The organism is Pseudomonas sp. R2-7-07, assembly GCF_003852355.1.
Taxonomy (GTDB): Bacteria; Pseudomonadota; Gammaproteobacteria; order Pseudomonadales; family Pseudomonadaceae; genus Aquipseudomonas.
This window is the reverse complement of record NZ_CP027759.1, coordinates 812,907-870,577: the sequence shown is the minus strand read 5'-3', so window position 1 is coordinate 870,577 and position 57,671 is coordinate 812,907. Positions and strand designations below refer to the sequence as shown.

Sequence of the window (57,671 nt, the reverse complement as noted above, 5' to 3'; positions counted from 1 at the left end):
ACCTGCCACCCGGCGTTGCCAAGCTCAAGCTGGGCGGCGGGCATGGCGGGCACAATGGCTTGCGCGACATCATCGCGCAGTTGGGTAATCAGAATAATTTCTACCGTCTGCGGCTCGGCATTGGCCACCCAGGCGTTGCCAGTATGGTTTCAAATTTCGTCCTGGGTCGTGCGCCACGCGCCGAACAGGAAAAACTCGATGCCAGCATCGACTTTGCCCTCGGCGTGCTGCCGGATATCTTCGCCGGTGAATGGAACCGTGCGATGAAAAACCTGCACAGCCAGAAGGCCTGACTTTTACCGAGGGGAAACACCATGGGATTCAATTGCGGCATCGTCGGCCTGCCCAACGTCGGCAAATCCACCCTGTTCAACGCCCTGACCAAGTCCGGTATTGCAGCGGAGAACTTCCCCTTCTGTACCATCGAGCCCAACAGCGGCATCGTGGCCATGCCCGACCCGCGCCTGGCTGCATTGGCGGCCATCGTCAATCCCAAGCGCATCCTGCCGACCACCATGGAATTCGTCGACATCGCCGGCCTGGTAGCGGGCGCCTCGAAAGGGGAAGGCCTGGGCAACAAGTTCCTGGCCAACATCCGTGAGACCGATGCCATCGCCCACGTGGTCCGCTGCTTTGAAGACGAGAACGTGATTCACGTCTCCAACAGCGTTGACCCCAAGCGTGACATCGAGATCATCGACCTGGAACTGATCTTCGCCGACCTCGACAGCTGCGAGAAACAACTGCAGAAAGTCGCGCGCAACGCCAAGGGCGGTGACAAGGACGCAGTAGTCCAGAAAGGCCTGCTGGAGCAGTTGATCGCTCACTTCACCGAAGGCAAGCCGGCGCGTAGCCTCATGAAGAACATGAGCACCGACGAAAAAGCCGTGATCAAGGGCTTCCATCTGCTCACCACCAAGCCTGTGATGTACATCGCCAACGTCGCTGAAGACGGCTTCGAGAACAACCCGCTGCTGGACGTGGTCAAGGCCATCGCCGACGAAGAAGGCGCGATCGTGGTCCCCGTGTGCAACAAGATCGAAGCGGAAATCGCAGAGCTGGATGACGGCGAAGAAAAAGACATGTTCCTCGAGGCCCTGGGCCTGGAAGAGCCTGGTCTGAACCGCGTGATCCGCGCCGGCTACGAAATGCTGCACCTGCAGACCTACTTCACCGCCGGTGTCGAAGAAGTCCGTGCCTGGACCGTCAAGGTTGGCGCCACCGCGCCACAGGCCGCCGGCGTGATCCACACCGACTTCGAAAAAGGCTTTATCCGCGCTGAAGTGATCGCCTACAACGACTTCATCCAGTACAAGGGCGAAGCGGGTGCAAAGGAAGCAGGTAAATGGCGTCTTGAAGGTAAGGAATACATCGTCAAGGATGGTGATGTGATGCACTTCCGTTTCAACGTGTAAGAATTGCCTGCGGTTTTTGACGCCGCAAAAAAGAGCCGATGCATTGCATCGGCTTTTTTGTGGGCGTTAGAGCGCCGCGCAAATAAAATACTTCCTATCAAGAAACACACTTTGCAAGCATGACATCTGTTGATACGTTTTAACTTCAAACGCTCGACGCACATTAACCGCAACTCCTCGTTAAAAAACTCGCCATTTAAAATTAATCGTTATTAATTCAGGATTTCTCTTACACCCAACTTGCCTGACACCTCCAATCTTCACTTGAAATCCTTTATCGCTTGAGCATTCATACTTTTCACTTTGCCTGCTGCTTTAACAGGATCATGACAAGCCAAAAAAATCCTGTTTAACTAACACTAATGGATACAGCCCTTATCGAGTGGCTACCGCAATGGACCAAAGCATTTATGTCGACGCTCAGTCAGAATAAACCTATAACAGATATAACTTTTTCTGATTGCCCGAACATCGAAACGACTGTTAACAGCACAGCCGCTCTCGATATAGATATTCTGTTGATGGGAGAAACAGGTACCGGTAAAGATACATTGGCACAACGTATTCACCACCTGTCACGCCGCAAAGGAAACTTCGTTGCGGTCAACTGTGCGGCCATCCCGGAAAGCCTTGCCGAAAGCCAGTTGTTCGGCGTCAACAGCGGCGCCTACACGGGCGCCATGCAATCTCGAGCCGGATTCGTTGAAGCGGCACACTTGGGCACCTTATACCTCGATGAAATCGACAGCATGCCACTGACGTTGCAAGCCAAGCTGCTACGGGTATTGGAGTCTCGCGGGGTGGAGCGTTTAGGCTCGACCCGATTCATACCCGTGGACATGCGAGTGATCGCCTCTGCTCAGCACGCGCTGCACGACATGGTCGAGCAAGGTACCTTCCGGCGAGACCTGTACTTTCGCTTGAATGTTGTCAGCATTCATCTTCCGGCTTTACGGGAGCGGCGAGAGCGAATTATACCGATGTTCCTCGATATGATTGAGCATGAGGCTGAGCACTTCAAACTCCCTGCTCCGCCCCGTCCCGGCAAGTGGTTGTTACAGCAGTTGCTGTGTCATTCCTGGAAGGGCAATGTGCGCGAGTTACGTTCTACGGCGAAGCGTTTTGTACTGGGCCTGCCACCGCTCTCAGCAACGGTGATAACGCGCCAGGAACGGGAAATGAGCCTGAAGGCCCGCTTGCATCAGATGGAGAAATCGCTGATTGAGGAGTCTCTTCGTCAAAACGACCGCTGTGTCGACAGTGTGGCGATAGAACTAGGAGTAGCCAAAAGAACGCTCTACCACCGGATGAAGCATCTGGGCGTTTCGCTGAGCTGAGAATCGCCACGACCTATACCGCTATCAACTTACATTTTTTGAAACATTCCGCTCGGTACCCCATGGAACGCAAAAATCTCTTGAACCACTTAAATGATGGAAAGGCACTACGGTTATACAAACATTTTTTAGCGTATTGCTGACCCCAGTAAAAATAACGTTATCTACGGAGAAAATGATATGACTATTCCTAGTGGATCTTCCTATTCACCTTATGCGGGCGGTTTTGGCGCTGGCGGTGGCGGTATGTCTGCGCAGGATGCCGACGCTGGCTTGGAAGCCTCTGAACGAAAGAAACGCGCAGACGGTGTAAAAAACGCGTTCAAAGCGGCAGAGAACGCCAATACCAGTGGTATCAAATCGGCTGTCGACGCCCTGCGTTTGTAACCGCCTGAACGTATCTGGCCTTTCCGGCAGCCTCTGCCGGGAGGGCCATTTAAGTGCAGACTCCATTACCGACTATCAACACCGCATTGGCAACTACTCAACCACGGGGCTGCATGATGATAGAAGTTATAAAGCCTGCTGACGCCAGACTGCCGGGCGCCTACAGAACAGAAGAAGTGTTCGCCTCAAGCACAGATGTGAACTTTTTCAATTCGGCCATGACGCCATCTGCCTATACGAGCCCGACAGTTGATCAGCCAACGCCAAAAAACCTGTTGACCGACACCGCAGGCAAGCTAACCGGCGTAACTGAACGTATGTCCAAAAGTTTGCGTGCACTCGGCAGCACAGACAAACTTGACGAGGCCCGAAAATACCCAAGCCAACTCTCCGACGCATTATTGCTTCAGCTAATGTTGACGAAGTGTGTTGGTAAAACCGCGCAGTGCATTGATAAAATCAGCAACCTCCAGTAGGTCAACATGACGCGCACGTTGTTTACTGCATTAACCCTGTCTTTCACACTCATGCTAAGTGGCTGCAGTGAACGTGTCGAACTCCACCGGCAATTAACGGAACAAGAGGCCAACGAAGTTGTAGCAGAGCTGGCGGACAAACATATTCGTGCGAGTAAGGTTCCCGCCAAAGACGGCGTTGTCGTGGTAGTCAATGCCATTGATATTGCAAGGGCCGTACGAACGCTGGAGGCCGTTGGACTACCTCGGGCAGCACGCGCTACGTTGGGCGACACTTTTCGTAAGGAAGGCGTCATCTCGACGCCGCTGGAAGAACGAGCACGCTACATCTACGCCCTGTCCCAGGAGTTGGAAACCACCTTATCGAACATTGATGGGGTCATCGTGGCCAGGGTCCATGTGGTACTGCCTGAGCGAGTGGCGCCGGGCGAGCCTGTCCAACCGGCCTCCGCGTCGGTGTTTATCAAACATGATCCGCGGCTTGACCCCGACAATATCAGGGCCCGTGTGCGCAGGCTGGTTGCCAGTAGCATACCCGGCATGGCCACAGCGCTCGATAATCCGCAGAAACTGACCGTGGTATTCGTGCCAGCGACAGCTTATACGGAACAACAAAGCCTGGTTTATTTCGGGCCGTTTCTGGTCCCAGGCGACGACCTCGGTTTTTGGCGGGCCAGCGTGACGGTCTCGCTACTGGTCCTGGCGCTTATGGTGTCGGCCACCCTGTTCTGGCAGAAGCGAAAACAGCGAGCCACGCCCGAACCTGTCTTGCACGCTCAAACGCACGCGCGGTCCCCTGACATGCCCGCTCATTCAAACAATGAGTAACCTCGCATGGGCCCGATGGTGGGCAGCCCCTTGGTTGTATGCGCACGCAGACTGGAAAAGCACGCATACCCATGCGGCGCTTGTAGACATTCATCGCCGCGGGCTAGTCGCAACGGGTACACATTACGGTATTACTCCCTGCCTGCCGACAATGCCTGACCCCGCCTTACTCCAATTGGCAATTGCCTCATGCGAGCAACTTGAGCTGGGGCTGGCACTGATCGACGGTATCTGCCGGCCCAGCTACGCAGCAGCATTGGACGAGCACCATCTTCTGTGGTGTAACAGCCTGTCCAAGGCGCTATGCCTGGATATCGTGCAACCGGATAAGGATCCGTTGCAGTTGTTGCGCGCTTGGATCCCACCTGCGGCCTGGCAACGGATAAGGCTACGCTTTGCACGCCGACGCGTGCTTGATCTGGAAGAAATGCCACTGGCGCTCAATGGATCGCACAGTCGGCTCGATACCCTCTGGCACGCCGTGGTGTGGCGTATAGGCACGCTGAACCTTAACAGCAGCGCTTGCGAGTCATGGCCGCAGCCGCAAGGAGATTAACGATGCTATGTCGACGTACGATCAACTCGCCTGGCGCTACGCCGCCTCTCCCGGGAAGCCTGATTTCCGGTGAAACCCTGGCCAGTTATACCCAGGCCAGTGATGTGATAGAGCAGGCAAAGGCTGGTGCCAGACAATTGCTGAGGGAGGCACACGAACAACGGGAACACTTGCTTGAACAAGCAGGGTTTGAAATATGGCAGCGTGCCGATGCCCAACTCAAACGCTGGGAAGCAGAGCGCCAGGTCCTCTGTGAAAACCTCGAACGATGCGCCACTTCAATTGCCAACCAGGCTATTCACCTTTTGCTCGAGCAAACGTCCCCACCTCACCGTATCGGCGCCCTGATCAAGCAGTTGCTGGCGTGCCAAATCCCTGCAATCAAGGCGACATTACTTTGTAATCCACATGACCTCGAGACGGTGAGGCGATGCCTAGACAGCAGCGGTAGTCATCACTGGTCGCTGCGCGCAGCAAACTCGATCGAGCCTCAAACGCTGTTATTGAATACCGATGAGGGAGATTTCCGCATTGACTGGATCTCTATGGTCAAGGCCGTCATGAACAGCGATGAAAGCCCTTCGACAGCGAACGGCGGGGACATATTTCTTAACATATAAGCAGCAATACATGGAACCATTTCGTAATAAAAGCCATTAAGGGATACACACCCAGAAAGGCACCTCACATGAACTTTTTCGACAGCCTTAGAGATAGACTTGTCAGAGACGCAAAACACGTTAAACGTGAGGTCGACTCTGCAGTAAATAATTACTCCGGGTCAGAGCAGGACGCGGACTTGTTTTATGACCTTGTGGTAAAACATCGCAAGTCTGAATACCTCATCAATGAACAGACCCGCGTAAAGTTCATGCTAATGAAGTCTGCTCTGGACAGCGCCCAGTAACATGAAAGAGCTACTTGCCGAGTGTTTGAGAAGTGGCGGCGCAGAGTTGAGGTTATTCGAAAACGACGACGAAATCGTCTTGCGTCACTGTCCGGACACTCTTCTGCTAAGTGTCCAACTGACCCAACAACCCCCGAATAAATCAGTGCTGATGACGTGGATGCGACTGGGCGCGATAAGCCTGCATCACTTCCAGGGTGCTCTCGCTCAACACCCAACCAGCGGTGAACTCTGGCTGGTTCATTGCCTGCATAAGCCCTACGGCGAACAGCTTCTGCAACGCTGTATAGAGTCCCTGCTCAACCAACGCGATACCTGGCGGGCAACCTTTGCACGCCTGAACAAGCCGACCCATCCGCTCAGCCCCACCTCGCTACGTTCGTTGTCGCACTAATCAGGGAAACACCTATGTATAAGAACCTCTTCAAGCGCAACAGCTTGCGCGTCAACCCGCCTGAGACTTCGTCCAGACGTGTCCACTTCAGGTGCCTGATCGCGCTCGCCGGTTTGCTCGCTCCGGTGCTCAGCGCCTTTGCTGCCATCCCTCCCGAGTGGAAAAACACCGCCTACGCCTATGAGGCCGAACACAAGCCTCTACGCGAAGTGCTTGAGGACTTCGCCCAGACCTTCGGCACGCAACTGCAAATCGAGGGCCTGCTGGAGGGCGACGTCAATGGCAAGATCCGAGCGAACACACCGCAGTCGCTGCTGGACAGACTGGGCGTCGAACACCGCTTCCAGTGGTACATGTACAACAACACACTGTTTATCAGCACACTGGACCAACAAGAGTCCGCGCGCCTGGAAGTCTCTTCCGAGACGGTTTCCGACCTCAAGCAGGCGCTAACTGATATCGGTCTGCTCGACAGTCGCTTCGGCTGGGGCGAGTTGCCGGAAGACGGCATCGTTCTGGTATCCGGCCCCAAAAGCTACATCGAACAGATCAAGCAATTCAGCAGCCAGCGTCGCTCTGCGGATGAAAAACAGAGCGTGCTGACGTTCCCGCTGAAATTCGCCAATGCCGCAGACCGCCAGATAGAGTATCGCAGCGAAAAAATCGTTATCCCTGGCGTTGCCAGCATGCTGCGCGGGCTATTGGAGCCGCGCTCTGGCACGACGCTTTCCGGGCTGGCCCAACGTTCCCCGTCCCAGTCCCAGCCCGCACCTGTCACGCCCAGCTTTGCGCGCCTGGGCAACCCGCTGCTGGGGCAAATGCTCAGTGCACCTGCTTCCCCGGATGCCGGCATGTCGATTACGCCTCGGGCGCCAGTGGGCACCAGCCGGATCCGCGTCGAGGCGGATGTGCGTAACAACGCCATCCTGATTTATGACTTGCCGGAGCGACAAGCGATGTATCGCGAGTTGATCAGCCAACTGGATGTCGCGCGCAAGCTGGTGGAAATCGATGCAATCATCCTCGACATCGAGCGCACGCAATTAAATGAATTCGGTATCAAGTGGGGCTTTCAGAACAGTCGCTTCCGTGGCGGCGCCAACATGGCGCCCGGTACCGCATCACAATTATCGATCGGACGTCTTGATCGCTTCTATGCCGATATCCGCGCGCTGGAGTCCCGCGGGCTGGCAACCATGGTCTCCAATCCCTCGGTGCTGACCCTGGAAAACCAACCGGCGATCATTGACTTCAACCGTACTCAATACCTGACTGCCGGCACCAGAAACGCGACGATCCTGCCCATCACCGTGGGCACCAGCTTCCAGGTGGTTCCCCGAGTGATCACCAGCCGGGGCGGTCATCAGATCCATCTGGCGATAGACATCGAAGACGGTAACTTTGACGAGTCCAACCCCGAACGTATTGGCCCGGATGTACGCCGAGGCAAGGTCAGCACCCAAGCCGTGATGGCAGAAAAGCGCTCGTTGGTGGTGGGCGGGTTCCACGTCACCGAAAGCACCGATAAACAAAACAAGGTCCCCGTGCTGGGGAACATACCGTTACTGGGCAAGGCGCTGTTCTCCTCGACCGAACGGCAGAATAACCGGCGTGAGCGGCTGTTCATCCTGACCCCGCGAGTGATCGGCGATCAGTCTGACCCTTCGCGCTATTTGCCTCAGGACGATCAGGTCGAACTGCAAGCTGCGCTCAAGCCATTGGCGCGGCGCTACGCCCCCCATCAGCCGGTGATTAACCGCAGCGATATCACCAGCACCCTGGCGCATCTGGTCAGCGGCGAAGTGCCCAAGGCGTTCAAGGCCGAACCTATGCCGCTGGGGCTGAACACGTTGTGCAGCACCCGCGACTTGCTGGCGCTGAATACTGAGCGCAGCCAATGGTATGCAGGCCCGCACTACAACGTGGCGGTGGTGGTGCTGCGCAATCAGTTCAAGCGCAATGTGCGCATCGATGAGAAGGAATGCAGCAATTCGCAAACGCTGGCAGTCACCGTCTGGCCGCGTGCCTGGCTCAAGCCTGGTGAAGAAGCTGAAGTGTTTATCGCCATGCGTCCGGTCATCAAGGATGAACATCTGAGTGTGCCACGCCCTTCCCTGATCACCCCACTCCCAACCCGGACACCTACACCATGAACCACAAACTGATGCATGCCGCGCTTATGGCTGCCGTACTGCTTGTTACCGGTTGCACATCGACCTGCAAAGGCGACTCCTGCTCACGTCCGCAATCGAGCAAAGACAAGATGGTGGTCTGGTGGCCCCCGCAGATGCGCGTCGAACCTGGCCCGGCCGGGGAGCGTTCGGACTATCAGACCGTGTCCTTGGAGCGATGAGCGTGGAGGCAGGCGCCCCTGTGAACCGCCAGATGCTCATTGACGACCTGGTGAGCGGCCGTCCCGCTCATCAGCAGTTGTGCAGGGGGATTACATTGCGCTCGTGCGATGCGGGCACACGCAAGGGCGTAGCCTTACACATTGCAGGCATGGCCCTGCAAGCTGGGCAGTTGGAACAGGTATTGGAGCGTCGTTTCCAACAGGCGCTGGCGTTTGACGGCTGTTACCTCTATGTGGACAACCAGGGCGCGCTGGTTATCTGGCACACCCTGCCCGCACAACCCCAGGCGCTGGAAAAAATCCTCAGCCGGATGTTGTCTCTGGCCAACTTGCACGCTCTGGACCTTTCGGTCATACGCTGATCAGCGCTGCTCGAGCTCCGGCAATGTAAGGGTTTCACGCTTGGCCTCATCGTCAAGCTCACGCAAGGTACGGTAGATCAACGCCACGGCCTGCAACGTCTCACGAGGAATCGGCGCGCCGAGCTTTTTCTCGTAAATCGTGCGGGCCAGCCATACGCATTGAATGACCGGAACATCAGCCGCCTTGGCGCGATCGATCAGTTTGCGCGCCTGCGCATCCGTGCCTTTGGCCACCAACTGCGGCAACGGCGTCTTGCCGCGACGGTAATACAGGGCGACGGCAAAGTGGGTCGGGTTGACGACCAACATGTCCGACTCTTCCAGCTTGGGCAACTTGACCTTGGGTTCCTCCTGCGCCAACTGATACGCCAACGAGCGGCGCTGCCCCTTGACGTGCGGGTCACCCTCCATGTCCTTGTATTCCTTGACCACTTCGACCTGGGTCATGCGCATGCGCTTGGCGAAGAAGTACTTTTGCAGGGTCAGGTCGGTCAGTGCCAACACCAACAGCAATCCGAGACAGGCATGGAGCAGATAGCGGAACAGCGCAATCAGCGCCAGCAGGTAGCTTTGCAGATCGCTGTTGGCCAGATTAATCAGCGTGCCCAAAGAGGGCCAGACCACCAGATACACAATCAGGCCCAGGAGAAACGCTTTGGCCACGCTCATCAGCAGGTTCATCACCGACTGGGCGGAGAACATTTGCTTGAGTTGGCTCATGGGATTGACCCGATTGAAATCGAGCTTGAGTGCTTCCGGGGCGAACAGAAACCCGACTTGCAACCAACTGCTGATCAGCTTCGTGGCAATCGCCACCCCAACCATCAATAAGGCGAACGATAGAAACACCACCACCCCATCGAACAGCACTTCTTCCAGCGCTCGCACGAAGGGCTGATTCATGCGTGAAATCGGTAGCACCATCAATTGTTCGAAACGTTGCAAACTGCTTTGGGCGGAATACAGCGCGATTTCGCTGATGGCGGTCAGCGCCAGCAACTTGCCTACATCCTGGCTCTGGGAGACTTGGCCTTTCTTACGCTGGTCACGCAGCTTTTTAGCGGAGGCGGGGTGTTTTTTCTCTCCCGAGTCGCTCATGGCATCGCCACCTTGAACAGCAGCCCAAGGGAATGCTTGAGGTCACCCAGCAAACTCATACGCCCGACGATCAGATCCTGCAATAACGCAAAATACAGCAAGAGGATACCGATACCCGCGAGGCTCTTGAGTGGCGGAGCCAGTGTGCTCACCTGCAACTGCTGACTGTAAACGCCCAGCAGTGCGATGCCGAACTCCAGCAACAGCAGCACGCCGATAAAGGGCGCCGCGTAGAGCATCATATGGGTGAACGTATCCCCGAGCAGCGCGATGAATACGCTGAACCCATTGGGCCCCGGCAGCGGGAACCACACCGTCGGCGGCCAGATCAGGTAGCTGTCCCAGATCACCTGAGTCAGTGCGCCAAGCCCCAGGGTGACCATCAACAGAAAAATCGCCAACTGCTTGAGCATATGCCCGATGGGCGTTGCGTCCGGGCCCAGCGACGGGTTGAGCTGGCCCCCGGCCAACGCGCCTCGCTGGTTATCCAGCAGCGCGCCCACCGACTCGAACATCCAGAACGGCATCGACAGCAACACGCCCAGCACTACCCCAAGGGCCAACTCCTTGAGCGCCAAGGCGGCGAGCATGAGGCCCGAGTAATCCAACCCCTCCAACGCTGCATGGATACCCGGCGCGGGGATCAATGCCATGACCATCACAATCGTGTGCCGGGGCATGCCACGAATATGTTGAAAACAGAATGCAGCGACCAGAAAGGCACAGGGATAAATGCGCGCCATGGCAATCACCAGGCTTGGCAGGTATTCAAGATACAGCAGCACAGAAGCAACCTCAGTGGAGGGCCGAACGGCCGATCATGTCGAACGTCAGGTTGATCAGCTGGATCAACTCCACGCCGATCCAGCGTCCGGTCATGATCAGGGTGATACCCACCGCCACCAGCTTGATGCCAAACGGCAGCGTCTGATCCTGCACCTGCATCAGCGCCTGAACCAGCGAGGTCAGCACGCCCACCACCACAGCCACGATCAGCGGCGGTGCGGTCAATACCACGACCAGTAACATGCCCTGCTTGAACAATACGATCGGTTCCATATTCAGCTCAGAGATAAGAAAGGAACAGGCTGTCGAGCAGCCGCGACCAGCCGGACACCATTACAAACAGCAGCAATTTGAGCGGCAGGGAAATGGTCATGGGTGAAACCATTTGCATGCCCAGCGCCAATAAGAGGTTGGAGACAATCAGGTCAATCACGATAAAGGGGATGTAGATCAGAAACCCGATCTCGAACCCCGCCTGCAGTTGCGACAATACATAGGCGGGAATCAGCAGGATCAGGTCTTCACGCTGCACCTCCTGCGCCATCTGCGCGGGCCAGAGGCGGTGGGTATTCTCCAACAGGTGGGTGAGCACGTCGGGGTCGAGATTGCGCAGCATGAATGCACGCAACGGCTTGATGGCCTCTGCGCCTGTCTGCAGCACCCCCTGCACGCTGCTCGTGTCCAGCGGAGAAATCTTGAGGGTTTCTGCGATCTGGTAGCCCACCGGCGCCATGATAAACAGCGTCGCGGCCAATGCGATGCCGTTGATAGCCATGCTCGGCGGCACTTGCTGCACGCCGATGGCATTGCGGGTAATCATCAGCACAATCACGATTTTCAAAAACGATGTGCAGATAATCAACAGCATCGGCAGCAGCGTCAGCGTGGCAATAAACAGTGCGAGAACGAGGGGGTCCAGCCCCTGAACTGTCATCGACCAAAAAGCACGCGGGACAGCTGCAACCCCAAGCGGCCATCGACTTCCACCAGTTGGCCCTGCCCAATGGGACGGTCGCCGTAATACAGGCCTGCCAGGCCAGGCGCGTAACCGGTAATGCCCAGCACCGAGCCGGGCCCCAGATTGCGCAACTCGCCCAGCGTGAGGTTCAGCGTGCCGCAGCGAACATTCAGCGCCATGCTCAACTCATCGAATGGCTCGTGGCCGAAGATATCCACCACAGGTTCATCCTGCGCATCCTCGGAGTAGGCGTGCGCCGCAAAATTATCGTCCACAGACGTGTCCTCGATAGAAGAAAGGGTCAGGCACAGAGTCCCGTTTTCATCGTCAATACTGCCCCGCAGCCGATGCCTGCCAACCTGCACATAGCCGCTGCCCTGCGCATGGAACAGCGCGAGCTCGGGGACCAGCACATCACCGGCGCGCAGGCCGCGTACCTGTGCAATGGTCAGGCGCATGCGTCCCAGGGTGACGGCAATCGCCAGTTGAAACTGCCCCGGCAGCGGCGCAGCGACAGAGCGCCATGGGGCGGCCTCGCACAACGCGAGGAAGCTTCCAGCGCTCAGCCACAGGTAGCCCATGACCCGTGAGGCGCCCAGGGACACGCTGAGCCGGCAACCGAACCCCTCGGGGCGATCCGTCTCCAGCAGCCGCATATAGCCGAACAGGTCACGTATCTGGGGGCTCAAGTAGTGCTGAAACAATGCCCAGAACCAGGAGTCCGGATCGTTGCCGGCCTGGGCCAACGTCACCGGGCACTCACCCATCAAGCTCAATTGCGGCCCCGGTTCGCTGAACGCCAATACTCCACTGGTGGTTTCAAAGCACAGCGACTGAGCGCCAACCGGCTCAGTGCCAGGCTCCAGGCGTAATTCACCGCGCTGTTCGGCCACCTGGAACGGCATGTGCAACCCACGCCCCAGCCGTCGCCGGGCAGCCACTGCATCAGCCCTCACAGTGCGCAAGGCCAGAGAGGGCAACATCATGCCGGCGCCGAATTCGCCACGCACAGCGCCACCGGTAACGCCAGGCTCGCGGCGAGCCTATGCTCACATTGGTGCCGTACGCCGTAGAGCCAGCGCGCTGTTGCTTCCTGCTGCGCCTCAAGCTCGATATTCCACCCCGCCCCTTCTCGACGAATACGGGCATTGATCCGCCCCAGGCGTGGCAAGTACATGGCCACCGTCAGCGGCCACGTCGAGCCGCTTTGCAGCCGAGGTATCAACTGCTCCGACAACGCCTCGACCATGGCGAGATCGCCGCCGGCCCGGGTTCCGGGCTGTGACGCGCTACGGCCCGAGTCCTGTTCGTCATCACCGAACAATTGGCTAAAGAGCTGCCGTTGCTCCCAAGGCACTGGGGCGCTTACCTCGTGGACACGGTCCTCGCGAGGGTCGCGTCGGCGTTGGCGTTCAGGCGTGTTGGCTGAAATAGCGTTCATAGCGGTTCCTGCGTGAGTAAATTGGCCAATTCCTGCAGTTTTTCTACTTGGCGAAGGCACTGGGTGACGTGCTTCTGCGCGATACCTATCTCCACCTCACGCTGTTCCTGCTGCCCTTGCAGCTGTTGCACCTGGCCTTCTTCACGCCGGGTACCGGCAGACAGGCTTTGTTCCTTGCGATTCCACGACTTCAGCGCCTGGACGCTCACAACCTGCCCCTGGTGCTCGCTCAACAGTTGTGCACATTGGCGTTGCTCTTCCTGACGGGTTTTCTCCAGCAGGTCTTGGGCCTGCTGGATGTGCGCCACCAATGCCTGCTGTGATCGTTTGGCCTCGCGCAGCGCGCGTTCGGCACGATCAGCCCGGTACCGACGCAACCGCCGCAGGGTTTCGATCTCACCGGCAACGTTTCAGAATGGGACATAGGCAGTCAGCTCCGTCAGTTGGTCCATAGTCGTGTCGATCGCAGAAGGCTCACGCAAGTCTTGGCGCAGGAAGCTATCCACCGCCTGGCGGCTGCTTACCGCCATGTCGGTCAGGGCATCATTGCCTGCCTGGTACTCACCCAGCTTGAGCATTAGCTCGATCTGCTGGTAGGCCGACAACAGGCGCCGCAATGCCGTACCGGCCTGGATATGCCTGGGCTCGCAGACATTGGTCAAAATCCGCGACAGGCTGGCCAGCACGTCCACGGCCGGATAATGGCCGCGCTCGGCCAACTTGCGTGACAGCACGATGTGGCCGTCGAGCAGCGAGCGAACTTCGTCGGCCACCGGGTCATTCATCGAGTCCTGCTCGATCAACACCGTGTAGATGGCCGTGATCACGCCGTCACGCGTCAACCCCGCCCGTTCCACCAGGCGCGGCAACAGGCTGTACACCGAAGGCGGCAGACCGCCCCGCCCCAGCGGCTCGCCGGCAGCCAGACCGATTTCACGCTGGGCTCGCGCAAAACGCGTCAAGGAATCGATCAACAAAAGCACGCGCTGGCCCTTGCGCCGGAAACCTTCGGCGAGCGCCGTCGCGGTGAAGGCGGCGCGGGCGCGCTCCATGCTGGAACGGTCAGAGGTGGAGCACACCAGCACCGCCTTGGCCCGTAGTTGGTCATCCAGTTCATGGTCAAGAAACTCGCGCAACTCTCGGCCCCGTTCGCCGATCAAACCGAACACGATCACATCGCAGTCCACGTTACGGGCGATCTCGGCCAACAAGGTGGTCTTGCCACAGCCTGCCCCCGCGAACAGCCCGACGCGCTGGCCTTCTCCCAGCGTCATCAGGCCGTCGATCGAACGCACCCCCGTGGCCAATGCGCGGTTGATGCGCGGCCGCTCCGTGGGTAACGGCGCCTCGCACAACACCGGGGTTGCGTCGGGCGTATCCGCTTCGGCGAACGCACTGGGACCGTTGCCGGCAATCGGCCGGCCGAAACCGTCCAGCACCTGGCCCAGCAGGTCATCACCCACCCGTACCCTGTGCGGCACACCAAGACGCTCCACGCTGGCGCCCACGCTCACGCCTTCCAGATTCCCCAGGGCACTGAGCACCGCATCCTGCTGATCGAAGCCAATGATCTCGGCGAGCATGTAATCGCCCGGTTGCTTTTCAACCTGGCACAGGTCGCCGATGCGCGCCTGGGGCAGCCGACACTGCATCAGCATGCCGTTGACGCGCTGTATGCGACCGCGCATCGTGACCGGCGCAAAGCTGTCCAACGCCGCCGACTGACTGCGTTGCCAAGCCTGGAGACGCTCTTGCCACGCGCCGCTCACCAACGCACCTCATAGCGCTGCGCACCGTCGAACACCACCTTGCTGTTATCGATCAGCACCAGGCGCAGACCATTGACTTCGTCGCCCACAAACAACCGGGTGCCCTCTTCCAGCACAACGTGGCCGTTCGGTCCGCTGATGATCTGCACGATCTTGAACGGCAGTGCTCCGTCACGCGTGCGTACGCGGCTGATCACCGGCACAACGGTTTCGAACTGCCCGGCAAAGCGGTCGAGCATGCGCGCGACCAAGTCCGCCTCTTCCTGGGAAACATCACCGCTCAGGGAAATCTGCCCATTGATGACTTGCAAGCTGACCCGTGAACTCAGTTCCCGCTCGCTGAGCATCTTCAGCAATTGCTGGCGCACCTCAAAGGGCGAGCCCAGTTCGGGCTTCTGAACCACTACCGGCATCAGCGATGCCTGGGCCTTGCGCTCGCCACTAAAGATGATGCCGGCTGCCGCAATGAGCACGGCGAACGCAAGTACCAGGCTAAGCAAACGCTTTTGTTGGGACGATGGAATTGATGACAGTTTCAACGCGAGCGGCGCCTGCTCCGCAGGCTCAGGCGCCGCAGGTGCAGGCGCGGGTGCCTGTGGCCAGGGCTGATCGGCAGGGCTGACGCACAAGCGAACGGGGCCGATCAAAAAGACCGTGTTCAGCGCAAGCTCGCCGATCTGCGCCAGCACTTGCCCATCGCTGTTTTCAAGCAGCCCCGCCTCGGCCTGCACCGACCACCGGCCATCGGCCAAGCGCAAACGTGCGTGATGCTCGGCAACCCCGGGATCGTTCAACACAAGATCAGCGTCCGGGTTGGCACCCACGCCCCACTGCTCACCAAACAACGGCAGCGCGGCGCCTTGATGCATACCATCCAGCACCCGCAGCTCGAACATCATGGGGCCACCCTCGATCCGGATAAAAATAACGCGCTCATGCCGCCGCCCCACGCATTGGTTCGTCCTGGCCCAGGTCGAAACGGCCCAATACCTTGACCTTGGAGTTGCTCCCCAGCTCGGCAAAAGACATCACCGGCACATGGTTGAACTCATCCAGCAAAAGCGCCCGTAACGGGCTGCGCAGATCCTGGGCAACCAACAGCACGCTCTTGGTTTTCGGCCTTAGCACAAAGGCCTGGTTGAGCAGCCCGACCAAGGCCGCACTGCTGTCGTTATCGAGGGCGAAAAACACCCCGCTCTGGGTTTGGCGCAACGCTTCGCGCAGGATGTTCTCGGTCTGGGGCGACAGGAGCCACGCATGCAGGCCATCGGCTTCGCTGTACTGGTGAAAAATCTGCGACTTGAGGGCGATCCGTGCGTAATCGGCCAGGGCATCCGGTTCACGCTCATGCTGGCCGTACTCGATCAATGACTCGACGATCAAACGTACGGCGCGCAATGGCACACCCTCACTCGCCAGGCGCTGCAGCACCGACGAAAAGCGCGAAAGCGGCATGATGCGCTGCAGCTCCTGCACCAGCTCCGGCTGGTTGTGTTCAAGCCAACTGAGGATCGACTTGCATTCCTGGATGCCGAGAAACCGCGGTCCGCTCAGCAACATCGCCCGCTTCATCCGTTCGATGATCAGGCTCTGGGCGCTGAAACGCTCAATCTGGGGGTCATCGAGCAATGGATCATCAGGGTCGAGCCACAGCCAGTCCGCTTCGTCCCGCTCGGCCAGGCCTCTATCGCCGCTGTCCGGGGGCTGCGCCAAGGAGGCGTATTCAACCGCAACACGGTCGCTGAGGGTCGCCGTCACGGTCGGAACTTCATGCACGCAAAAGCGCATCTCGTCGACGGCCAGCGCCTCACTGAACTCGGCTTCGAACGGGGGTAGCGTCAGTCCGATATTGGCGACCAGCGCATTTCGGGCCTGACGAATTTTTTGCACGATGTCGATGACCTCAGGGGCCCCGTACATCTGGCTGTTGAATTGCAGCAGATACGGCCGTGACGGGTCGAAGCCGCGCAGGTCTTCACTGCCGTTCTCTTCCGGACGGACCGCTTTTTCGTCCGACGCCGCCGGGGAGTCCTCGCGCTGACGCTGGCGCATGAGGTAGTACCCCAGGGAGCCGGTCATCAGCGAAATCAGAATGAACACCACGGTAGGCATGCCGGGAAGCGTGGCGAAGGCCAACATGCCCACCGACGCGATCATCCAGCTCTTGGGTTCGCTGGTCATCTGCCGGGCAATTTCGGCGCCCATGTTCGTGACGCCCTTGCGCCCGTCCGGCGCCACCCGGGTAATGATCATGCCTGCCGTCAGGGAGATCAGCAGCGCGGGAATCTGTGCGATCAGGCCGTCGCCGATCGTCAGTACCGAATACAGCGCCATCGACTCGCCCGCGCTCATCCCGTGCTGGAACATGCCGGTAGAAAAGCCTCCCAGCAGGTTAATGACCACGATGATCAGCCCGGCAACGGCATCGCCCTTGACGAACTTCATGGCCCCGTCCATCGCCCCGAACAGCTGGCTTTCGCGGGATAACTGCTCACGTTTGTCCCGAGCCTGCATACCGTCGATCAACCCGGCGCGCAGGTCACTGTCGATCGACATCTGCTTGCCCGGCATCGCATCCAGACTGAAGCGGGCAGCCACTTCGGCGACCCGCTCCGAACCTTTGGTGATCACCAGGAAGTTGACGATGGTCAGGATCATGAAGATCACCAGCCCCACCGCCAGGTTGCCGCCCACCACGAAATTACCAAACGCTTCCACAATATCGCCCGCGTCCTGCTCCAGCAGAATCAAGCGTGTGGTGGCAATCGACAGGGCCAGGCGAAACATGGTGGTCAACAGCAGGATCGATGGAAACGACGAGAACGCCAACGGCCCCGGCAAGTACAGCGCCAGTACGATCAACAAGCAGGAAATACAGATGTTCAACGCGATCAGGATGTCCACCAGCCAAGTGGGCAGCGGCACGATAAAGATAAACACGATGGCCAGGACCACCACCGCGCCGAGCACTTCGGCACGCCGCGCCACCTTGAGCAGCACGACATTGACCGATGACAGCAGTGTCACCCGGACGTCCTCGTCTCGCCGGGAAACGTCTGATGACCGCGCTCTTCGCGCGCCCACTCAACCATGACGTCCTTGAACGCTTTCACGGCAGATGCCTGGGATTGCGCATCAAGCCACCAGTCCTTGGGCAGACTTTTTACTTCCGTGGCCAATTCATTAAGCGAGCGCAGACGAGCGGCAAGCAGCGTCCCCCCAAACTCACTGGCCAGCCTTTGCACCTCGGCCGCATCGATACCGGTACTGGCATAACCCAGAAAACGCTGCAATAAATCCACCGCCTCCAGATCGACGTTCAGGCGCCGGATCAACGCATCACAGTTGCCCAGCACCGAGCGCAATTGACGACACTGCGCCAACCCCTTAAGCAGCAGGTGCAATTTTTCCGTGGGCACCGACTGGGTGTGCGCCGCGATATCGCTGTTCAGAGCCTGAGTCATCAGGTCGACGCCTTTAGAAAACGCCGTTAAGCCGTACATCTTCAACAGCGTCTGCAGCATCAACGCCAAGGATTGGCGAACGACCACGGAGGCGTAATAAAGCGCACGCACGTCCTGACGCTCCTGCGGGTCAGCGCTGGCCTCCTTCAATGCCAAGGCGATATTCAGGCCTGCCTGGATGTGCCCGCCGAAATCCTGCCTCAGCGCTTTCAAGGCCCCGCGCGCCAGGCCCTCTTCTACTGTCAGCCCATTGGTTTGCGCTTCGTTGGCGATGAATTGAAGCACCACGAAGGCACGCGCGGGGTCACCCCCGGCATGGCTTACCAATTTTTCGACAGTGGGCTTGCGCAGCAACTCGAACCGAAGCCGACGAACAACGGTTTCCAGCGTGGCCAGGCCGGGGTGGCCCAGTTGTTCATAGAGCTGCACGAACTCTGCGACAGGCGAAACTTTTGTGCCAATGGATCGCCGGCCCAGGGCCTGTGCGTTGAGTGCCACTTCTTCGCTGAAAATCTGCGCGATGTCATCTAAGCCCTGCGAACGGATTGGCACATCGACAGTGCTCACACTGGGTTTGTCCGCAGGTTGGATCTGCTGCACATCGTTGAAGGATTCGACTTTCATGGGCGGGCCAGAATGGGAAGTTTGTGTCCCTATGTGGCAAGCCGCTGCGGTTCAGTTCCATCAAAACATTTCACGGCGAGGGGTATGAAAATACCCGCACACCCAGATCGTCTTCTTTGCAAGTTACGGCACAGAAAACCCCTAACAAAAAATGTATATCTATATAAATCAATAAGTTGTGTGTTTTTCCCATTTGGCACAGCCGGTGCAAAAGGGGTCCCTATCGAAACCATTTCGATCGAGCCTTCCCGGAGGAAAAACAACATGAAAATACCTATTGGCGATCTAGTTCACCTCGTCGGCAATTCGCCTCAGTTCATGGTCCAGCTGACGGACGACCAGCAAAAAAAACTGCGACGCTTCATTCATAAACGCGTGCTCAACCCTGAAGATGCTGACGATCTGCTGCAATTGACTTACCTGGAAGCATGGCGCAACAGAGAGCGTTTCAGCGGGCAGGCCACACTCAGCACCTGGATGTGCGGAATTGCGCAGAATTTGATCCGCAACCACTTCAGGCGCATGTATGCCAAACCGGTGCATTGCGAGTTCGATGAATCGTTGTGGCATGGCCAGGAAGAACACAACAGCCTGGACTGGGAGTTTGAAGTCAACCGACGGCTTGAAAAGACCCTGAACGCCATCGACCACCTGCCGATAGAAATGCGCAAAACGCTTTACGCTTCGCTCGAGACCGATGGTAGCTATCAGGACACCGCCGATGCGTTGGACATCCCCATCGGCACGGTACGCTCACGTTTGTCGCGAGCGCGCGAACAGCTCAAACGCGTGACGCGCAACCCGTTGCCGTAAGTCTCGCCACAGCAACACCGTTGGGCGAAAGGGATATCTGCCCAACACGATTGACGCTTGATAGGCGCGACCGCCCGAGAATCGCAGCCTGAAGAGTCCCCCGCCGCTCGTCGCCAATCAGCCTGTTTTTCGTTAAACAGTTGAAAGCGTAGAAAAAACTTAACAAAACCTCTTGACGCATTCCCGTTCTGCGCGAATAATGCGCGCCACTTGGCTACATAGCTCAGTTGGTTAGAGCATAGCATTCATAATGCTGGGGTCCGGGGTTCAAGTCCCTGTGTAGCCACCAAGTACTAAAAACGGCTTACCGAAAGGTAGGCCGTTTTTTTATGCCCGCCGTTTACCTTTCAGGCGATGGAAGCCGGCGTCCTTATGCGCAGGTCCCCCAGGTCAATCGTCAGGTCATGGCCAGGCAGGCTGCTCAGCGTATCGTTCAAGTTCATCCGCAGCGGTTTATCCGCATCCACCCCGTACTCGAAGTCGACGTTGACCTGTTTTTGCGTATAGCTGACGGCCGCGCTGCTGGAAAAACTCAGATTCATCATGGCTGGCACCGACATGCCATGGGACTGGCTCGCGGTGTAGCTCATGCTCATGCTTTTGACGCGCAGGTTGTTCGGATCTCCCAGTGCCTGCTTGATCAGCGGCTCGGTATCTGCGCCCGCGAGCAGGCTGCGCTCGATGGTGCGTAGAACCTCTGGCTTGAGCTCCATGCCAAGCCTCAGTGAAGTCCCGTCACCCCGCTGCAGTTGACCGATCACCTGGGCAAACTGCGGGTCATCCTTGAGCCACTGTTCGATGGCGGCCTTGTTGGCCGGCGCGACATCGTCCAACCAGTCATGCCGCCCGTTATCGCGTAACCCCACGCGCGTGACGGAAGACTCGACCGATGCCAACTGCTGCAGCCCCTTGTTCATCAAGTCTTGTTGGGTCATCAACGTGTCCAGCGACTGACTGATGGCGTAATAAGCGTCCGGCTTTGTCGCCAACGCCGGATGAGTGGAAAGAAACTGCTGCAACTTGGCCAGTTGTTCTTTTGGGGAGCCCTGCGCGCCCAACGGGTCAGCGGCGGCCAAGTCCCGTTTGAACTGGGGGGAATACAGTGACAGGCTGCTGTGAATATCATCGACCTGAGATTGAGTCACTGGCTGCGGCGGCTTGAAAGAAAAGCTGAAGGCCTGTGACTGCCCCCGGTCAAATTTCACCATGACCGATACGTCCGCCGAGGCAGCAACCATCGTCGCCGGCCCGCTGGCCCCGGCACTGCCCGCCAACGCCAACGTACTGATCGGCGCAAAGTTGGCCCCCACGCCGCCCTGCCTCAGCCACTGTGCGCTGCTTGCCTGGTCACGGCTGGTGCCCGTCGCAGAGCGCGTGGTGGCTTGGCTTTTATCCGTGTGCGCAAGGTTAAGGTTCCCCATCACTCCAATCCCGGCGCGTATCACTGAATCCAACTCGGCGATGTCTTCCTGCGGGCTGTACATCAAACGTAATTGCGCGAGCCCATCCAGGTTAACGTCAGCACTGAGTTTCGAGCTTTCGCCAACTGCGCCTTTTTCTCCCAGCGCCAATAAGTCGTGGAAGCCCCCGGACTGCCCCATAAGTATCGACATCATCTTGCCGAAGTCCGACTCCTTCACATCGAAACTGATGTTCGATCCAGTGTTCTTCACAACGGCGGCCGTCAGCTCACCGGCAACTCTCAGGCCGGGCCCCACTGCACCGTCCCCGCGACCTAACGTCGCCCCCGTGGCCACGGAGCCGGCCAGGCGCCGCATATCGTCGCGGCTGATCTGGACCCTGGCTCCCTTGTCGGTACGGGTGATACTCACACCATGCGTATGAGACCTGGAGGCTCCCAGAAAAAACTCTACGGCTGGCGCAGGTTTTATACCGGTCACCATCAGCCCCAGGCTTTCGCCCTGGGTTCGGCTGGGGTTAAGGGTTTGACCACTTTCCATCTGCTGCACTTGCTGTGTCATTGCCTGCGTAATGGACGCATCGGCGGGCAACCCCAGCAGGCCCGAAAGGTGCCAATGCAAGGCAGACCCCGGCGTGCCAAGGTCCTTGGCCAATAGCTTGAAATTGTCATACAGGGATTCCGCCTGGCTATAACTGGCGACTTTCTGGCTGGCCAGTTTATGGACAGGGCTGTCATCAAACCCTTTCATCACAGTGCCCATGGACGCTTCGATTCTTTTCAAGGCACTGGGGCTGTGGCCAGTAGTGCTGTCGAGTTCCTTGACCAAGTCGTTTAGTTGCTTGAGCGTATTGGCATGGTGAATAAGGTCGCCCTCGACGATGGCCGCAGGGTGGTCAAGATCGCGTTTACGCTCAGGTTTCCACTTGGGCAACGTCAAGCCTTGACCTTCGAAGTTGGCCAGCAGGCCTGCGGTTGAAGGCTCGGATGAAGGCGCAACCCGTTTGAATGCCTCATGCAGTTGGTGCAGCGTCGACTCAGGGCTCGTCAGCGCTCGGCTCAGCGTGGGCCGCGGGTCAAACGCCAGCCCGTGTACGTCTCCTAACAGGCGGGCGCTCGATTGGCTGCTTTCTGTTACCTGCGTCAACGCCTGGCTGATCCGCATGGCCAATGCCTGACGCGGCCCGGGCTCGCACAGGGCGGCGAGACGCGCGTTCAGGTCAGCGGCAACCGGCTTGCTCTTGGAAAGCGATGCGAGCTGCTGGTGCAGTTGCTTATCGTCAGCGTAAACGTGCTCCAGCCCCCGGCGCCCGTTTACGTGATGTTGAATGGATTTGCCTCTCTCACTGATGGCTTCCAGAGGATGAAAGTGCGCATTGAGTCCCTGGAAAAAATTGCGCTGGAGCGGCACGCCTTCACGGGTTTGCCCCACGACAGTGCTTGTGGCCGTCAGCGCGCCTCCTGCCATCGGCTTGCGCATCTGCGCGGCCGATAACGTATCGGCCAATGAGGGCCGCTGCACCGCCACTGCCAACGGCCCCCACGCCATTGCGCCCAAGGCCGCCTTATCGAGTCGATGGAACTGTTTATTCCATCCGCCAACCAGATGCTTATCTGCCCCCATCCGCAAGGAATCCAGCGATTGGCCCTGCGGTAATTCAATCTGGGTCCAGCTTGGCGCGGCACCATCGCCGCCCTGCCAGGCGTGGTAATCCGCCTTGAACAATTCGCCCGCCTGGGTGTGCGCATAAAGACTTGCTTCATGATCGAGCGCCAGGGTTTGTATGGCGAGCGCGGGGGAAAGCCGTAACGGGTTGACCACCCCATCCACGCAGGCTTGGAGCTGATGGTTTTTATCGACGGTTACAAAGTTGCGACCGTCAGCGATAGCGAATCCTGTGACAGGGCGCTGAGGATCGCCCGCCAGCACCTCGTCAAGTGACACTTGAGGACGGGGCTTGGGCAGTGCGCTCAATTCATGGCTGGCCCCCTCGAAGACGGGGTCACGCACCTTTTGCAGGGTCACCGCTTTGAGCTGCCCTTCCTGCAGCACATAGGCACGTCCGTCCAACCCTCGCTCCAGCTGTGTGACGCCCTGCAGCCCCGAGTGATCCCAACGTTGCGCAGCCGCGTCCCAGCTCAACAACGCGCCTGCGTCAAACGCAACCTTGCCGCGTGGGCCCAAGTCGACTGCGGTCGTCAGCGCCTGCTGACTGGGCAACGGCAGACCTTTCTCGATGCCCTTGACCCACACATCGCTCAGGTTCCACTGAGGGCGCAGCCCGCTTGCATTATCCAAGGGTACGCTGTGCAGTTGCTGCCGGGCATCGCGAACCTGGGCATTGAGCTGCCCGGCATCATCATGGAAGAAGCCTTCGACACGCACAGCGCCCTTTAACGCCTGCTCCAATGATTCGAGCGATTGCGCAGCCATCGGCAACACGCCGTCCCGAGCCATGCGCACATCCGCGCGCAGCAGTTCGCCGTCGGCCGTGGCCCCATACAGCGTACTGCCGGCCAAACCGATTCGGGTAAGTTGCACAGGCGCGCCGGTCTCATCAACCGGGCGTACATCCGCCGCCCCGGCACCTTGAATCTGCACCATCGGCGCGCCCTGAACCTGACTTAATACAACCGAGCTGCGCCCCTGCGCACTGCTGTCCAGCGCCCCCTGGGGTGTTTTCGACAAGTGCCCCTCACCGGTCAGCCCAATACGGCTGTAGGCCTGGTTGTCGGGGTCGGGCAACCACGCCAGGGTGAGAGGTTCGAAGCGATACAGGCGCTGTTCGTCCAGACGAAACTGCTTGCCGTCGACCGTCGTCTGTACACCGCTGACGCTTGCCAAATGCCCGCGACCAGGGCTGTCAAATGACGAAACGCCCCCGCCGCCGCCGACAGGATCGGGCACGCTGCTTTTGAATACCGCCGCGACAGCGGGCGTAGACTGAATATGAAACAGGTAATCTCGTTCATCCCTGACACGCAAGGTACCTGCGGCGCAGGCGCCATCGGCGGCAAAGTGTCTGGTTGGCGCGTTGAGATGAAGAGCGATATCGCGTGCCACCCTGGTCGTGTCAGGTTCCAGCTGCCCGTCTTTTAGGCGGATATCAAACAGCATTGAGGCGGGAGTCAACGATTGATAGCGGGGTGACTGCTGGGTGGGCACCGCAGCCTTGTCGGGCGTGGAGTAGTGGTCGATAACACTGAGCGGCGCGTGGGGCAAATTGTCTAGTCTTCTGTGCATAACTGGCTCCAGAAATAGCTTAATACCAGTAATGCTGTGAGCGTTTACGCGGCTTTGGTTCCAGCGTCGCGGAATAAAACCAGGCCTCGACGGGCTCAGCCAGAAAAAACAGCCCGCTCGCCCCTCCCCGTCTTTCGTGCGTTAAAGTCTGCCGACAGGAAGACCAGATCATTCTCAAGATGAACGGAGTTCAGCGCGTGCTTTTTATTTCCCGCCGTCAACTGGCAATAGTTGCCACCACCCTCGCCCTGGCCGGCTGCCACACCGCAATCAATGAACCACCGCCCGCCCCGGAGCTGGGTTCGGGCTATCGCACCGACCTCACCCCCCGCCATGCCGAACGTCATATGGCCGCCGCCGCCAACCCGCTGGCCGCCCAAGCCGGGCGCGAGATGTTGCGCCAGGGCGGCTCGGCAATCGATGCGGCGATCGCCATGCAAGCGGTGCTGACGCTGGTGGAACCGCAGTCCTCCGGCATCGGCGGAGGCGCCTTTATCATGCTGTGGGACGGCGTAAACGTGCACGCCTATGATGGCCGTGAAACCGCCCCGGCCGGGGCGACAGAACGGTTGTTCCTGAACGCCGACGGTACGCCGATGGCATTCACCGATGCGCAAATTGGCGGGCGCTCGGTGGGCACGCCAGGGGTATTGCGGGCACTGGAAATGGCGCACAAGCAGCACGGCCATCTGCAATGGGCCAAGCTGTTCGAACCGGCGATTCGTTTGTCCGAACAGGGTTTCGCGATTTCCCCGCGCTTGCACAGCTTGATCGCGGCCGACCGCTTTATCGCGCAATCGCCGGACATGGCCGCTTACTTTCTGAACGCCGATGGGTCGCCAAAAGCCACCGGCACGCTGTTGAAGAACCCGGCGCTGGCGAAGGTGTTCAAACGCATCGCCAAGGAAGGGCCGGATGCGCTGTATCACGGCTCGATTGCCGATGAGATCGCGCGCAAGGTGCAAGGCAATCGCAATGCTGGCAGCCTGACTCAGGCCGACCTTACGGGCTACGCCGCCAAAGAGCGCACACCGCTGTGTACCGACTACAAACACTGGAAGGTGTGTGGCATGCCGCCGCCATCGTCGGGTGGGATCGCCGTTGCGCAAATCCTCGGGACGTTGCAAGCGTTGGAGACCCGCGATCCACGCCTGGCCATCGCGCCGATGACGCCAATCCGGAGCACCTCGCCCGCCGGGCTTGAACCGACGCCCGAGGCCGTGCACCTGATCGCTGAAGCCGGGCGCCTGGCCTTCGCTGACCGTGCACTTTACGTGGCCGATGCGGACTTTACGCCGGTGCCGGTCGCAGGTCTCATCGCCCCTGATTACCTGGCCCAGCGCGCCGCACTGATCGGTGAACGCAGCATGGGCGTGGCCAAGCCAGGCCAACCGACGGGCATCCGGGTAGCCTACGCGCCAGACCGTTCGCCGCTGCGCATCTCCACCTCACAAGTGGTGGCCGTGGATGACCAGGGCGGCGCCGTTTCGATGACCACCACAGTGGAAGCAGCGTTCGGCTCCCACGTGATGGTGCAGGGCTTTTTGCTCAATAACCAGATGACCGACTTCTCGTTCATTGCCCAAGAAAACGGCCAGCCCGTCGCCAACCGCGTGCAGCCCGGCAAGCGTCCGCGTTCGGCCATGGCGCCGACGCTGGTGTTCGATCGTCAGAGCGGTGAATTGCTGGCCACGGTGGGTTCGCCGGGCGGCTCGCAGATCATCGAGTACGTGAGCAAATCACTGGTGGCCATGCTCGATTGGAAACTCGACCCGCAAGCTGCGATCAGCCTGCCCAATTTCGGTAGCCGCAACGGCGCCACCGAACTGGAAGCCGGGTTGTTCAGCCCGGGCGTGAAGCAGGCATTGAAGAGCAAGGGCCATGCGCTGAGCGAGATCGAGATGACCAGCGGCGTCCAGGCGATCGTTCGCACACGGGATGCTCAGGGCAAGGTGTCACTCAGCGGCGGTGCAGACCCACGGCGCGAAGGCGAAGCACTGGGCGATTGACCCGCCCTGTGTGGCGCGGCGAGTTGAAAGCAAGGCTTCCTGCCAAGGCTCGCCAGCCTCTGCACGATCGTACAAGACCTCGGCAGACAAGGCATACAGACTGGGTTAACGTGTTTCCACCTCCTTTTGTGACAAGTCACCATGGGCAACCCTACCCACACCCTCGACTGGCTGCACCGCGCCCCGCACGCCAGCGGCCTGGACCGTATCGAGGCGTACTTTGCCGGTTTTGCGTTCGACCCCCATCGCCACGACACCTACGCCATCGGCCGCACGTTGTTCGGCGTGCAGAGTTTTCATTATCGCGGCGGCATGACCCACAGCTTGCCCGGCACCACCATGGTCATTCACCCCGATGAAGTCCATGACGGCCGCGCTGGCAGCACGGAAGGCTTTAAATACCGGATGATTTATGTGCAGCCGGCGCTGATCCAGCAGATCCTCGGCGGTAAGCCGTTGCCCTTCATACCCGGCGGTGTGTCCACCGACCCTCGGCTGCATCGTGCCAGCGAAGTGTTGCTGCAAAGCCTGGATTGCCCGATCGACCCGATGCAGGAGCAGGACGCGATGTTCGACCTGGCCCAGGCGCTGAGCGAGGCGTGCGGCGCAATCGCCAACCGCAAATCCTTTGACTACATCGCCGCTGAGCGCGCCCGGGAATTTATCCACAGCGCCCTGGGCCGCAGCATCACCCTGGATGAAATGGCCGAGCATGCCGAGCGCGACCGCTGGGCATTGTCGCGGGATTTCCGCTTGCTGTTCGGCACCAGCCCCTACCGCTACCTGACCATGCGTCGCTTGGACCTGGTGCGCCAATTGTTGGCCCAGGGCCTGCCACTGGTGGATGCGGCAATGACCGCCGGCTTCACCGACCAAAGCCACATGACCCGGCAATTTCGCAGCGCCTACGGCATGCCGCCGTCGCGGTGGGTGAAGATGCTCGGGCGCTGATCCAAGACTTGGAATGCATTCAAATGTGGGAGGGGGCTTGCTCCCGATGGCGGTGGGTCAGTTTCGGATGCGTTACTGACACGGCCTCATCGGGAGCAAGCCCCCTCCCACATTTTGGATAAGGTGGCGTTGCTGGCATTTGGTCATGGTTTGTAAAGGGCCAGCAAGCCGTGTCCCTTTAAATTGCAGGACGTTTCCGAGACAATCCCCGCCGCCTTGTGCCTGTTGGAATCGATGGCTAGTCTTCGGTCCGTCACTGAGTTTCAGTGATCGGGTTTAGCAGCCTGAGTTCAATAGGCACACGTTCACACTGCATCATGGCGGCTGTGCGTGGGGCACCTTCGGGTGCGCTGGTTTCCTATTGACCGGTCTGCTAACCCGCGTACAGCTGCCACCCTACGTTTAGCAGCGTTGGTGGTCGCTCCCTTGTTCAATAGGAGCCACACCATGACTAAAGCACTTCCCGATCCACCCATGGATTGCCTCGTCGTCAATGAAGAGCTCAGCTTCGAAGACGCCCAACTTTATATTTCCCATCTGATCCATAGCGCATCGGCAACCGTATGGGACTGTTGCGACCATCTGCAACCCCACGACCGAGCCAAGATCCACGCCGTGTGGCATTTGCTGGAGATCGCCAAAACCGTTCTAAATCGCACCATCGACTGCATGCCGCGCACCTGAAAACACCACTAACCGAATGTGGGAGGGGGCTTGCTCCCGATGGCGGTGTATCAGCGACAGATAGGCTGGCTGACACGCTGCTATCGGGAGCAAGCCCCCTCCCACATTTGAGTGCTGTTGTATTCAAAACCGCGTACGGCGTTGACGCGGGCTTTGAGAGAGAAAACCTAATCAGTCAGTTCGTCAGTTGGTTGGCAAATTGCCCGACGGCGCTTACCACTTTTTGCGCGCCATCCTGAATCTCCACGATCACCGTGCCCGCTTCCGCCGCCAGCGCCAGGCCTTGCTCGGCTTGCTGGCGGCCGCCGACCATCAAGGCTACTGCGTCGCGGGCCATGTCCTGGTTCTGACGCACGACGCCGACTATTTCTTCGGTGGCTTTGCTGGTCCGAGAAGCCAATTGCCGCACCTCATCGGCCACCACCGCAAAGCCACGTCCCTGCTCACCGGCCCGCGCAGCTTCAATGGCCGCGTTGAGCGCCAGCAGGTTGGTCTGCTCGGCGATGCCGCTGATGGTCTTGACGATGCTGCCGATCACCTGGGACTGGGCGTTCAACGCCTCGATACCTTCGCCGGCCCGCTGCATATGCTCGGCCAGGTCACGCATTACCTCCACCGCCTGAGTCACCACGGTGGTGCCGCGCTGGGCGCTGTCATCGGTTTGCCGGGAGGTGCTGTAGGCAATGTTGGCAGCCTCGGCCACCGCAAGCTCGCGGTTGACCTGGTCGGTGATCACCGTGGCGAACTTGACCACTTTGTACAGCCGCTCATTGGCGTCAGCCACCGGGTTATAGGTGGCTTCCAACCACACCAGGCGGCCATGACTGTCCACGCGTTTGAAGCGCGCCGCGACGAACTCACCGGCGTTCAGGCGCTTCCAGAATTGTTGATACTCAGGGCTGTTGTATTCCTGTGGCTCACAGAACATACGGTGATGTTTACCCTGGATCTGCGCCAGGCTGTAACCCATGGCGTTGAGGAAGCGGTCGTTGGCGGTGAGCACCTGCCCGTCGAGGTCGAACTCGATCAATGCGGTGGAGCGCATCAGCGCGGTGATCAGGTTTTCATGTTCACGCGAACTCTCGATGGTGCGCGTGAGGTCGCTGGAATACATCGCAAAATGCAGAAGACGCCCGTCCGAACTGCGCACCGGCTGTAGGATCGAGCGTAGCCACGCCTCTTTGCCGCTACCGCGCATCAAGCGCACGGCTCCCGCGAAGTGTTCGCCACGCGCCAGCGCATGCTTGAAGCGCAACTGGAACTCGTTCTGGCGGATGTGGGCCGGCGTCAGGTCTTCAATCGGCCGCCCCACAATCTCGCCCAACGGGTAGGCCAGTTCCCGCAGGAAGTTGGCATTCGCCCACTCCACCCGCCCATCAGGACCGAGCGTCAGACACAGCATTTCGTTTTCCAGGCTCTCTTTGACCTGGAGCAAGCTCGACAATTCTTCGCGAAGAGCCGACAGCTCCTGCTTCAGGCGGGTATTGAACATGGGGCACCGATGGCAAGTGAGGTGGGTGTCTAACCTGCATCGGCGCAGCTGGCCTTTTCTGAAGAGGGCTTGCGGCATTGGCCGAACTATATTCCGCTCTCGATGATGGTCGGCACGTTGTTGCTCCGGCACTTTCTGACCAGAACCTCAGCCCGCCAAGGTGTGGCGCTTGCCGAACAGCATCACGCTCCCCACCCCCACCGCCCCCATCACCACGCAATAGCCCACGCAAATCCACGGACTAGTGGGCATCAACGCAATCAACATCAGCGGCGTAGTGCTCGCCCACAGCGCATAGGCGATGTTGTAGGTGAAGGAAATTCCCGATACGCGCACATGCGCTGGAAACAACCCGACCATCACCGACGGCACCGCGCCCACCACCCCGCAGCTCAAGCCGGCCACGGCATACGCCGCGCCCAGCCAGACGCCGCCGTTGATCAGGCTGGCGTACAGGATAAACACCCCCACCGGCAACAGCAGGCTGTAGACCAGCACCGCGCGCCAGGCGCCAATGCGGTCGACCAGCAGGCCAGCCAGCACGCAGCCGATGTTGAGGAACACAATCCCCAACGCGCTCAAGGCGAAGGTGTGGCTGGGGCTCATGCCGAAGGTTTTCTGCATCATGGTCGGGGTGATGACAACCAGGACCACCACCGCCGACGTGAGCACACAGGTGAGGATCATCGCCGGCAGCAACACGGCGCGGTGGTCGCGCAATACGGTGCGCAGCGGCAGTTCGGCAGCGGCCTGGCGGCGGGCCTGCATTTCGAGGAATACCGGGGTTTCGCTGAGCCAGCGGCGCAGCCATACGCCAATCACGCCGAATACGCCGCCGAGCAGGAAGGGCAAGCGCCAGGCGTAGTCGAGAATCTCGGCCGGGGTGAAGACCTGTGCAAGCAGCGTGGCGGTGAGTGCGCCGAGCAAGTAGCCGAACGTCAGGCCGGCTTGCAGAAAACCCAGGGCATAACCGCGATGGCTGCGCGGGGCGTGTTCAGCGACGAAGGTCCAGGCGCTGGGCACTTCCCCCCCCACCGCGGCGCCTTGTAATACACGCAGCGCCAGCAGGATCAGCGGTGCGAAATAGCCGATTTGCGCGTAGGTCGGCATGATGCCGATCAGCAGGCAGGGCAAAGCCATCATCAGGATGCTCAGGCTGAACACGCGCTTGCGTCCCAGGTGATCGGCAAAGTGCGCCATCAGGATGCCACCCAGCGGGCGCGCGAGGTAGCCGGTGACGAAGATGCCAAAGCTTTGCAACAGGCGTAGCCACTCGGGCATTTCCGGGGGGAAAAACAGTTGGCTGAGGGTCAGCGCAAAGAACACGAAGATAATGAAATCGTAGATTTCCAAGGCGCCACCGAGGGCGGCCAGGCCCAGGGTTTTGTAGTCGGAGCGGGAAAAACGCTGCGCCTGTGACGAAAAGGTGGCAGTCATGTACGGGCTCGGCAGACAAACAAAATGGCGTGCAGGTTATGAGTTGAACCGGATGATGGCAATCGCGACGGATATATTTGTTTTACTCATTGATCAATGAAGATAACTACATTCCCAAATCAATGACCTTGGAGGAACATGCCGAAAAACTGCCATCCCCATAATAAATACAAGAGGAAAGACTCGTGGCCGATGCTATCGAAGAAAGCCGCTATGCCCGATTTGCCTTGCGTTGCTCCAACTTCGCCGAGCGCTGGTTCCCCGACTCCTGGGTGTTCGCCGCCCTCGCCGTGATCATCGTTGCCGTGGCGACCCTGGGCATGGGCGCTGCGCCCAGCGAAGCCGCCAAAGCATTTGGCGACGGGTTCTGGAGCCTGATCCCGTTCACCATGCAGATGGCCTTTGTGGTGATTGGCGGTTATGTGGTCGCCAGTTCGCCGCCTGCGGTAAAGCTGATTGACCGCTTGGCGCGCATCCCGAAGAACGGCCGTTCGGCGGTGGCCTGGGTCGCGTTGATTTCCATGGTGGCCTCCTTGCTCAACTGGGGCCTGTCCCTGGTGTTCGGCGGTTTGCTGGTGCGTGCATTGGCCCGTCGCACGGATTTGCGCATGGACTACCGCGCCGCTGGCGCTGCGGCCTACCTGGGCCTGGGTGCCGTATGGGCGCTGGGGTTGTCGTCGTCGGCCGCGCAGTTGCAGGCCAACCCGGGAAGCTTGCCGCCGTCAATCCTGGCGATCACCGGGATGATCCCGTTTACCGAGACCATCTTCCTGTGGCAATCCGGCGTGCTGTTACTGGCGTTGATCATCGTGTCGCTGATCATCGCCTACGCCACCGCACCGGGCCCGAACAGTGCGCGGGATGCCAAGGCCTGTGGCGTCGACCCGGCATTCAACCTGCCCAAGCCGCAGGCGCCGACCCGACCCGGCGAATGGCTGGAGCACAGCCCGCTGCTGACTATTCTGCTGGCGCTGCTGGCGGCCGGTTGGTTGTTCCACGAGTTCTCGACCAAACCGGCGATCAGCGCCATCTCGGGGCTCAACACCTATAACTTCCTGTTCATCATGGTCGGCGCGCTGCTGCACTGGCGCCCGCGCAGCTTCCTCGATGCCGTGGCCCGCGCCGTGCCGACCACCACGGGCGTGCTGATCCAGTTCCCGCTGTACGGCTCGATCGCGGCGCTGATGACCGTGGTCAAAGGCGGCGACGGCCAGACCCTGGCGCACCATATCTCGCTGTTCTTCACCTCCATCGCATCCCACGACACCTACGCCCTGCTGATGGGCGTGTACTCGGCAGTGCTGGGCTTCTTCATCCCCTCCGGCGGCGGCAAGTGGATCATCGAAGCGCCTTACGTGATGCAAGTGGCCAATGACCTGCAGTATCACCTGGGCTGGGCGGTGCAGATCTACAACGCGGCCGAAGCGCTGCCGAACTTGATCAACCCGTTCTATATGCTGCCGTTGCTGGGCGTATTGGGTCTGAAGGCGCGGGACCTGATCGGGTTTTCGTTCGTGCAATTGCTGGTGCACACGCCGCTGGTGTTGTTCTTGCTGTGGGCGTTGTGGGACGACGCTGACGTATTTGCCGCCGGTGATGCCGTAGATAGCGGCAGACCGTACCTGCTAGTACAGTAGGTGCGGTCATTCAGTGGGGGGAAGGCGCTCCAGCAAATCGGGCAATGCGCTTTGTATCGTGTCCCAAACGACATCGAAGTTGATATCGAAGTAACCGTGAGCAATTCGATTGCGCATCGCGCGCATATTGCGCCAGGGAATGTATGAATGTTCTGTAGCGAAGTCGGGGTGCCGGTCCATGATTTTCGTCGACGCCTCACCAATGATGATCAGGCTCATGACCACTGCTTGTTGCGTTCGCCTGTCCTCCAAGAACTCTTCTTTGCTTAACCCCTCAACAAAGGTAATCGCGTCAGTGCAAGCTTGCTTGATGTGTTCCAGATAATCCCCAAGGCGATTTTCCGTCATACCGGACGAGCCTCAGCCAACACCTTCGCGCGAAACTTCAAAGGCAAATCACCGGGGGTCAGCAGATCCACATTGACGCCCAGCAAGCTTTCAAGCTCTACCTGCAACCCACCGAGATCAAAGAGCGTCGTTCCCGGCGGTGCGTCGACCAGCAGGTCCAGGTCACTGCCTTCGTGATCGGTCCCCAGTAATACAGACCCAAACACTCTCGGATTTGATATACGAAAACGTCCGACCACTTCTCTAACAGCGGCTCGTTGTAGATCAAGTGCAATTGAAGGTTTCACGGTTCACCTCGCGGCCTGCATCAAGAGGCCAGTCTAGCAGCGCTTATGCGGTGTAGGCACGGCCCACTCATCATAGGTCTGTCTTTGTTCCGTCACATTCCATTGCTACCGTCCTGCGAAACATCTTGCAACATCTCGCCAAGGACTCCCGCGCAATGAGTGACGAGCACGTAGACCGCCCTTCCACGGATTCGCCAGGCCAACCGCCGGTTGACACCAGTCGTCGGCGCTTCCTGGGGGGCGCGGCGGTACTGGGGGTGGGCGCGACCTTGAGTGCGTGCGGTAATACCGGCGAAGCACCGGGAAAACCGATGCCGCGCCCACTCACCTCGCAGGAGCTGGATAAAGCCTTGCGCGACAATGTGAAAACCGTCGTGGTGATTTACGCCGAGAACCGCAGCTTCAACAATCTGTTTGCAGACTTCCCCGGGCTGGAGAAACCTCTCTCGGCGCTTTCGGTGGCTGACGTTCAACAACGCGACCGCGATGGCAGCGTATTGACCACCCTTCCCCCGACCTGGGGCGGCGTGTTGCAGGTGGGCCCGCAAAGCGTGGATGGTGTGACCTACCCGAGCGCCGTGCAATTCCAGGAAAACCTGCCCAACGCCCCGTTCGCCCTCAAGGGCCCGGATGCGCAGGACTTGCCGCTGAGCCTGGTGACCCGTGACTTGTGGCATGTGTTCTACCAGAACCAGATGCAGATCAACGGCGGCAAGAATGACGGTTTCGTTGCCTGGGGCGATTCCGGCGGCCTGGTGATGGGCCATTACGCCCAGAGCCGCTATTCCCTGCGCCTGTGGGACGTAGCCAAGGAGTTTGTGCTGTGCGATAACTTTTTCCAGGGTGCGTTTGGTGGCTCGTTCCTCAACCATCAGTACCTGATCAGCGCCACGGCACCGATCTATCCGAATGCCGCGCAATCGGTGGCCAAGGCGCAGATCGCCACGCTGCAAAGCGATGACCCCGCCGACACGCGCCTCAAGCCCCTGGACACCTCGCCGGCCAGCGCCATGACCGGCCCGCCGCAGTTCGGCCCCAGCGCCTTGACGCCGGACGGTTACGCCGTCAATACGCTGGCTCCGCCCTACTGGCCGACCTGGATCCGCGACCCGCAGAACCCGGACTACGCCAAACCGGACCTGCCCAATGTGCTGGTACCGCAAACCCATGAACACATTGGCGACAAGCTCTCGAAAAAGAACATCGACTGGGCCTGGTACGCCGGCGCCTGGCAAGCCACCCTGGAGCAATTCAAGGACTCGGGCGGTATTCCCAAGATTCCGAACTTCCAGTACCACCATCAGCCGTTCAATTACTTCAAGCAGCAGGGCCCCGAGAACCGTGCCGAGCGCGACAAACGCCTGCGCGACGGCGGGTTGGGCGATGAGTCGAGCACCAACAGGTTCTTCGCCGACGCCCAAGCCGGCAAGCTGCCCGCCGTGACCTTCTACAAGCCCCAGGGCAACCTGAACATGCACGCTGGCTATGCCGATGTGGCCTCGGGCGACCGCCATATCGTCCGCGCCTTGAAGCTGCTGCAGGAAAGCCCGCAGTGGAACAACATGGTGGTGGTGGTGACCGTCGATGAGAACGGCGGCTGGTGGGACCACGTGGCACCGCCCAAGGGCGATCGCTGGGGCCCGGGCACACGGGTTCCGGCCCTGGTGGTGTCGCCGTTCGCACGCAAAGGCACGGTTGACCACACGCTCTACGACACCGCGTCGATCCTGCGCTTGATCACCCGCGTGTTTCAGCTGGAGACCCTGGACGGCCTCAAGCAAAGGGATGCCGCGATGATCGCGCGCGGCCAGAAACCCATGGGGGATTTGAGCAATACCTTGCAGTTCAGCGTGTAGGTTCACTTATCCAATCGCGACACATGTGGCGATTTAGCACGCGGTTTTCCCGGTCAGCCGCTACTGTGTGAGGGTGGGCTTTCATCCCGCGCAGACGGGCTTTCGCTGACAAGGAACCAATTATGTTCAAACCGACCAGGCTGTGCTTGACCCTGGCCGCACTGCTGGCCAGTGCGGTCGTACAGGCCGACATCGAAGTGCCGTTGGGCAGTACACAGCGTGTCACCCAGTTGTTCGCGTTTCCCAACAACTGCAACGTGATCTGTTTTCGGCCCTGGACGCTGGAGCAGACCGCCGAGCATTATTTGAACCAGAGCCTGCAACGTGACGGCTACAGCCGCGCCAAGGTCAGCGTCAAGGTGCATGACGGCCAGGTTGCGGCAACCTTCAGCGGCGTGCCGGACGGTTACGGCCAGCCCCTGACCACACTGCTCGATACCGCAGACCTGGCTTACCGAGGTGCCAGCCAGCTCAACAGCGACGGCAAGTGGGCCTATAACTGGTACTTGTTCCTGCCGCTGGGCATGGCCCTGGAAAACCGCAAAAGCATCGAGCTGCTGCATTTTCCGCCGGATTATTCGCTGACCCAGGCCCAGGACTACCTGGAATCGGCTACCACCGACCGCTGGGCGACCCTGCTCACCAGCAATGGCATTCCTGCCAGCGAAACCCCGGCCTACCAGACCATCATCGATATCGCCCCCATCGCCGCGCCGTCCAATGCGGGTAAAGACCTGGAAGCCGTCTACGGCTACTTCACCGACTACCAGACCCGCATGGTCAAGGAACTGAGCCTGCGCCCCAGCGATTCGCTGCCGATGGTGGCCTTCGGCGCGCCGGTGCGCAGCTGGATCAAGCAACAATACGGGCAAACGGTGGCGGTGCTGGGCCTGGCGCAGATCAACCCGGAGCCGGGCAAGCCGGTCTCGGTGCTCGGCGCCAACCATCCGAGTTATATCTGGTATGCCGCCAGCCCGGACACGTACGACGGCAATGAGCAGAAGGCCGATGAGGCCGGCTTGAAAGTGATGGGCCAGGACCTGAGCGCAGCCTGCTGGCAAGCCGGCATGGGCCAAAAACCCGCCAGCGACGCGAATGTATTGCTCAAGGCATGCATGAACACCTGGCAGGTCACGCGCAAGGAGCAGACCTGTGAACTGTTTTACACCTCGGTGCGCAACCTGAGCCCGGAGCAGGCCAACGCCAAATGCGCCACGCCCGCCATCAAAGACCAGCTGAAGCAGCTGCGCAGTGCAGCCCCTGCCCCCACCCTCGCACCGCCCGCGCTATGAGGAGCACCCAGGATTTCTACTGTCAGATTTGACAGTAGAAATCGGCTCTGACTTCGGTGAGTCTTGCGCGGCGCCCATTTGCGCGAGCGTAAACGGACTTAGACTTCGCCCAACGGCCGCAGGCGGTACTGCGGCGGCAGTTGCTCGAAGCCACTGATGGTGGTGTTCAAGCTCTTCCAGCGGCCGTCCTTGATGCCATAGATGCAGCCATGGATCGACAGGCTCTGCCCGCGGTGCCAGGCGTTTTGCACTATGCTGGTATGGCCGACGTTGGCCACCTGCTGAATCACGTTCAACTCGCACATGCGGTCGACGCGCTCTTCTTCGGTGGGCAACTGGGCCAACACGTCGCGGTTTTCGTAGTAGAGATCACGAATGGTGCGCAGCCAGCCGTCGATCAAGCCGAACTGACGGTCCTGCATCGCGGCGCGCACGCCGCCGCAGCCATAGTGGCCGGTGACGAGGATATGTTTGACCTTGAGCACATCGACTGCGTACTGGATCACCGACAGGCAATTGAGGTCGGTGTGCAGCACCACGTTGGCCACGTTGCGGTGCACGAACAGATCACCGGGCAACATGCCGACGATCTCGTTGGCCGGTACACGCGCATCGGAGCAGCCGATCCACAGGTATTCCGGGGTTTGCTGGCGGGCGAGCTTGGCGAAGAATTCGGGATCTTCCTGTTTGATCGCATCCGCCCAGCGTTCGTTGTTGTCTAGCAGGTCTTGTAGTTCGTTCATCAGGGAAAGCCTCAGGAATGATGCGCAGTTTTGTGACTGACAAGCCTTCGTCCAGGTCACGCCTTGCGCAAATTAGCTTGAATCTTTGCGGCGCAAAGCCTGTCCACACACTATAAGCCCCACAGTATGAGGATTGGCCATGACTGAATCACGACGTCCCTACGGCGCTACGCAGCCCGAACCCATTGATGATAACGAAGACCGCATGGGTTCGATGCGCGAGCTGGATTTTGACGAAGAAGACCAGACAGCGGAAATCGGCGATGAACTTCCACCTGGCGAACGCGAGCACCTGATGCCCGACGAACGGGTACGCGAGGCCGGGCTGACCGGGGCTTCGACGGATGACCATGAGTCGACCGATGATGACATGAGCCCGGAAACGCTGATCCATGAGGACGGCGCGCGGGATGCAAGGGAGGAAGGTGAAGATAGCGCGGCGGATTATGACCTGAGCATCGTCGATGAAGATGAAATTGGCGGTGGGAATGGGTTGGATGAGGCTGAACTGGCTGACCTGGACCCGCTCGACGGCAAACGCTGACCCAACTCGGGTCAAAATGTGGGAGGGGGCTTGCCCCCGATAGCGGTGTGTCAGTCAACTCATGTATTGGCTGAACCACTGCCATCGGGGGCAAGCCCCCTCCCACATGGATTTCGGTGTCTAGTCGACCAGGGTGCAGGCCATCACGACCGCGTCCTCACGGCCGCCTACCGCAGGGTAGTAATCCCTGCGACGGCCAATTTCGTTGAAGCCGTAGCGTTCATACAAGCGGAATGCGCCGGTATTGCTGTCACGCACTTCCAGGAAACACTCACGAGCATTGGCCGCATACGCGCGGGACATCAGATGCTCGAGCAGCGCCAAGCCCAAACCTCGGCCCTGATTCTCCGGCTTCACGGTGATATTGAGCAGATGCGCCTCATCGAGGATGATCTGCACCACGCCATGGCCCACCTGTTGCTCACCTTCGAACATCAGCCAGATCTGGTACTTGCCCAGCCCGTCGAGAAAGATGCCCCGGGTCCAGGGGTGGCTGAACGCTGCGTATTCGATCTTCAGCACGGCATCGAGGTCAGCCTCGGTCATCGGGCGGAAGGATAAAGCCTCACTCATCGGTTGTTTTCCAGCGCGCCATCAGCCGGCGCATGGCTTGCCAGATATCAGCCTTACGCTGTGGCTCTTCCATTAATAATTCCAGGCCCGGCAGGGCCCATACCGAACCCAGGCCTTCAACCTGCAGTTCGCGGTACCAGGCTTCGGCATCCGCCTCACCGGCAAAGCGCACGGCCGGCAAGCCGATCAGCCATAGGCAGACGCACGGTTCGTCTTCCAGGCGTGCCGCAACAAAACTCTGTACAAAATCCCGTGCGGCGTCCGGGCCCTGGTCCATGGTGCCGCGCACCAGCAGTGGCCAGCGCACCGGGTCGCCGACGATTTGCGGGCTGTCGGGCAGGCCGGCGGCGCGCAGCATGTCCTTGAGCAGCAGGTAGGCCGGGTCGCGCGACTGGAAACGTTCGCCGGTGGGCAATTCCACCAGCAGCAGGCAACGCCCGGCGCGCAGCAGTTGCAGGGCAAAGCGTGGCGTCGGCACGACCGGGGCCTTGGCCACCGGGGCAGTGTCTTCGGCGACCACTGCCTTGACCACCGGTGACGGGCGCGGCACCTCGATCTTCGTGCGCTCCACCGTCGGCCGCGTTTCGGGCACAGACTTGATCACCGCCACCGGCGCGGCGGCTTCCTCGCCTGACGGCGCGAACGCTTCATAGGGCTCCGGCGCCTGCAACAGCTCGGGCCGCGACGGCGCGGCAAACGGCAGTTCGGTGCGGGGCAGCCAGTTGACCACCTGCATGGCGCTCAAGTAAGCGCGACGTCGGGACTCGGTAAGCACAGCTCAGCCACTTGTGGATAACTAAAGAGCGGGGATTCTACCGCTGTTCGGCAACAATCGCCCACTGCACACTGACCGGCTGTGGATAAATCCCGCGCCCGATGCAGTACAATCGCGACTTTTAATCGCCAACCAGCCGGCCTTTCCCATGATCGAACCCAAGCGCGTCCTGCGCGCCCTCGCCGAACACTGGGCCTTACTTGAGCCACTGTGCGAACACTTCGACCAAGGCACCCTGAGCCTGGGCGAACTGCGCGCGCAACTGGCCGCCCAACAATTGGACAGCACGCCCCAGGACATCACCAGCCTGCTGGACGTGTGGATCCGCCTGGATATCCTGGTGCCGGTGGCCAAGAGCCCGAACCGCTTCGAGCTCAACGCGCAGATTCACGACTTCCTGGCGTATCTTCGCAAGGAGCACCGGCTTGGCCTGTGCCTGGAAATCGAAGCTTACCTGCGTCATCTCGAGCGCCTGGCCGGTTATATCCAGGACGCCTTCGACATCCGCGATGGCCACGACCTCGCCCGACAACTGCGCCTGCTGGATATGCGCGTGCGGGATGTGCTGAAAAAACTCGCCAACGACGAACAGGCCCTCGCTGCCGTGGCCGACCGCGCCAAGACCAGCGACCGGCAGATCCCGTTGCGCCAGCGTTACGCCGAGGTCTTGGCCACCTGGGACGAATACGTCGAACCGATGATCCAACTGGTGAACGCCGACGGCGCGTTCGAGCAAGGCGTGCGCAAGGTGGAAAACGTGCTGCTGCGCATGCTCACCGAGCAGCAGCGTCTCGGCCACCTAGTGGACGACGACATGCTGCTGCGCACCCACGCGCGCATCCTCGAGATGCAGACCAGCGCCCAACTGACCCTGCGTCATGCGCGCGAGCTGCTGTTGCCGCTGCGCGAAGAAGCACGCCGGCACAACGCCGTGACCCGTGGCGCGGCGCTGGCCCTGTCGGCCATTCGCCGCAAAGGGCTGGACGCGGTGCCGCAGGCTGCCATGCCAATGTTCAGCCGGCCGCAAAGCACCTTCCTCGGCAGTGCCAGCCAGGTCGAGGCGTATGTGTATGCCCTGGCGAATTTCGAGCCGAAACCGGCGCGTTTCCCCAAGGCGCACAAAACCCACAAGGGCGAAGCCCCGCGCGCACCGCGAACGGTCAAGGAAATGCTCGAGCGCTGCGAAGACGCACTGCCGATGCCGGACCTGATGACCTGGCTGCTGGAGCAGGAGCCGAACGGCGCGACCGACGAATTGTTGTACTGGTTCTCGCGGCTCTCGCGGGAAAAACGCTTCAAGCGCGAGCGCCTGGAACGCCGCGATTACCACACCCACGAGCACCAGGTCAGCCTGCGCTCCTTCGCCCTGCTCCCGGCCAGCTCTGACGCGGCCGAGCACTCTGCGAGCATCCCAAATGCATCTTGATCTATCCGAACTGTCCCAGCTGGCGCCGATCTTTCGCGAGCTGTTCAAGGGCTACCACGTCAGCCGCCGCGACCCGGAGCTGTACGCACAACTGTCGAATTTCCAGGACCAGTACCGCACGCTGTTCAAGGCCCTGGGCTTTGAGCTGGTCTGCGATACCCGTGGCTTCTACTACTTCGTGCCGGACTCCGCGATTGCCAGCGCGCAGGTAAACAAGACCGCCCAGCGCCTGGCGTTGTTCACCTTCATTCTCGTCGAACACCTGGCCGACCAGGGCCGCGACCCGGTTGCCGTGCTCGATGGCGGCAGCCTGGGCCGCGATGAACTGCCGTCGTTACTGGAGAAATACCGCGACCTGTTTATCCAGGCCGAAGTGCAGACCCAGGAAGAACTCGAAGAAAAAATCATGCGCCGCATGACTCAGCTGGGTTTCGCCAGCGAAGACAACGGCATCTATCGCTTCCTGCCGCCGATGCACCGTTTCCTTGATGTATGCCTGTCGGTGCAGCAGGACCGCGACCTCGCCGCCAGTGTGCACAGCGTCTTGCCGTTGCCTGCGCCGGTGATCATCGACGAAGACAGCGATGAAAAACTGCTGAAGACCGATGACCCGCTGGACTTGAGTGACTTCGCCGAAGACAGCGAAGAAGACGCCCTCGCCCGCGCCATTGCCGAAGAACAGGAGACCGACGCATGAGTAAGGAACGCTACGGCATACGCCGCTTCGCCCTGTTGAATACCGCCGGCTACAGCCTGGGTTTGTTCCCGCTGGAAGAGCCACTGTCGGTGTATGGCGCGAACAACCTGGGTAAATCCGCGTCGATCAACGCTTTGCAGTTCCCGATCCTGGCGCGCATGTCGGACATGAGTTTCGGCAAGTACACGCTAGAGCAATCGCGACGCTTCTACTTTGCCACCGACACCAGCTACATCCTCGTGGAAGTCTCGCTGCCCCACGGCCCGCATGTGATTGGCGTGGTCGGGCGCGGCCCGGGCGGTGGTTTCGGTCATCAGTTCTTTGCCTATGCCGGCAAGCTGGACCTGGCCCACTATCAGAAAAACGATACCTGCCTGCGCCAGAAAGAACTGTTCACCAACCTTGAGCGCGAAGGCCTGAAGGCCTATGAACTCAAGCCCGACGAACTGCGGCGCCTGTTGGTGGGCGGCCACACCTCGATCCCGCTGGACCTGACGCTGATCCCACTGCGCTCCACCAGCGAGCAGAGTCTTAAGACCTTCCGCGCGTTGTTCATCAACCTGCTGCACATGCGCGAAATCACCGCAGCCAAGCTCAAGCAATTGTTCCTCGATGCGTTTGAACACAGCCTGCGCTCCGGCAGCGTCGATTACATCGCCGCGTGCGAAGAAGCCTTCCGCGATGTACGGCGCATGGAGCAGGACTACAACTCCTTGGTGGCCGCCGGGCCGTTGGTCGAAGCACTCGCCAATGGCGTGAAACAGCGCGACATTTTGCGCGGCAAATTGCATCGCCTGTCGCCGTTGCTCGATTCGCTGTTGGGCACCTGGTCGGATTACGCCAGTGCGCGCAAGGAAGAGCTGACGATCCAGGCCGAACACTATCGCAACGAGCAGGATGCGCTGCAGAACGACCAGCGTGGCGGCACCCAGGAGCTGATGCGCCTGGAGCGCGAGATCAGTGGCATCCAACGCTGGTTGGGCGAGTTGTCGGTGCTCAAGCATCGCTTCGCGCTGGTCGATGATGTGCGGGTGCTGGAGCAGCAACTGCTCGCGGCCAAGGACGCTCACGACGAATTGGCGGGTGCGCTGGCGCAGTCGCGTCAGTTCAGCGCCGAGGACCTGGACGAGCGTCTGCGCGACCTGGAAAAACGCTTGAAGTCGGTCAGGCAGCAGCTTGATCACGCGGACAACAACAGCTACGCCAAGCTGCGCGAAGAATTCTCGCAACAGGATGTCGAGCGCTTGATGCGCCTGTTCAACAGCGCGTTGTTCAGCCTGCCTCTAGGTGAACATGGCATCACGCTGGATGAGCAAGGCCAGTGGGTCAAATCCCTGGAACAGATCCTCGATGGTTTCAAGGGCGAGCGTTTCGAAGTGCCGGGGCTGTCCATCGACATCTCGCACATCGAGCCTCCGGCGTTGCAGGCCCTGGCGGATCGCGCGGCGTTGCGCGACCAGAAAGAGCGCCTGGAAAAAGAACTCAAGCAACTGAAAACCCAGCAAGCGGTCGCTTCCGACCGAGCGGCGAGCAAGACCCAGACCGAAGCGCTGTACCAGCAGGTATTGGACGCGCAGAAGGCGCTGGAAGATTTCCGCCGCACCCAAACCCTGAGCGCGGAGGAAGGCGAGAAGCTGGAACACCTCGCGCAGATGGAAGCGGCCCAGGATGAACTGAAGCGCTCCAGCGATGCGTTCACCGAGCGAGTCCAGCAGCTGTCGGCCAAGCTGCAATTGGTCGGCCGCCAGATTGGCGATATGGAAGCCAAGCAGCGTACGCTGGACGACGCGTTGCGCCGGCGCCAGCTATTGCCGGCGGACCTGCCGTTCGGCACGCCGTTCATGGACCCGGTCGACGATTCCATGGACAACCTGCTGCCGCTGCTCAACGACTATCAGGACAGCTGGCAAGGCTTGCTGCGTGCCGATGGCCAGATCGAAGCGCTGTATGCGCAGGTGCGCCTCAAGGGTGTGGCCAAGTTCGACAGCGAGGACGACATGGAGCGGCGTCTGCAACTGCTGATCAACGCCTATGCGCACCGTACCGATGAGGCATTGACCCTGGGCAAGGCGCGCCGCGCGGCCGTCACCGATATTGCGCGGACCTTGCGCAATATCCGTAGCGACTACGACAGCCTGGAACACCAACTGGCGTTGTTCAACCGCGAAATCAACAAGCGCCAGGTCTCCAACCTGCAGAGCTTTCGCATCGTGCTGGCGCCGAACAAGGAAGCCCTCAAGCATATCGACCAGATCATCCACAGCGCCGGTCAGTATGAGGAAGGCGAAACGTTGTCGGTGTTCGACCTCAGCCAGAGCGCCGAGCAGGACAACAAGAACGAAGAAGCCAAGGAATACCTGGCCCGCCTCGTGGCGGCCAACCATAACCAACTGGGCCTCAAGGACCTGTTCGAGCTGGCGTTCGAGATCACCAAGGTGAACGGCCAACCAGTGATTCATACCGACATCGACGGCGCCGCGTCCAACGGCACCACCATGACCATCAAGGCGCTGACCAACATGTACTTGTTGCTGCACTTGATGGACCGCGACCAGGCTGGTCGCGTGCGCTTGCCGTACTACCTCGACGAGGCGGCGGATATCGATGAGAAGAACCAGGCAGCGTTGCTGGAAACCAGCCTGCAGTTGGGCTTCGTGCCGATCCTGGCCAGCGTGAAGCCGCAGGTGTCTGCCCAGGTGGCGATCGACCTGGAAGGCGGCAGCGGGCCGAACGGCATCTACATTGATGAGGCGGACTGGAAATATATCCGTCGTCACGATGCGGTGAAGGCCACGCTGAACGTGCAGGCGGACGAGCCGGAGCTGGATGCCGTCTGACGTGTAGCGCTGAAAGGCAAAAAGGCCGCGATCGTTTGGATCGCGGCCTTTTTTGTGGGTTTTGCAGTGATTTTTAAGGCCTCATCGGGGGCAAGCCCCCTCCCACACTTGAATGTATTCACACATCGGAACGTGGGAGGGGGCTTGCTCCCGATAGCCGCGCCTCGGTCTACTTGCCGAGTGGAATCTTCGGCGCCCAGGTCAGCCACTCATCCTCAAACTTGTCGAACAGTGCAAAGGTCTGCTGCGGCCGTGCCGGGTTACCCATGCGTTCGCCTTCAGGCGTGGCAAAGGCGATACCGCCGGCAACCAACGTCTCCAGGGACTCGGTACGCACCGTCGCGCCCTTGAACAAGCCGAAGTCGAGCCCGAAGCCGCTGGCGTTCCAGAAGCGACTGCCACTGCGTACCAACGGCGCGTATTTGGGCTCGATCAGGATGTGCACCAGGACACGGTCGGCGGTCTGTCCCAGCTCATAGCCGGTAACTTTGCCCACGGTGACTTCACGGTAGGTGACGGGCACGCCTTCCTTGAGCGAACCACGGCGTGCGGCGCTGAGTGTCAGGCTCAGGCCGGCCTGCTGACGGGCGGTTTCAGGCGGTTGGGCAAGGGCGACAAAGCTCTTCTGCGCGCCGGCGTTTTTCGCGGCCGGTTGCACTTCGATGTATTGACCGGTGACCAGGGTTTCCAGATTTGCTGTCTTCATCAGGCCCAACTCCGGCTTGACCACCCAGAACTGGCTGCCAACCCGCGCAATACGGTCCGCAACCTGGGTGATACGCGCCTTGAGCAGCACCGATTGCATGTCGGCACTCAGGTCCACGCTCTCGAGCTTGCCCACTTCCAGGCCTTTGAAGCGCACCGGCGTGCCTGGGCTCAAGCCGTCGGCGCGATCGACCTTGATGGTGACCAGGGTGCCATGTTGATTGGCAGCCTCACGATCGGCAAACAAGCGGAAACGGGGGATGCGTCGTTTCAGCGGCACATTCGGTTCCGGCGTTTCGAAGGCGATGCCGCCGGCCATCAGACTGGCCAGGGATTCACTTTTCACCTGGATACCACCGGTAAGCCCGCCGGTGAGGGTGACACCGCTGGCATTCCAGAAACGTGTCGAACCGTTGACCAGGCTTTCATACTCTTTCTCGATATGAACGCCGATCACCAATTGCTTTTTCTTGCGTGAAAACTGGTAGCTCTGTACCGAACCGACTTTGACCTGCTTGTACAGAATCGGGCTGCCGACATCCAGCGAGCCGAGGTTGTCGGTGAGCAACACCATGTGCAGGCCTGGGGAGCGCAGATCCAACGGTGGCGCCTTGGCGCGCGCCACGTATTCACGTTGTGGCGGGGTGCCTTTGTCGCCGGGGCGGATGGCGATGTAGTTACCTTTGACCAAGGCCTCCAGCCCGGTAATGCCGGCCAGGGAGATGGACGGCTTGACCACCCAGAATTGCGTGTCCTGAACCAGGTAGTCTTCGGCCAATGGGTCAAGGGTCAATTCAGCGCTGGCGCTGGTCAGGTCCGGGTCGATCTTCAGGGTTTTCAGGCTGCCGACCTGGATACCTTTGTACATCACAGGAGTGCGACCAGCCTGCAGGCCTTCGAAATCGGTGAGTTTGACCTTGACCTTGATGCCCGCGGCGGCGGCGTCGAAATCCTCGTACAAGCGAAAAGGCAGGCTCGGGTCGGTTGGCGGGCTGTCTTTGCGGTTTTCCGGGGTGGCGAAGGCAATACCACCGGCGACGATACTGGAGAGGGATTCACTGCGCACCTTCACACCGGACAGATTGGCGTCGATGCTGATGCCGCTGGCATTCCAGAAACGCGTGTGTTTGCGCACCAGGTTGGCGTAGGTCGGTTCGATATAAACCTTGATCTCGACAGTGCTCTGGTCTTCAGACAACAAGTAACTTTTGACCTGACCCACCTGGATCTGCTTGTAGAACACCGGGCTGCCACGGTTCAGCGAACCCAAGCGATCAGCCTTGAGGGTCAGGTGCAGGCCGGGCTTGGCGTCGGATAACGGCGGCTCCTCGGAAAGCGCCTTGAATTTGCGGGTGGGCTCACCATCCCCCGGGCTTGCGGCGATGTAGTTGCCCGAGACCAGGGTTTCCAGGCCGGTGATGCCGGCGAGGCTGACGCTGGGCTTGACCAGCCAGAAGCGGGTGTTGGTCTTGAGGTATTGTTCGACGTCCTTGTTCATCTCGATGGTGGCAATCACCCCGCGATTGCTGCCTTCGTCATCCAGCGCCAAGGCCTTGACCTTGCCCACCGTCATCCCTTTGTAGACCACTTCGGTCTTGTTGACTTGAATGCCTTCGCCGCTTTCAAAGCGGACCTGAATCTCGATACCTTGCTGGGAGTAGGCACGCCACCCCAGCCAGCCACCGATGATCAGGGCGATCAGGGGCAACACCCAGATGGCCGACCAGTTGGACGCAGGGCGGGTTTTAGCTTTAGGCAAATCACTCATGGTCGTCATCCGACTCCGTGTTATCCCAAATCAGTCGGGGATCGAAGGTTACTGCGGCAAACATCGTCAAGATCACCACACTGGCAAACGCTGCAGCGCCGAGATTGGCTTCGACACTGGCAAGTCGCCCAAAGTTTACGACCGCCACCAGAATGGCGATCACGAAGATATCCAGCATGGACCAGCGACCGATGAATTCGATAAAGCGGTACATGATAATGCGTTGTTGCGCAGACAGCGGTTGCCGGCGCTGCACCGAAAACAGCAGCAGGCCGATACCCACAAGCTTGAACGTCGGCACCAGGATACTGGCGATGAACACCACGGCGGCAATCGGAAACATGCCGTGCTGTACCAGCTGGATCACGCCGGACATGATGGTGCTCGGGTCGCCTTGGCCGAGAGAGTTGACGGTCATGATCGGCAGCAGGTTGGCCGGGATGTACAGGATCGCCGCAGTCACCAGCAGTGCCCAGGTGCGTATGAGGCTATTGGGACGACGCGGGTGGATCAGCGCACCGCAACGGGTGCAGAGTTGCTCATCGGCATCGGCTTGCTGCTTGTTCAACTCATGGCATTCGGTACAAATCAGAATGCCTGCATCAATTGCCCGCATGGTCATCCTCTCCTGACAGCGCTTGCCAGATCTGGTGGGGTGACATCACCACCTCGAGCAGAATCTGAACCATTAACAGACTTACAAAGCAAACCAGACCCAAGCCAAGCGTAATGGAGGCCATGTCAGCCAGCTTCACAAGTGCCACCAGCACGCCCATCAAGTAGACCTCCAGCATTCCCCAATCTTTCATATGGTGGTAGATGCGGTAGAACAGCAGTCCATAACTGCGACCGATGTTCCAGCGGATGCTGAGCAGCACAGCCAGCTGGCACACCAACTTGAGCAGGGGGATGCCCATGCTGCACAGGAAAACCACGACGGCAACGCCTTGCATTCCGGTGTTGAACAGGCCGACTACGCCGGTCCACACGGTGTCCTCCGAGGACTGCCCGAGTAGATTGAGCTGCATGATGGGTAAAAAATTCGCGGGGATATACAGCAGCAGTGCTGCCAGCACCAAGGCGAGGCTGCGCTCGACGACATTGTGACGATGAGCGTAGAGCTCGTAACCGCAACGTGGGCATTCAGCCTTCTCACCGAGGGCGAGCGAGGGTTTGCGCATCAGAAGGTCGCACTCATGGCATGCCACCAAGTCGTCCAGGGGTAAGTCCGACACCTCAAGGGCATCAACCGGATCGGGCATAAATAGGGCTCGGGCTCTAAAAAAGGTTAGGTGCCTATTCTAGTGGTCTGGTTCAGAAATAACTGTGCAAATTTGTCGGAGGTGGTGAGGGAGTGTTGGCACTTTTCGACCGCCCAAAACAAAACCCCACCTGCTTTCGCAAATGGGGTTTCGGAATTTAATCTTGACGATGACCTACTCTCACATGGGGAAACCCCACACTACCATCGGCGATGCATCGTTTCACTACTGAGTTCGGGATGGGATCAGGTGGTTCCAATGCTCTATGGTCGTCAAGAAATTCGGGTACTGAGTCGTGACCAGATGGCCTCGCTTCAGCAAATTGGGTATGGGATAGAATTCGGTGTTTCGTGAGCATCGAACTTTCGGTTCATTGCGTCTTCACACACCGCAATCTGGCCTCTTTCGTCTTTCAACTAGGAGCAACAAATTGCTTGGGTGTTATATGGTCAAGCCTCACGGGCAATTAGTATTGGTTAGCTCAACGCCTCACAGCGCTTACACACCCAACCTATCAACGTCGTAGTCTTCGACGGCCCTTCAGGGGACTCAAGGTCCCAGTGAGATCTCATCTTGAGGCTAGTTTCCCGCTTAGATGCTTTCAGCGGTTATCTATTCCGAACATAGCTACCCGGCAATGCCACTGGCGTGACAACCGGAACACCAGAGGTTCGTCCACTCCGGTCCTCTCGTACTAGGAGCAGCCCCTCTCAAATCTCAAACGTCCACGGCAGATAGGGACCGAACTGTCTCACGACGTTCTAAACCCAGCTCGCGTACCACTTTAAATGGCGAACAGCCATACCCTTGGGACCGGCTTCAGCCCCAGGATGTGATGAGCCGACATCGAGGTGCCAAACACCGCCGTCGATATGAACTCTTGGGCGGTATCAGCCTGTTATCCCCGGAGTACCTTTTATCCGTTGAGCGATGGCCCTTCCATACAGAACCACCGGATCACTAAGACCTACTTTCGTACCTGCTCGACGTGTCTGTCTCGCAGTCAAGCGCGCTTTTGCCTTTATACTCTACGACCGATTTCCGACCGGTCTGAGCGCACCTTCGTACTCCTCCGTTACTCTTTAGGAGGAGACCGCCCCAGTCAAACTACCCACCATACACTGTCCTCGATCCGGATAACGGACCTGAGTTAGAACCTCAAAGTTGCCAGGGTGGTATTTCAAGGTTGGCTCCACGCGAACTGGCGTCCACGCTTCAAAGCCTCCCACCTATCCTACACAAGCAAATTCAAAGTCCAGTGCAAAGCTATAGTAAAGGTTCACGGGGTCTTTCCGTCTAGCCGCGGATACACTGCATCTTCACAGCGATTTCAATTTCACTGAGTCTCGGGTGGAGACAGCGCCGCCATCGTTACGCCATTCGTGCAGGTCGGAACTTACCCGACAAGGAATTTCGCTACCTTAGGACCGTTATAGTTACGGCCGCCGTTTACCGGGGCTTCGATCAAGAGCTTCGCGTTAGCTAACCCCATCAATTAACCTTCCGGCACCGGGCAGGCGTCACACCCTATACGTCCACTTTCGTGTTTGCAGAGTGCTGTGTTTTTAATAAACAGTCGCAGCGGCCTGGTATCTTCGACCGGCATGAGCTTACGGAGCAAGTCCTTCACCCTCACCGGCGCACCTTCTCCCGAAGTTACGGTGCCATTTTGCCTAGTTCCTTCACCCGAGTTCTCTCAAGCGCCTTGGTATTCTCTACCCAACCACCTGTGTCGGTTTGGGGTACGGTTCCTGGTTACCTGAAGCTTAGAAGCTTTTCTTGGAAGCATGGCATCAACCACTTCGTCGTCTAAAAGACAACTCGTCATCAGCTCTCGGCCTTAGAATCCCGGATTTACCTAAGATTCCAGCCTACCACCTTAAACTTGGACAACCAACGCCAAGCTGGCCTAGCCTTCTCCGTCCCTCCATCGCAATAACCAGAAGTACAGGAATATTAACCTGTTTTCCATCGACTACGCTTTTCAGCCTCGCCTTAGGGACCGACTAACCCTGCGTCGATTAACGTTGCGCAGGAAACCTTGGTCTTTCGGCGTGGGTGTTTTTCACACCCATTGTCGTTACTCATGTCAGCATTCGCACTTCTGATACCTCCAGCAAGCTTCTCAACTCACCTTCACAGGCTTACAGAACGCTCCTCTACCGCATCACTTACGTGATACCCGTAGCTTCGGTGTATGGTTTGAGCCCCGTTACATCTTCCGCGCAGGCCGACTCGACTAGTGAGCTATTACGCTTTCTTTAAAGGGTGGCTGCTTCTAAGCCAACCTCCTAGCTGTCTAAGCCTTCCCACATCGTTTCCCACTTAACCATAACTTTGGGACCTTAGCTGACGGTCTGGGTTGTTTCCCTTTTCACGACGGACGTTAGCACCCGCCGTGTGTCTCCCATGCTCGGCACTTGTAGGTATTCGGAGTTTGCATCGGTTTGGTAAGTCGGGATGACCCCCTAGCCGAAACAGTGCTCTACCCCCTACAGTGATACATGAGGCGCTACCTAAATAGCTTTCGAGGAGAACCAGCTATCTCCGAGCTTGATTAGCCTTTCACTCCGATCCACAGGTCATCCGCTAACTTTTCAACGGTAGTCGGTTCGGTCCTCCAGTTAGTGTTACCCAACCTTCAACCTGCCCATGGATAGATCGCCCGGTTTCGGGTCTATTCCCAGCGACTAGACGCCCTATTAAGACTCGCTTTCGCTACGCCTCCCCTATTCGGTTAAGCTCGCCACTGAAAATAAGTCGCTGACCCATTATACAAAAGGTACGCAGTCACCCAACAAAGTGGGCTCCCACTGCTTGTACGCATACGGTTTCAGGATCTATTTCACTCCCCTCTCCGGGGTTCTTTTCGCCTTTCCCTCACGGTACTAGTTCACTATCGGTCAGTCAGTAGTATTTAGCCTTGGAGGATGGTCCCCCCATATTCAGACAAAGTTTCTCGTGCTCCGTCCTACTCGATTTCATGACTAAGAGATTTTCGCGTACAGGGCTATCACCCACTATGGCCGCACTTTCCAGAGCGTTCCGCTAATCTCAAAGCCACTTAAGGGCTAGTCCCCGTTCGCTCGCCACTACTAAGGGAATCTCGGTTGATTTCTTTTCCTCAGGGTACTTAGATGTTTCAGTTCCCCTGGTTCGCTCCATACACCTATGTATTCAGTGTAAGGTAACCATCTTATGATGGCTGGGTTCCCCCATTCAGACATCTCCGGATCAAAGTCTGTTTGCCGACTCCCCGAAGCTTTTCGCAGGCTACCACGTCTTTCATCGCCTCTGACTGCCAAGGCATCCACCGTATGCGCTTCTTCACTTGACCATATAACCCCAAGCAATCTGGTTATACTGTGAAGACAACATTCGCCGAAAATTCGATCATACTCAATTAAGAGCGACTCACAAATTTTACCTTAGCCTGAGCCGTTACCAGTGAAAGTAACGGTCAGTCTATCTTTCTATCACATACCCAAATTTTTAAAGAACGAACTAGTCAAAGACTAGAAATCAACATTCACCATCACAACGATGGAATGCTCATTTCTAAGCTTTCTACAAACAGAAGCAGTAGTGGTGGAGCCAAACGGGATCGAACCGTTGACCTCCTGCGTGCAAGGCAGGCGCTCTCCCAGCTGAGCTATGGCCCCGTATTTCTACAGGCGTTTCCCACACAAAATTGGTGGGTCTGGGCAGATTCGAACTGCCGACCTCACCCTTATCAGGGGTGCGCTCTAACCAACTGAGCTACAGACCCAATTTCGGGCTGCTTCTTTTCGTCTTCTTCAATGAATCAAGCAATTCGTGTGGGAACTTATGGAGCAGCTGATGTCGTCGATTAAGGAGGTGATCCAGCCGCAGGTTCCCCTACGGCTACCTTGTTACGACTTCACCCCAGTCATGAATCACACCGTGGTAACCGTCCTCCCGAAGGTTAGACTAGCTACTTCTGGTGCAACCCACTCCCATGGTGTGACGGGCGGTGTGTACAAGGCCCGGGAACGTATTCACCGCGACATTCTGATTCGCGATTACTAGCGATTCCGACTTCACGCAGTCGAGTTGCAGACTGCGATCCGGACTACGATCGGTTTTCTGGGATTAGCTCCACCTCGCGGCTTGGCAACCCTCTGTACCGACCATTGTAGCACGTGTGTAGCCCAGGCCGTAAGGGCCATGATGACTTGACGTCATCCCCACCTTCCTCCGGTTTGTCACCGGCAGTCTCCTTAGAGTGCCCACCATAACGTGCTGGTAACTAAGGACAAGGGTTGCGCTCGTTACGGGACTTAACCCAACATCTCACGACACGAGCTGACGACAGCCATGCAGCACCTGTCTCAATGCTCCCGAAGGCACCAATCCATCTCTGGAAAGTTCATTGGATGTCAAGGCCTGGTAAGGTTCTTCGCGTTGCTTCGAATTAAACCACATGCTCCACCGCTTGTGCGGGCCCCCGTCAATTCATTTGAGTTTTAACCTTGCGGCCGTACTCCCCAGGCGGTCAACTTAATGCGTTAGCTGCGCCACTAAGAGCTCAAGGCTCCCAACGGCTAGTTGACATCGTTTACGGCGTGGACTACCAGGGTATCTAATCCTGTTTGCTCCCCACGCTTTCGCACCTCAGTGTCAGTGTTGGTCCAGGTGGTCGCCTTCGCCACTGGTGTTCCTTCCTATATCTACGCATTTCACCGCTACACAGGAAATTCCACCACCCTCTACCACACTCTAGTCAGTCAGTTTTGAATGCAGTTCCCAGGTTGAGCCCGGGGATTTCACATCCAACTTAACAAACCACCTACGCGCGCTTTACGCCCAGTAATTCCGATTAACGCTTGCACCCTCTGTATTACCGCGGCTGCTGGCACAGAGTTAGCCGGTGCTTATTCTGTCGGTAACGTCAAAACAATCACGTATTAGGTAACTGCCCTTCCTCCCAACTTAAAGTGCTTTACAATCCGAAGACCTTCTTCACACACGCGGCATGGCTGGATCAGGCTTTCGCCCATTGTCCAATATTCCCCACTGCTGCCTCCCGTAGGAGTCTGGACCGTGTCTCAGTTCCAGTGTGACTGATCATCCTCTCAGACCAGTTACGGATCGTCGCCTTGGTGAGCCATTACCTCACCAACTAGCTAATCCGACCTAGGCTCATCTGATAGCGCAAGGCCCGAAGGTCCCCTGCTTTCTCCCGTAGGACGTATGCGGTATTAGCGTCCGTTTCCGAACGTTATCCCCCACTACCAGGCAGATTCCTAGGCATTACTCACCCGTCCGCCGCTCTCAAGAGAAGCAAGCTTCTCTCTACCGCTCGACTTGCATGTGTTAGGCCTGCCGCCAGCGTTCAATCTGAGCCATGATCAAACTCTTCAGTTCAAACATCTTTGGGTTTTTAAGAAACCCTAAACTTGGCTCAGCAATCGTTGGTTACATCTTTGATTTCTCGCGGAGTAACTTGTGATGCTGACAATCTTGTTGACTATCAGTCTGACTCCACAAGCACCCACACGAATTGCTTGATTCAATTGTTAAAGAGCGGTTGGTTAAGAGCTATTCGTCTCAACCGAGGCGCGCATTCTACAGCAGCCTCATTTGCTGTCAAGCGGTTATTTTCAGAAGTTTTCGAAGAATTCTTCAACAACTTCAACCACTTGCGCTTGCGATCTCTCGTAAGCGGGAGGCGAATTCTACAGCGTTACACGCTGCTGTCAACACCTCTTTTTCAACTTCCTTTTGGCTTCGATGGACTGAAGCAACCTGCCGCCGAAAACTACTTAACTCATTGTTTACCAAGGAGTTTTCCGTTTCGACTGCGCCGGAAGTGGGGCGAATTATAGGCGCACAGAATCTGCCGTCAACCTTCTTTTTCACATTTCTGTCATATAGGTCAAAAAGCCCAGAAAACGCAAAGGTCGGCCCCAAGGGGCCGGCCTTCTATTCACCCACCTTACAGGCTCGGAAAAGCGAACTGCGATGCCTCATGGCTGGCCCGCTGCGGCCAACGCTGAGTGATCGCCTTGCGGCGGGTATAGAACCGCACCCCATCCGGCCCATAGGCGTGCAAGTCGCCAAACAGCGAACGCTTCCAGCCACCGAAGCTGTGATAAGCCACCGGCACCGGCAGCGGAACGTTAACCCCCACCATGCCCACTTCAATTTCATCACAGAACAGACGCGCCGCCTCACCGTCACGGGTGAAGATGCAGGTGCCGTTGCCGTATTCATGATCGTTGATCAATTGCATCGCCGCTTCCAGGCTGTCCACCCGCACCACGCACAACACCGGCCCGAAGATCTCTTCTTTATAGATACGCATCTCGGGGGTCACGCGATCAAACAGGCTGCCACCGAGGAAGAACCCATGTTCATGCCCGGCAACGCTCAAGCCGCGACCATCGACGACCAACTCGGCCCCCGCCGACACACCGTCCTCTATATAGCCGCTGACCTTGTCCCGCGCCTGCCCCGTCACCAGTGGCCCCATATCCAAGCCACAGGTGGTGCCCGCGCCGATCTTCAATGCCTTGACCTGCGGTACCAGCTTGGCGATCAACGCATCCGCCACCTGGTCACCCACACACACCGCCACCGAGATCGCCATGCAACGCTCGCCGCAGGAACCATACGCCGCACCCATCAAGGCACTGACGGCGTTATCCAGATCCGCATCGGGCATCAGCACCGCGTGGTTCTTCGCCCCGCCCAGTGCCTGCACGCGCTTACCGCGTTTGGTCGCTTCGGCATAGATGTATTCGGCAATCGGCGTCGATCCTACAAAGCTAAGCGCCTTTACCTCGGGCGCTTCGATCAAAGCGTCCACTGCCCCCTTGTCACCGTGCACCACGCTCAGCACACCTTTAGGCAGACCCGCTTCCTGCAACAATTGCGCGATCAACAACGTTGAACTCGGGTCACGCTCCGACGGTTTGAGGATGAAACAGTTACCGCACACAATCGCCAGCGGATACATCCACAACGGCACCATCGCCGGGAAGTTGAACGGCGTAATCCCCGCCACGACTCCCAGCGGCTGAAAATCCGACCAGGCATCAATGTTCGGCCCCACGTTACGGCTGTATTCACCCTTGAGAATTTCCGGCGCCGAGCACGCGTACTCCACATTCTCGATGCCACGCTTCAACTCACCGGCGGCATCCTCCAACGTCTTGCCGTGCTCTTCGCTGATCAACTGCGAAATACGCGCTTCGTTCTGCTCCAGCAACTGCTTGAAACGAAACATCACCTGCGCCCGTTTGGCCGGCGGCGTATTACGCCAGGCCGGGAACGCCGCCTTGGCCGCGTCGATCGCCTGTTGAATGGTTTCGCGACTGGCCAACGGCACTTGGTGAATCACCTGGCCAGTAGACGGGTTGTACACGTCGGCACTGCGACCGCTGTCGTTGACCAATTCACCGTTGATCAAATGCTGGATAAGGCTCATGCAGGGCTCCTGAAAAGTTGTTCTATATAGAAGGAGAAATCAGTCGATCTTGTTCAACACTTCACCGACCGCATCGAACAGGCGATCCAAGTCCTGCGGCTTGCTGTTGAAGGTTGGCCCGAACTGCAGGGTGTCACCACCGAAGCGCACATAGAAACCGGCTTTCCACAGCGCCATGCCGGCCTCGAACGGGCGCACGATCGCATCGCCGTCACGCGGGGCAATCTGGATGGCTCCGGCCAGGCCGTAGTTACGGATATCAACCACATTCTTGCTGCCCTTCAAGCCATGCAGCGCATTCTCAAAATGCGGTGCGACTTCGGCTACGCTCTGCACGAGGTTTTCCTTCTGCAGCAGGTCGAGTGCCGCGAGGCCGGCCGCGCAGGCCACCGGGTGCGCCGAATAGGTGTAGCCGTGGGGGAATTCCACCGCGTACTCGGGCGTCGCCTGGTTCATGAAGGTCTGATAGATCTCGCTGCTGGCAATCACCGCGCCCATGGGAATCGCGCCGTTGGTGACTTGCTTGGCGATGCACATCAGGTCCGGGGTCACGCCAAAACTGTCGGCGCCGAACATCGAACCGGTACGGCCGAAACCGGTGATCACTTCGTCGAACACCAACAGGATGTTGTGCTGATCGCAGATTTCACGCAGGCGCTTGAGATAACCCTGTGGCGGCACCAGCACGCCTGCAGAACCGGCCATTGGCTCGACGAACACCGCAGCAATGTTCGAAGCATCATGCAGCTCGATCAGCTTGAGCAACTCATCGGCCAACGCGATACCGCCCAGCTCCGGCATGCCACGGGAGAACGCATTGCTCGCCAGCAAGGTATGCGGCAGATGGTCAACGTCCATCATCGCCTGGCCAAACAGCTTACGGTTACCGTTGACGCCGCCAAGGCTGGTGCCGGCAATGTTCACCCCGTGGTACCCACGGGCGCGGCCGATCATCTTGGTCTTGGTGGCCTGGCCCTTCAGGCGCCAGTAGGCACGCACCATCTTCACGGCGGTATCGGCGCACTCGGAGCCGGAGTCGGTGAAGAACACATGGTTCAGGTTGCCCGGGGTCAGGTCGGTAATCTTTTCCGCCAGTTGAAAGGACAGCGGATGACCGTATTGGAAGCCCGGAGAGTAGTCCAGGGTGCCCAACTGCCGGGCCACCGCTTCCTGGATTTCCTTGCGCGTATGCCCGGCGCCGCAGGTCCAAAGGCCCGACAGCGAGTCGTAGACCGTGCGCCCCTTGTCATCGGTCAACCAACTGCCCTCGGCGGCCACGATCAGGCGCGGATCACGCTGAAAGTTGCGGTTGGCGGTGTAAGGCATCCAGTGAGCATCCAGCTTGAGTTGGCTGGCCAGGGACGATGGGGCGTTTTCCGGCATGTTCATCAGCAAAACCTCGCAAGGCAAAAGGCAGCGTCGGGATTGAAAAAGCGTTGTTGCAGCTAAATTGCCACGGGGATAAAGTCGGTGAAATTCAACTCTTCTAACCTTCAGTCAGGACTTCACTAAACTATGAGCCGTCGTCCCGACCCCCTGGCCCAGGTCAGCGACTTTGATATCCGTCTGCTGCGCATCTTTCGCAGCGTGGTGGAGTGCGGCGGGTTTTCGGCGGCGGAAACCGTACTGGGGATAGGTCGCTCGGCCATCAGCCAGCAAATGAGCGACCTGGAACAGCGCCTTGGGCTGAGGCTCTGTCAACGCGGCCGCGCCGGATTCTCATTGACTGAAGAAGGCCGCGAGGTCTATCAGTCGGCGTTGCAACTGTTGAGTGCCCTGGAAAGTTTTCGCACCGAGGTCAATGGCCTGCACCAGCACTTGCGCGGAGAGCTGATCATCGGCCTCACCGACAACCTCGTCACCCTGCCCCATATGCGCATCACCCACGCCCTGGCGCAGTTGAAAGAGCGCGGCCCGGACGTGCAGATCCAGATCCGCATGATCGCCCCCAATGAAGTGGAGCAAGGTGTGCTCGACGGCCGTCTGCACGTTGGCGTGGTACCCCAGGCCAGCGCGTTGTCCGGCCTGGAATACCAACCGCTGTACAGCGAGCGTTCGCTGCTCTATTGCGCGGTCGGCCACCCGCTGTTTTACGCCGACGACAAGCAACTGGACGACGCGCGCCTCGACAGCCAGGACGCCATCGCCCCGACCTTCCGCTTGCCCGCCGAGATCCAGGCCCACTACCAGGCGCTCAATTGCACGGCCAGTGCTTCGGATCGCGAAGGCATGGCATTCCTGATCCTCACCGGCCGCTATATAG

General features: G+C 58.9%; 46 protein-coding genes, 3 tRNA genes, 3 rRNA genes and 2 pseudogenes (2 of these 54 cut by a window edge). 25 read left to right on the top strand and 29 right to left on the bottom strand.

Going from position 1 to position 57,671, the window contains the following annotated elements; translation table 11 throughout:
• The 12 genes from pth to C4J86_RS03640 all read left to right on the top strand — a co-directional run.
• Window positions 1-293, top strand: partial view of an aminoacyl-tRNA hydrolase gene (gene pth, locus C4J86_RS03695; RefSeq protein WP_003188350.1) — the 3' portion only. The gene continues 292 nt to the left of window position 1, outside the view; only the last 293 of its 585 coding nucleotides appear in the window; the start codon falls outside the window, past its left edge; it ends in the stop codon at window positions 291-293.
• Between the two features lie 21 nt (window positions 294-314).
• On the top strand, window positions 315-1,415 hold the full coding sequence (gene ychF / locus C4J86_RS03690; RefSeq protein ID WP_057725888.1) for a redox-regulated ATPase YchF: 1,101 nt from the start codon (window positions 315-317) through the stop codon (window positions 1,413-1,415).
• Between the two features lie 410 nt (window positions 1,416-1,825).
• Window positions 1,826-2,752, top strand: a complete 927-nt coding sequence (locus C4J86_RS03685; RefSeq protein WP_124365749.1) for a sigma 54-interacting transcriptional regulator — start codon at window positions 1,826-1,828, stop codon at window positions 2,750-2,752.
• Window positions 2,753-2,932: 180 nt separating this feature from the next.
• The gene (locus C4J86_RS03680; protein WP_124369511.1) at window positions 2,933-3,139 is read left to right on the top strand and encodes a hypothetical protein; all 207 of its coding nucleotides are present in this window, start codon (window positions 2,933-2,935) and stop codon (window positions 3,137-3,139) included.
• Between the two features lie 53 nt (window positions 3,140-3,192).
• Window positions 3,193-3,615 carry an EscI/YscI/HrpB family type III secretion system inner rod protein gene (locus tag C4J86_RS26965; RefSeq protein WP_256681724.1) on the top strand — a complete coding sequence of 141 codons (423 nt, stop codon included), beginning with the start codon at window positions 3,193-3,195 and terminating at the stop codon, window positions 3,613-3,615.
• 6 nt (window positions 3,616-3,621) lie between these two features.
• Window positions 3,622-4,443, top strand: a complete 822-nt coding sequence (gene sctJ / locus C4J86_RS03670; RefSeq protein WP_124369510.1) for a type III secretion system inner membrane ring lipoprotein SctJ — start codon at window positions 3,622-3,624, stop codon at window positions 4,441-4,443.
• Window positions 4,444-4,594: 151 nt separating this feature from the next.
• Window positions 4,595-4,999: a type III secretion protein gene (locus C4J86_RS03665; RefSeq protein ID WP_256657451.1), complete on the top strand. Its 405-nt coding sequence runs from the start codon at window positions 4,595-4,597 to the stop codon at window positions 4,997-4,999.
• Window positions 5,000-5,001: 2 nt separating this feature from the next.
• Window positions 5,002-5,619, top strand: a complete 618-nt coding sequence (gene sctL, locus C4J86_RS03660) for a type III secretion system stator protein SctL (RefSeq protein ID WP_124369508.1) — start codon at window positions 5,002-5,004, stop codon at window positions 5,617-5,619.
• Between the two features lie 438 nt (window positions 5,620-6,057).
• Window positions 6,058-6,300, top strand: coding sequence for a hypothetical protein (locus tag C4J86_RS26960; protein ID WP_256681723.1), 243 nt, complete (start codon window positions 6,058-6,060; stop codon window positions 6,298-6,300).
• A gap of 14 nt (window positions 6,301-6,314) precedes the next feature.
• Window positions 6,315-8,453, top strand: a complete 2,139-nt coding sequence (gene sctC / locus C4J86_RS03650; RefSeq protein ID WP_124369506.1) for a type III secretion system outer membrane ring subunit SctC — start codon at window positions 6,315-6,317, stop codon at window positions 8,451-8,453.
• Window positions 8,450-8,653 (top strand): HrpT family type III secretion system protein, encoded by a 204-nt coding sequence (gene hrpT, locus C4J86_RS03645; RefSeq protein WP_124369505.1) that lies wholly within the window; start codon window positions 8,450-8,452, stop codon window positions 8,651-8,653. Before sctC ends, hrpT begins: the two co-directional genes overlap by 4 nt.
• A gap of 32 nt (window positions 8,654-8,685) precedes the next feature.
• On the top strand, window positions 8,686-9,015 hold the full coding sequence (locus tag C4J86_RS03640; protein WP_256681722.1) for a transcriptional regulator: 330 nt from the start codon (window positions 8,686-8,688) through the stop codon (window positions 9,013-9,015).
• Here C4J86_RS03640 and sctU read toward each other — a convergent pair whose 3' ends face one another.
• From sctU to C4J86_RS03585, 11 genes and pseudogenes are all read right to left on the bottom strand, one after another.
• Window positions 9,016-10,113 carry a type III secretion system export apparatus subunit SctU gene (gene sctU / locus C4J86_RS03635; RefSeq protein ID WP_124369503.1) on the bottom strand — a complete coding sequence of 366 codons (1,098 nt, stop codon included), beginning with the start codon at window positions 10,111-10,113 and terminating at the stop codon, window positions 9,016-9,018.
• Window positions 10,110-10,898 (bottom strand): type III secretion system export apparatus subunit SctT, encoded by a 789-nt coding sequence (sctT, locus tag C4J86_RS03630; RefSeq protein ID WP_124369502.1) that lies wholly within the window; start codon window positions 10,896-10,898, stop codon window positions 10,110-10,112. Before sctT ends, sctU begins: the two co-directional genes overlap by 4 nt.
• A 10-nt stretch (window positions 10,899-10,908) precedes the next feature.
• Window positions 10,909-11,172 (bottom strand): type III secretion system export apparatus subunit SctS, encoded by a 264-nt coding sequence (sctS, locus tag C4J86_RS03625; protein WP_124369501.1) that lies wholly within the window; start codon window positions 11,170-11,172, stop codon window positions 10,909-10,911.
• 7 nt (window positions 11,173-11,179) lie between these two features.
• Entirely contained in the window at window positions 11,180-11,833 is a 654-nt protein-coding gene (gene sctR, locus C4J86_RS03620) for a type III secretion system export apparatus subunit SctR (RefSeq protein ID WP_124369500.1), read from the bottom strand.
• Window positions 11,830-12,843, bottom strand: coding sequence for a FliM/FliN family flagellar motor switch protein (locus tag C4J86_RS03615; RefSeq protein WP_124369499.1), 1,014 nt, complete (start codon window positions 12,841-12,843; stop codon window positions 11,830-11,832). Before C4J86_RS03615 ends, sctR begins: the two co-directional genes overlap by 4 nt.
• Window positions 12,840-13,298, bottom strand: coding sequence for a type III secretion system HrpP C-terminal domain-containing protein (locus C4J86_RS03610; protein ID WP_124369498.1), 459 nt, complete (start codon window positions 13,296-13,298; stop codon window positions 12,840-12,842). Before C4J86_RS03610 ends, C4J86_RS03615 begins: the two co-directional genes overlap by 4 nt.
• A pseudogene (locus tag C4J86_RS03605) lies at window positions 13,295-13,722 on the bottom strand (YscO family type III secretion system apparatus protein). The gene C4J86_RS03610 and the pseudogene C4J86_RS03605 overlap by 4 nt, the downstream one beginning before the upstream one ends.
• Window positions 13,709-15,067, bottom strand: a complete 1,359-nt coding sequence (locus C4J86_RS03600) for a FliI/YscN family ATPase (RefSeq protein ID WP_124365734.1) — start codon at window positions 15,065-15,067, stop codon at window positions 13,709-13,711. Before C4J86_RS03600 ends, C4J86_RS03605 begins: the two are co-directional and overlap by 14 nt.
• Window positions 15,064-15,963: an FHA domain-containing protein gene (locus tag C4J86_RS03595; RefSeq protein WP_177413169.1), complete on the bottom strand. Its 900-nt coding sequence runs from the start codon at window positions 15,961-15,963 to the stop codon at window positions 15,064-15,066. Before C4J86_RS03595 ends, C4J86_RS03600 begins: the two co-directional genes overlap by 4 nt.
• Before the next feature lie 37 nt (window positions 15,964-16,000).
• Entirely contained in the window at window positions 16,001-18,094 is a 2,094-nt protein-coding gene (gene sctV, locus C4J86_RS03590; RefSeq protein WP_124369496.1) for a type III secretion system export apparatus subunit SctV, read from the bottom strand.
• Window positions 18,091-19,155 (bottom strand): HrpJ domain-containing protein, encoded by a 1,065-nt coding sequence (locus tag C4J86_RS03585; RefSeq protein WP_124369495.1) that lies wholly within the window; start codon window positions 19,153-19,155, stop codon window positions 18,091-18,093. Before C4J86_RS03585 ends, sctV begins: the two co-directional genes overlap by 4 nt.
• 264 nt (window positions 19,156-19,419) lie before the next feature.
• On the opposite strand from C4J86_RS03585, the gene C4J86_RS03580 reads away from it, so the two are divergent.
• Window positions 19,420-19,968, top strand: a complete 549-nt coding sequence (locus C4J86_RS03580) for an RNA polymerase sigma factor (protein WP_124361172.1) — start codon at window positions 19,420-19,422, stop codon at window positions 19,966-19,968.
• Window positions 19,969-20,180: 212 nt separating this feature from the next.
• Window positions 20,181-20,257 (top strand) — tRNA-Met (locus C4J86_RS03575).
• A 58-nt stretch (window positions 20,258-20,315) separates the two neighbouring features.
• Here C4J86_RS03575 and C4J86_RS03570 read toward each other — a convergent pair.
• Window positions 20,316-24,632 carry an AvrE-family type 3 secretion system effector gene (locus tag C4J86_RS03570; protein WP_124369494.1) on the bottom strand — a complete coding sequence of 1,439 codons (4,317 nt, stop codon included), beginning with the start codon at window positions 24,630-24,632 and terminating at the stop codon, window positions 20,316-20,318.
• A gap of 197 nt (window positions 24,633-24,829) precedes the next feature.
• Between C4J86_RS03570 and ggt the strand changes: the two genes are divergently transcribed.
• From ggt to C4J86_RS03555, 3 genes are all read left to right on the top strand, one after another.
• The gene (gene ggt, locus C4J86_RS03565; protein WP_372239253.1) at window positions 24,830-26,641 is read left to right on the top strand and encodes a gamma-glutamyltransferase; all 1,812 of its coding nucleotides are present in this window, start codon (window positions 24,830-24,832) and stop codon (window positions 26,639-26,641) included.
• A 141-nt stretch (window positions 26,642-26,782) separates the two neighbouring features.
• Window positions 26,783-27,592 carry an AraC family transcriptional regulator gene (locus C4J86_RS03560; RefSeq protein ID WP_124365728.1) on the top strand — a complete coding sequence of 270 codons (810 nt, stop codon included), beginning with the start codon at window positions 26,783-26,785 and terminating at the stop codon, window positions 27,590-27,592.
• Between the two features lie 447 nt (window positions 27,593-28,039).
• Window positions 28,040-28,276 (top strand): hypothetical protein, encoded by a 237-nt coding sequence (locus C4J86_RS03555; protein WP_124365727.1) that lies wholly within the window; start codon window positions 28,040-28,042, stop codon window positions 28,274-28,276.
• Between the two features lie 175 nt (window positions 28,277-28,451).
• On the opposite strand, the gene C4J86_RS03550 is transcribed toward C4J86_RS03555, so the two are convergent.
• Together C4J86_RS03550 and C4J86_RS03545 are read right to left on the bottom strand one after the other, a co-directional pair.
• Complete coding sequence (locus tag C4J86_RS03550; RefSeq protein ID WP_124369492.1) at window positions 28,452-29,768, bottom strand: PAS domain-containing methyl-accepting chemotaxis protein; 1,317 nt, start codon at window positions 29,766-29,768, stop codon at window positions 28,452-28,454.
• A 147-nt stretch (window positions 29,769-29,915) separates the two neighbouring features.
• Window positions 29,916-31,205, bottom strand: a complete 1,290-nt coding sequence (locus tag C4J86_RS03545) for an MFS transporter (RefSeq protein WP_124369491.1) — start codon at window positions 31,203-31,205, stop codon at window positions 29,916-29,918.
• Between the two features lie 185 nt (window positions 31,206-31,390).
• Between C4J86_RS03545 and C4J86_RS03540 the strand changes: the two are divergent.
• Window positions 31,391-32,810, top strand: a pseudogene (locus C4J86_RS03540) (short-chain fatty acid transporter).
• A gap of 38 nt (window positions 32,811-32,848) precedes the next feature.
• On the opposite strand, the gene C4J86_RS03535 reads toward C4J86_RS03540, so the two are convergent.
• Together C4J86_RS03535 and C4J86_RS03530 are read right to left on the bottom strand one after the other, a co-directional pair.
• Window positions 32,849-33,190, bottom strand: coding sequence for a DUF86 domain-containing protein (locus tag C4J86_RS03535; RefSeq protein ID WP_124369490.1), 342 nt, complete (start codon window positions 33,188-33,190; stop codon window positions 32,849-32,851).
• Window positions 33,187-33,477 (bottom strand): nucleotidyltransferase family protein, encoded by a 291-nt coding sequence (locus tag C4J86_RS03530; RefSeq protein WP_124361163.1) that lies wholly within the window; start codon window positions 33,475-33,477, stop codon window positions 33,187-33,189. Before C4J86_RS03530 ends, C4J86_RS03535 begins: the two co-directional genes overlap by 4 nt.
• 155 nt (window positions 33,478-33,632) lie before the next feature.
• Here C4J86_RS03530 and acpA point away from each other — a divergent pair, with 155 nt between their 5' ends.
• Both acpA and C4J86_RS03520 read left to right on the top strand, forming a co-directional pair.
• A complete protein-coding gene (acpA, locus tag C4J86_RS03525) occupies window positions 33,633-35,333 on the top strand; it encodes an acid phosphatase (RefSeq protein WP_124369489.1) in 1,701 nt (566 codons plus the stop codon).
• A gap of 122 nt (window positions 35,334-35,455) precedes the next feature.
• A complete protein-coding gene (locus tag C4J86_RS03520; RefSeq protein WP_124369488.1) occupies window positions 35,456-36,625 on the top strand; it encodes a hypothetical protein in 1,170 nt (389 codons plus the stop codon).
• 98 nt (window positions 36,626-36,723) lie between these two features.
• Here C4J86_RS03520 and can read toward each other — a convergent pair whose 3' ends face one another.
• Complete coding sequence (can, locus tag C4J86_RS03515; RefSeq protein ID WP_124361159.1) at window positions 36,724-37,368, bottom strand: carbonate dehydratase; 645 nt, start codon at window positions 37,366-37,368, stop codon at window positions 36,724-36,726.
• Window positions 37,369-37,507: 139 nt separating this feature from the next.
• Here can and C4J86_RS03510 point away from each other — a divergent pair, with 139 nt between their 5' ends.
• Complete coding sequence (locus tag C4J86_RS03510; RefSeq protein WP_124369487.1) at window positions 37,508-37,912, top strand: serine kinase/phosphatase; 405 nt, start codon at window positions 37,508-37,510, stop codon at window positions 37,910-37,912.
• A 120-nt stretch (window positions 37,913-38,032) separates the two neighbouring features.
• On the opposite strand, the gene rimI is transcribed toward C4J86_RS03510, so the two are convergent.
• Together rimI and C4J86_RS03500 are read right to left on the bottom strand one after the other, a co-directional pair.
• Window positions 38,033-38,485, bottom strand: coding sequence for a ribosomal protein S18-alanine N-acetyltransferase (gene rimI / locus C4J86_RS03505; RefSeq protein ID WP_003188286.1), 453 nt, complete (start codon window positions 38,483-38,485; stop codon window positions 38,033-38,035).
• Window positions 38,478-39,221 (bottom strand): energy transducer TonB, encoded by a 744-nt coding sequence (locus tag C4J86_RS03500; RefSeq protein ID WP_124372383.1) that lies wholly within the window; start codon window positions 39,219-39,221, stop codon window positions 38,478-38,480. The genes rimI and C4J86_RS03500 overlap by 8 nt, the downstream gene beginning before the upstream one ends.
• 187 nt (window positions 39,222-39,408) lie before the next feature.
• Here C4J86_RS03500 and mksB point away from each other — a divergent pair, with 187 nt between their 5' ends.
• The 3 genes from mksB to mksF are packed head-to-tail and all read left to right on the top strand — an operon-like array spanning window position 39,409 to window position 44,220.
• Entirely contained in the window at window positions 39,409-40,686 is a 1,278-nt protein-coding gene (gene mksB, locus C4J86_RS03495) for an Mks condensin complex protein MksB (RefSeq protein ID WP_124369486.1), read from the top strand.
• Window positions 40,676-41,383: an Mks condensin complex protein MksE gene (mksE, locus tag C4J86_RS03490; protein ID WP_124365719.1), complete on the top strand. Its 708-nt coding sequence runs from the start codon at window positions 40,676-40,678 to the stop codon at window positions 41,381-41,383. The genes mksB and mksE overlap by 11 nt, the downstream gene beginning before the upstream one ends.
• Window positions 41,380-44,220: an Mks condensin complex protein MksF gene (gene mksF, locus C4J86_RS03485; protein ID WP_124369485.1), complete on the top strand. Its 2,841-nt coding sequence runs from the start codon at window positions 41,380-41,382 to the stop codon at window positions 44,218-44,220. Before mksE ends, mksF begins: the two co-directional genes overlap by 4 nt.
• Window positions 44,221-44,389: 169 nt before the next feature.
• Here the strand turns inward: mksF and C4J86_RS03480 are convergent, their stop codons facing one another.
• The 10 genes from C4J86_RS03480 to C4J86_RS03430 all read right to left on the bottom strand — a co-directional run bounded on the left by C4J86_RS03480 (window position 44,390) and on the right by C4J86_RS03430 (window position 56,797).
• Window positions 44,390-46,693, bottom strand: a complete 2,304-nt coding sequence (locus C4J86_RS03480; RefSeq protein ID WP_124369484.1) for a PqiB family protein — start codon at window positions 46,691-46,693, stop codon at window positions 44,390-44,392.
• Window positions 46,686-47,309: a paraquat-inducible protein A gene (locus C4J86_RS03475; protein WP_124361153.1), complete on the bottom strand. Its 624-nt coding sequence runs from the start codon at window positions 47,307-47,309 to the stop codon at window positions 46,686-46,688. The genes C4J86_RS03480 and C4J86_RS03475 overlap by 8 nt, the downstream gene beginning before the upstream one ends.
• Window positions 47,296-47,955 (bottom strand): paraquat-inducible protein A, encoded by a 660-nt coding sequence (locus tag C4J86_RS03470; protein WP_124369483.1) that lies wholly within the window; start codon window positions 47,953-47,955, stop codon window positions 47,296-47,298. Before C4J86_RS03470 ends, C4J86_RS03475 begins: the two co-directional genes overlap by 14 nt.
• A gap of 161 nt (window positions 47,956-48,116) precedes the next feature.
• Window positions 48,117-48,232, bottom strand: a 5S ribosomal RNA gene (rrf, locus tag C4J86_RS03465).
• Window positions 48,233-48,400: 168 nt separating this feature from the next.
• Window positions 48,401-51,292: ribosomal RNA gene (locus C4J86_RS03460) — 23S ribosomal RNA — on the bottom strand.
• 249 nt (window positions 51,293-51,541) lie between these two features.
• Window positions 51,542-51,617 (bottom strand) — tRNA-Ala (locus C4J86_RS03455).
• A gap of 30 nt (window positions 51,618-51,647) precedes the next feature.
• A tRNA-Ile gene (locus tag C4J86_RS03450) sits at window positions 51,648-51,724 on the bottom strand.
• 82 nt (window positions 51,725-51,806) lie between these two features.
• Window positions 51,807-53,343 (bottom strand): 16S ribosomal RNA (locus C4J86_RS03445).
• Together the 16S, 23S and 5S rRNA genes with 2 tRNA genes alongside form the textbook arrangement of a ribosomal RNA operon.
• Window positions 53,344-53,914: 571 nt before the next feature.
• Complete coding sequence (locus C4J86_RS03435) at window positions 53,915-55,408, bottom strand: CoA-acylating methylmalonate-semialdehyde dehydrogenase (protein WP_124369482.1); 1,494 nt, start codon at window positions 55,406-55,408, stop codon at window positions 53,915-53,917.
• 39 nt (window positions 55,409-55,447) lie between these two features.
• Complete coding sequence (locus C4J86_RS03430; protein ID WP_124369481.1) at window positions 55,448-56,797, bottom strand: aspartate aminotransferase family protein; 1,350 nt, start codon at window positions 56,795-56,797, stop codon at window positions 55,448-55,450.
• A gap of 126 nt (window positions 56,798-56,923) precedes the next feature.
• Here C4J86_RS03430 and C4J86_RS03425 point away from each other — a divergent pair, with 126 nt between their 5' ends.
• On the top strand, window positions 56,924-57,671 hold the 5' portion of the coding sequence (locus tag C4J86_RS03425; RefSeq protein ID WP_124369480.1) for a LysR family transcriptional regulator. Its footprint extends 170 nt past the window's final position; only the first 748 of its 918 coding nucleotides appear in the window; its start codon is at window positions 56,924-56,926; the stop codon falls past the right edge of the window.

Excerpts from the sequence above, each read along its gene's own strand:
- C4J86_RS03545 (WP_124369491.1), bottom strand. The coding sequence starts at position 31,205 with ATGACTGCCACCTTTTCGTCACAGGCGCAGCGTTTTTCCCGCTCCGAC.
- C4J86_RS03665 (WP_256657451.1), top strand. The coding sequence starts at position 4,595 with ATGCCTGACCCCGCCTTACTCCAATTGGCAATTGCCTCATGCGAGCAA.
- sctS (WP_124369501.1), bottom strand. The coding sequence starts at position 11,172 with ATGGAACCGATCGTATTGTTCAAGCAGGGCATGTTACTGGTCGTGGTA.
- C4J86_RS03480 (WP_124369484.1), bottom strand. The coding sequence starts at position 46,693 with ATGAGTGATTTGCCTAAAGCTAAAACCCGCCCTGCGTCCAACTGGTCG.
- acpA (WP_124369489.1), top strand. The coding sequence starts at position 33,633 with ATGAGTGACGAGCACGTAGACCGCCCTTCCACGGATTCGCCAGGCCAA.
- hrpT (WP_124369505.1), top strand. The coding sequence starts at position 8,450 with ATGAACCACAAACTGATGCATGCCGCGCTTATGGCTGCCGTACTGCTT.
- C4J86_RS03500 (WP_124372383.1), bottom strand. The coding sequence starts at position 39,221 with ATGCAGGTGGTCAACTGGCTGCCCCGCACCGAACTGCCGTTTGCCGCG.
- mksF (WP_124369485.1), top strand. The coding sequence starts at position 41,380 with ATGAGTAAGGAACGCTACGGCATACGCCGCTTCGCCCTGTTGAATACC.
- C4J86_RS03475 (WP_124361153.1), bottom strand. The coding sequence starts at position 47,309 with ATGCGGGCAATTGATGCAGGCATTCTGATTTGTACCGAATGCCATGAG.
- C4J86_RS03550 (WP_124369492.1), bottom strand. The coding sequence starts at position 29,768 with ATGTTCAATACCCGCCTGAAGCAGGAGCTGTCGGCTCTTCGCGAAGAA.
- C4J86_RS03610 (WP_124369498.1), bottom strand. The coding sequence starts at position 13,298 with ATGAACGCTATTTCAGCCAACACGCCTGAACGCCAACGCCGACGCGAC.
- C4J86_RS03585 (WP_124369495.1), bottom strand. The coding sequence starts at position 19,155 with ATGAAAGTCGAATCCTTCAACGATGTGCAGCAGATCCAACCTGCGGAC.
- C4J86_RS03535 (WP_124369490.1), bottom strand. The coding sequence starts at position 33,190 with ATGACGGAAAATCGCCTTGGGGATTATCTGGAACACATCAAGCAAGCT.
- sctL (WP_124369508.1), top strand. The coding sequence starts at position 5,002 with ATGCTATGTCGACGTACGATCAACTCGCCTGGCGCTACGCCGCCTCTC.
- C4J86_RS03580 (WP_124361172.1), top strand. The coding sequence starts at position 19,420 with ATGAAAATACCTATTGGCGATCTAGTTCACCTCGTCGGCAATTCGCCT.
- C4J86_RS03680 (WP_124369511.1), top strand. The coding sequence starts at position 2,933 with ATGACTATTCCTAGTGGATCTTCCTATTCACCTTATGCGGGCGGTTTT.
- C4J86_RS26960 (WP_256681723.1), top strand. The coding sequence starts at position 6,058 with ATGACGTGGATGCGACTGGGCGCGATAAGCCTGCATCACTTCCAGGGT.
- ychF (WP_057725888.1), top strand. The coding sequence starts at position 315 with ATGGGATTCAATTGCGGCATCGTCGGCCTGCCCAACGTCGGCAAATCC.
- C4J86_RS03470 (WP_124369483.1), bottom strand. The coding sequence starts at position 47,955 with ATGCCCGATCCGGTTGATGCCCTTGAGGTGTCGGACTTACCCCTGGAC.
- sctJ (WP_124369510.1), top strand. The coding sequence starts at position 3,622 with ATGACGCGCACGTTGTTTACTGCATTAACCCTGTCTTTCACACTCATG.
- C4J86_RS03435 (WP_124369482.1), bottom strand. The coding sequence starts at position 55,408 with ATGAGCCTTATCCAGCATTTGATCAACGGTGAATTGGTCAACGACAGC.
- C4J86_RS03615 (WP_124369499.1), bottom strand. The coding sequence starts at position 12,843 with ATGATGTTGCCCTCTCTGGCCTTGCGCACTGTGAGGGCTGATGCAGTG.
- C4J86_RS03685 (WP_124365749.1), top strand. The coding sequence starts at position 1,826 with ATGTCGACGCTCAGTCAGAATAAACCTATAACAGATATAACTTTTTCT.
- sctC (WP_124369506.1), top strand. The coding sequence starts at position 6,315 with ATGTATAAGAACCTCTTCAAGCGCAACAGCTTGCGCGTCAACCCGCCT.
- C4J86_RS03510 (WP_124369487.1), top strand. The coding sequence starts at position 37,508 with ATGACTGAATCACGACGTCCCTACGGCGCTACGCAGCCCGAACCCATT.
- C4J86_RS03430 (WP_124369481.1), bottom strand. The coding sequence starts at position 56,797 with ATGAACATGCCGGAAAACGCCCCATCGTCCCTGGCCAGCCAACTCAAG.
- mksE (WP_124365719.1), top strand. The coding sequence starts at position 40,676 with ATGCATCTTGATCTATCCGAACTGTCCCAGCTGGCGCCGATCTTTCGC.
- C4J86_RS03520 (WP_124369488.1), top strand. The coding sequence starts at position 35,456 with ATGTTCAAACCGACCAGGCTGTGCTTGACCCTGGCCGCACTGCTGGCC.
- can (WP_124361159.1), bottom strand. The coding sequence starts at position 37,368 with ATGAACGAACTACAAGACCTGCTAGACAACAACGAACGCTGGGCGGAT.
- rimI (WP_003188286.1), bottom strand. The coding sequence starts at position 38,485 with ATGAGTGAGGCTTTATCCTTCCGCCCGATGACCGAGGCTGACCTCGAT.
- C4J86_RS03570 (WP_124369494.1), bottom strand. The coding sequence starts at position 24,632 with ATGCACAGAAGACTAGACAATTTGCCCCACGCGCCGCTCAGTGTTATC.
- C4J86_RS03640 (WP_256681722.1), top strand. The coding sequence starts at position 8,686 with ATGCTCATTGACGACCTGGTGAGCGGCCGTCCCGCTCATCAGCAGTTG.
- C4J86_RS03560 (WP_124365728.1), top strand. The coding sequence starts at position 26,783 with ATGGGCAACCCTACCCACACCCTCGACTGGCTGCACCGCGCCCCGCAC.
- C4J86_RS03555 (WP_124365727.1), top strand. The coding sequence starts at position 28,040 with ATGACTAAAGCACTTCCCGATCCACCCATGGATTGCCTCGTCGTCAAT.
- sctU (WP_124369503.1), bottom strand. The coding sequence starts at position 10,113 with ATGAGCGACTCGGGAGAGAAAAAACACCCCGCCTCCGCTAAAAAGCTG.
- sctR (WP_124369500.1), bottom strand. The coding sequence starts at position 11,833 with ATGACAGTTCAGGGGCTGGACCCCCTCGTTCTCGCACTGTTTATTGCC.
- mksB (WP_124369486.1), top strand. The coding sequence starts at position 39,409 with ATGATCGAACCCAAGCGCGTCCTGCGCGCCCTCGCCGAACACTGGGCC.
- C4J86_RS03595 (WP_177413169.1), bottom strand. The coding sequence starts at position 15,963 with ATGTTCGAGCTGCGGGTGCTGGATGGTATGCATCAAGGCGCCGCGCTG.